We start from the raw sequence: 57,671 nt of genomic DNA on the forward strand, positions 1-57,671 counted from the left end.
CTTGAAAATATTTTTCGTGGTGTATGTGAGGACTTTGAAGTTCACCTTGAGGAGTTTAATGGCGAGGCAGACCATGTGCATCTGCTAGTCAATTTTCCTCCAAAAGTATCTGTATCAAAGCTAGTAAACAGCTTGAAAGGCGTGTCGAGCAGGCGATTAAAACAGATTCACCCTGAGTTGATTAAATCGGCGTATCTGAAAAACGCCTTGTGGAGTCCAAGTTACTATGCTGGAAGTGTAGGTGGCGCTCCGATCTCCGTTGTCCGTCAATATATCGAGCAACAAGCCAGACCTCATTAGAGAGGCTTGCGCCTCTACGCTCTGCATCCCCGCACTAAAAGTACGGGGTTTTCCGCGAAAGGTGATAAAAAAAGCAACCATTGCCGGTTGCTTTTTTTATTCCGTTTTTACATCGATACCTTGTGCTTTATTAAAGTCTTTTATTAAGCAGCCTCTGAACGAAGAGTCCTAATATCTCTTTAGTGAAGCGCACGGGTATTAGCGAAGCGCACGGATATTAGCGAAGCGCACGGATATTAGCGAAGCGCACGGATATTAGCGAAGCGCACGGGTATTAGCGAAGCGCACAGGTATTAGTGAAGCACGCGGGTATTGGATAAATCCTCTTCTCCCTCATCACCCCATAATCGGTTATCCTGAATCGCTTTATCGATCATCTCTCGGGCAATATCAAAACTAGCGCCACGGAGATGCTCAACAATTTCGGGCGCAAAACGAATTCGAACCAGAGGCTCGCCAGACTCATCATCCGCTGACTGGAGAATAATATCTCCATCGGCAAGCTCAACAATTTCCAGAAAAGGACTGTCAGACAAGGTAGTTACCCCTTTCAATAAAACCTAAATACAGAGTATCTCTGCATTAATTAATATTCTTGCATGGTTTGGCGAAGATCTCTCACTAGCGCCTGCATGCTATCCAGCCACAGCTGCAGCTGCTGCTGATCGGAGATCGAGTCCTCGCTCAGGGCGATCAAACTGTTACTATCGACAGCTTCAACCCCTTTGGAGTTTGCGCCTGATTGCACTTCCGGCAACCAGCACGCTTGGTATCTTTTCTGAAATTGACTGAACCAACTAAAGCTATCATTTTGTAGCTCCAGCAACACATTCAGCTGGGGCAGAAAACGCTCGTTGTCTTCTGCTGCCTGGCGTAAATCTTCCAGACTATGCCATTGGCCTGCAGGCATCCGTGCGGTTTCTGCGATCTCATATAGCAAAGACTGCAACGCCCCCTGCAGATGAAACAGCACGGCTTCCACATGGGTCGCTTTAAATGAGGCTTGAATCAGCTCATCCTGCTGACTGGTATCTCCCAAGCGATTCAGTAACAGACGTGCAGCAAATAACTTCTGCATGGTACGTGAAGCAAAAGAACTCATGATGGGCTATTTACCTGTTAACTCATATGGCAAATTGGTATGGCAGAGCCAAATCCCAATCACCAAGCCAAACACAAATATAAATTCATCGTACAAAAACACAGGCCGAACCTCCCCAGCCATGAAGAACACGGGGAAAGTTAATTTCGGTGGAGTGCTTATGCACAAGAGCACGTCTAAAGAACGGAGACAATAAAAGGCCGGTCTAGAAAAACCGGCCTTGAACGCATAGTGTAGCGCGAATTCTACTTTAAAAAACTAGCTTTTCGCAGTTTTTCTAGAAGTTTTTTTCTTATCGCGGATAACCCATTGACCACCCTCAAAAAATGCCTGCCAACCGGTAGCCTTACCATCCACTTCGCTCATCAGATACTGCTCTTTACTTTTCCTGCTGTAACGAATGACTGCCGGATTCCCCTCTGAATCGTGGGTTGGCCCCTTCATCAAAAAGTCATATTTTGGATCAATCTCCGCTTTATGAGGCAAAATCTCGATCAGCTGCGGCGGGCGGGTTTCCCGATTTTTCGGGAACTGACTGGCCGCCAAGAACAACCCGGACGCACCATCTCGCAGCACATAGTGATCCTCAACCTTCTGGCACTGCAGTTCAGGCATCGGCACTGGGTCCATTTTGGGAGGAGCGGCTTCGCCACTCTTCAACAGCTTACGGGTATTTTTACAGCTTTCACTGGTACAACCAAAATACTTACCAAAGCGACCATTTTTCAGCTGCATTTCAGAGCCGCACTTATCGCATTCGATAACAGGACCATCATACCCCTTGATCTTAAACTCACCTGCCTCGATCTCGTAACCATCACAGTCCGGGTTATTACCACAGACATGAATTTTACGTTTCTCGTCGATCAGATAGCTCTCCATTGCCGTGCCGCACTTGGCACAACGGTGCATCGCTCGCAGCGCCTGAGTTTCCGCTTCATCATCCGCATCCGCACTGATTGCTTCTTCACCTGAGGTCAGGTTGATGGTGGTTTTACAGCGCTCTTTTGGTGGCAACGAATAACCGGAGCAACCTAAAAAGACACCGGTACTGGCGGTGCGGATCTGCATCGGACGACTACAAGTCGGACACTCAATAGAAGTCTCCACCGCCTGATTCGGGCGCATACCGCCCTCTTCAGATTCAGCAATCGCCAGCTTTTCTCTGAAATCGGCGTAGAAGGTATTGAGCAGGTTTTTCCAATCGTTTTTACCTTCCGCCACATCGTCCAGAGCCTCCTCCATACGAGCCGTAAAGCTGAAGTCCATCAGGTCGCTAAAGCTCTCTGACAAGCGATCAGTGACGATATCACCCATCTTCTCAGCATAGAAACGACGGCTCTCAAGGCGCACATAACCGCGGTCCTGGATAGCGGAGATAATCGATGCATAGGTAGATGGGCGACCAATACCCCGTTTCTCCAGCTCTTTCACCAGGCTCGCTTCGGTAAAGCGTGCCACTGGCTTGGTAAAGTGCTGTTTCGGCAATAACTGCTCCAGAGACAACTCATCATCTACCTTCAGATCTGGCAGGGACTGATCTTCATCTTTTTTGCTGTTGGAAGGCATCACACGTGTGAAACCATCAAACTTTAGCACGCGACCACGGGCACGCAGTTCAAAATCAGCGGCTTCAACGACCAGAGAAGAGCTCATATATTCTGCAGGCATCATCTGGCAAGCGACAAACTGACGCCAAATCAGCTCGTACAGACGCTCAGCATCACGCTCCATACCCGTCAAGTCGGTAGACTTACGATTCACATCTGATGGGCGGATCGCTTCGTGGGCTTCCTGGGCGCCCTCCTTGCTGGAATAGCTATTCGGTACTTCCGGCAGGTAACGCTTACCAAAATTCTCTTCAACGTAGTCACGACAGCTCTCTACCGCCTCCTGACTCAGATTAGTCGAGTCGGTACGCATGTAGGTGATAAAACCGGCTTCATACAGGCGCTGGGCCAGCATCATGGTTTTTTTCACACTAAAGCCCAGACGGGTACTGGCCGCCTGCTGCAGGGTCGAAGTGATATAAGGTGCCGTTGGCTTGGTCTTAGTGGGTTTGTCTTCCCGCTTAGCGACCTTAAACAAGGCTTTTTCCAGAATCGTCAGCGTCGCCTCAGTCTGTTCTTTATTGACCGGACGGAAGCCTTCACCAGCTTGCCTGGTGACCTCACACTGGAAAGGGGCCAGATCCGAGCGTTTCAGATCCGCATGCACACTCCAGAACTCTTCCGGAATAAAGGCTCGAATCTCGCGCTCGCGCTCAACAATCAGGCGCACCGCAACGGACTGTACTCGCCCCGCAGACAGACCTCGGGCAACTTTTGCCCACAGCAGCGGCGACACCATATAGCCTACAACACGATCAAGAAAACGGCGGGCCTGTTGAGCATTAACACGACTCATATCAAGACGGCCCGGCTCCTCGAACGCTTCCTGAATGGCGTTTTTAGTGATCTCGTTAAACACGACCCGACGATAGCGACTATCATCACCGCCAATGGTTTCCCGCAGGTGCCAGGCAATCGCCTCTCCCTCGCGGTCCAAATCCGTTGCCAGATAGATCTCGTCAGCGTCTGCCGCCAGCTTTTGCAGCTCAGAAACTACCTTTTCTTTACCGGGCAGCACCTGATAGTTAGCCTGCCAATCATGCTCAGGATCAATACCCATACGGGCGATCAGTTGCTCACGGGCTTTACGCTTTTTATGAGCCGCTTTTTCATCCGGACTCATTTTTCGCGTCAGTGCGGCGGCCTGGGCACGCGCTTTGGCATCAACGGGCTCTTTTGCTCCACCACTGGTTGGCAGATCACGGATATGGCCGACACTGGACTTCACAACGAAGTTTTTGCCCAGGTATTTGTTGATCGTTTTAGCCTTGGCCGGAGACTCGACAATAACTAGTGATTTTCCCATATAGGTCTCTTAAATCTAAGGCTGTCTAATACAGAGTTTTACCAAGAAAATAGCTGCAAACCGGTAAAAAAAGCCAGCTTTCGCTGACCCAACAACTGCTTTATAACCCTTGGCAATAAAAATTTCATTTATATATCCGGCCACTTATAACGAAAAAAAGCAATAGAAATCAATAACGCCTTAGTCCCTGAACAGATTTTTTTGTTCATTTAAAGCTGATATTCAACAGCAACCGGATTTCATTCCAGACGGTAAATAGCGCGATAGAAGCCTATCAATACCTAATTTAAGCGGCAGCCATCTATGACCTTAATTGACGATCATGGACACCCACTCAGCTGCCAACCTTTCGCTCAGCTAACCGCTGAACGCTTCACACCAACGGTGTTAATCTTAGTGAATTGGTTTTAGTAAGGTATGGCAATTTTTTCTTAAAACGACCTTATCCCTGATGCTTTAAACCATCTTGGTCAAAAAAGGGCGTATAAACTACCTTAGCAGATTACAGAGTTCCAGCCCTGTCAGTAAAAAAACCTTTATATGCCATACTATCGAGCCTTCAACCTAACCCTTTACATCCGATAAGCTGAATAAAAGGATTAAAAATCTTTGCATTTCGGCTAGTTAGACCCCACTCTTAACACATACCCCCGCGCCTGGCCGCTCGCTGAAATAGATGTCCATTTTCTCACGGCCATTAAGCGCAGCAACATGGAGGGAATAACGATGCAAACTGTCAGAGTAGCCATCAACGGCTTTGGCCGTATTGGGCGCAATATCCTACGCGCCTATTTTGAAAACAAGCAAGATGCTCCTATTGAGATTGTCGCTATTAACGACCTAGGTGACGCCGAGATTAATGCCCACCTATTACAATACGACTCTGTTCACGGACGTTTTGGCTTTGAGGTCAATCACGATAACAATTCACTCATCATCAATGGGAAAACTATTCGCGTATTCTCCGAACGCGATCCCGCTGCACTGCCCTGGGCTGAGCTTGACATCGATGTTGTTATGGAGTGCACCGGACTATTCACCGCCCGCGCCAAAGCAGGCCTACACTTGCAAGCAGGGGCTAAAAAAGTGCTGATATCGGCCCCTTCACCCGACGCCGATGCCACCGTGGTGTATGGCGTTAATGAGGACAGTCTACGTCCCGAACATCAGATCATATCCAACGCCTCCTGCACGACGAACTGTTTAGCACCTGTTGTACAGGCATTACATCAGCACATGGGCGTTCAAAGCGGTGTAATGACTACTATTCACGCCTATACTAACGATCAACACCTAACCGACGTCTATCATAGTGACCCCTACCGTGCACGCTCCGCCACTCAATCGATGATACCAACTAAAACCGGCGCAGCGGCTGCCATAGGATTAGTTCTACCGGAACTAGCAGGCAAGCTGGACGGCCTGGCCGTACGCGTACCCACCAGCAATGTCTCCCTGGTGGATTTGAGCGTAGTGGTTGAACGCCCGCAAGCGCCGGATATAATTAACCAATTCATGCAACAAGCCGCCCATGACTCTAAAGTCATGCTGTATAATGATATCCCTCTGGTCTCGGTGGATTTTAATCATTGCCCTGCGTCTTCAGTCTTTGATGCCAGCCACACCCGGGTACAAGGCAACCTGATAAAAGTGATGGCCTGGTACGATAATGAATGGGGCTTTTCAAACCGAATGCTGGATACAGCTCTCTTTGTAATAAATCGATAACTTAATGCCTTAATGCCTCTGTAGAACTGGTAGCACTGACAGTGCAAGCGAACAGCTCAACAGCAGGCTTATACAGCACCCCAAAAGCAGGCAAGCTATCCCTCGACCGAAAGAAGATCAGCTGCCTGCCAATATCTCTGCTTAGGAAATTCTCGTAAATGCGCAGAACCAAAATTGTAGCAACCCTTGGCCCAGCCACAGATACACCTGAAACCCTGACAAAGGTTTTACAGTACGTGGATGTGGTTCGAATTAACTTTTCCCACGGCGACCCGGAAGAACATCAGGCACGGGTCGAGGCAGTCAGAAAAACAGCGACGGAGATTGGTCGCTTTGTTGCTGTACTGGGTGACCTGCAAGGACCCAAAATCCGTGTCGCGCGCTTTGCCAATGGTCCGATTGATCTGGCTGTGGGTGATAAGTTCACTCTGAATGTGACACTGGATCGCAATGCAGGTGATCAACGGCAAGTGGGCGTGGATTACCCAGAGCTGGCTGATGATGTAGAGCCAGGTGATATCCTGCTGCTGGACGATGGCCGCCTGCAGCTGAAAGTCGATGAGATCGCCAAACCAGAAGTACGCTGCACAGTAACTGTTGGTGGTAAACTGTCCAACAATAAAGGTATTAACAAGCAAGGTGGCGGCTTATCCGCTGCCGCTCTAACCGATAAAGATAAAAAAGATCTGAAAACTGCGATTGCCCTGAAGATGGATTATCTGGCAGTCTCCTTCCCTCGCACTGGCGACGATATGCGTGAAGCCCGTGCATTACTCGGTGAAGAAGGCAAGGAAATCGGTCTGATTGCTAAAGTTGAGCGGGCCGAGTCTGTCGCCAATCAGGAACTGATGGATGATATGATTTTATCTTGCGAAGGTGTCATGGTTGCCCGTGGTGATCTGGGCGTAGAGATCGGCGATGCACAGCTGATCGGCGTACAGAAGAAGTTGATCCAACGTGCCCGTAGCCTGAACAAGGTGGTAATTACTGCCACTCAAATGATGGAGTCCATGATATCCAGCCCCCTGCCCACCCGTGCAGAGGTGTTCGATGTAGCTAACGCCGTACTGGATGGCACCGATGCAGTAATGCTGTCTGCGGAAACCGCTGTCGGCCAATTCCCTCTGGAAACAGTACAAGCGATGGATCGTCTCTGTCGCGGCGCTGAACAGGAGCGAGTGGCACAACAGTCCAATCACAGAATCCATGAGAATTTTGGCCATATCAACGAAGCCGTTGCACTATCCGCCATGTATGCCGCCAACCACCTGGATGGTGTAAAAGCAATTATCTGCATGACGCGAACGGGGTTGACACCTCTACTGATGTCCCGCATCCGCTCTGGCATGCCGATTTATGCTTTCAGCAGTCAACCTTTGACTCAACACCGCGTCGCCTTATATCGCGGCGTGACCACAGTGCCGTTTTCAACCTCCAGCACCAGCCCTGAAGCAATTCAGAATGCCGTAAATGAGCTGAAGAAGCGCGGAGCGGTGAAAGAAGGTGATAATGTCATTGTGACACGCGGTGACCAAAGCGGCACCCACACCATGACGATTGTTCGCATCTAAAACACTCGCCTTTAGTACCCTAAAAAACCGGAGCTTCGCTTCCGGTTTTTTTGTTTTCAACTCCTGCTATGGCTGTTTTTATGGCCTTGACTATCAAGCCTGATCGGTCCAGGTTTTCTGAGCCGTTCAAAAAATTCTCTATTTTACCCACCCATAAATGACTGCACGGTCAGAACTATACAGCCCGCATCGCAACTATTTCCCCCGGCCTTAGATGAGCTTGTTATACCACTCGAAAACAGCTGACATGTAGCGACTTAATTTAGCGCAGATTCAACTTTCAAAACGCTTTATTCGGGAATAACAATAATACATCAAATATTTTTGACACTAACTAACAAACCTAAAAACCATTAAAATCAAGCTTGAAATAGTTCACTTCACGCTGTAAGGTATCAAATATGTTTCGAACTCTAAATATATGACATGCTAAACATAACAAGTGAGAAGAGCACTTTGATTCTCTTCACTAAACCCGAAGTAAAAGATGGCCTGGATATTCACGCCCTTATCAAAAACTGCCCGCCTCTAGATTTGAACTCCAGCTATTGTTATATGCTGGCCAGTTCTTTATGGGCAGAAACCTCAATTTGCGCTTGGCAAGACGGGCGGCTGATCGGATTTATTTCGGCACTGATGCGCCCTGATCAGGACAACGCCCTGTTTATCTGGCAAGTGGCAGTTCATCAACAAGCCCGCGGACAGAAGCTGGCCCGACGTATGCTGATAGAGCTATTGAAGCGCCCCACTATTCAAAATGCTCAATATCTGCATACCACCATATCCCCAGATAACCAGGCGTCCTGGAGCACATTTCAGGGATTGGCAAGACAGCTGGATTGTTCGTCGCGCACCCTCCCCTTTCTGGATAAAGACCTGCACTTCAAAGGTGCCCACGATTCAGAAGACCTTTTCGAAATCGGCCCTTTTGATCTGACAGCGCTATTAAATCAAGCGTAGCAGTGCGTCCCGGCGTCAATAAATTCGCCCACGCTTAACTCGATTTCAAACTCATTTAATTGATTTAACTTACTTAAGCAAACCGGAGTAAAAAATGATTTTTCAGGATTACGAATCAGAAGTTCAGAGCTATTCTCGTTCTTTCCCCGTAGTCTTCACCAAAGCCCAGGGCTGCAAGCTGTTTGATACAGAGGGCAAAGAATACATTGACTTCCTGGCCGGTGCAGGCTCTCTGAACTATGGCCACAACAACCCGGTACTAAAAGAAACTCTGATCGAATACATCCAGCAAGATGGCATCACCCATGGCCTGGATATGCACACCCAATCCAAAGCGGAGTTTCTGGAGACCTTTCGTGATCTGATCCTAAAGCCTCGCGGCCTGGATCATAAAGTGATGTTCACCGGCCCAACAGGCGCGAACTCGGTTGAAGCAGCAATGAAGCTGGCACGTAAAGTGACTGGTCGTCACAATATTGTTGCTTTCACCAATGGTTTTCACGGCTGTACTTTGGGCGCACTGGCCGCCACAGGTAATCAGCATCACCGAAATGGCGCAGGACAGGCTCTGAGCGGTGTTACCCGCCTGCCATACGATGGCTATCTAGGCGACAACTTCAATACGCTAGAGCTGTTTGAAAAAATGCTGAAGGACAAATCCAGTGGATTGGATGCTCCTGCAGCAGTCATTGTTGAGATTGTACAGGGCGAGGGCGGTCTGAATACCGCATCAGGCGAGTGGCTGCAACAGCTGAGCCGTATCTGCCAGCAACACGGCATCTTGTTCATCGCGGATGATATCCAGGCTGGCTGCGGCCGTACCGGCAGTTTTTTCAGCTTTGATATTTTCGACATCAAGCCAGATATTATTACCCTGTCAAAATCTCTGAGTGGCTTTGGCTTACCGTTTGCTATCACGATTTTTGATCGCAAACTGGATATCTGGAAGCCGGGCGAACATAACGGCACCTTCCGTGGTAACAACCATGCCTTTATCACCGCCACAAAAGCGCTGAAAACCTACTGGGGTGACGATACGTTTATCAGTCATATCCACAGTCGTAGCGAACAGCTTAAACAAGTATTGAATAACATCTGTGATAAATACCCTGAGCTTTACCGTAAAGGCCGCGGCTTGATGCAAGGTATTAGCTGTCCAAGCGGTGACGTAGCCGATGCAATCACCAGTGACTGCTTTGCCAATAAGCTGATCATTGAAACCAGCGGCCCTGAAGGTGAAGTCGTGAAGTGCTTCCCACCTCTGACTATATCAGAGCAAGAGCTGGCTGAAGGCCTGAATATTCTGGAGCAGGCTTTTGATCAATTCTTCTATCAGGAAGAACCGCTTAAAAAAGCCAGTTAAGCACCTGCACAAATGCTTTTCGACATTGAGACTCTTATTCTCTCCGGCTGCCGGTCGGAGAGAATAAAAGAACTTATGTTGGCGTGCTTGAGCTTTTTATCTTTATGCTATACCCGCCTATACGTTACAGGGTGTAGCATTCCAGCAATCACTTATATAATTTCACAGGATTAATCATGATTGTCAGACAGCTGCAGGATCTTGAAAATTCAGAACGTTGCATCAAAACAGACAATTGGCAAAGTGTGCGCATGTCACTGAAAGATGACAACATGGGCTTTTCTTTCCATATCACCACTATTTTCGCCGGTACAGAAACACCGATTCATTATCAGAACCACCTGGAAACAGTCTACTGCATCAGTGGTTATGGCGAAGTAGAAACGGTTGAAGATGGTAAAATCTACCCAATCAGCCCTGGCACCATCTATATTCTTGACAAACACGACAAGCACCTGTTACGCGCCCACGAAGGCGAAGATATTGTTTTTGCCTGTGCATTCAACCCGCCACTGAATGGTAAAGAAGTGCACGACGAAAATGGCGTGTATCCTCTGGTGGCTGAAAGCGTTACCTGATCCCACCCACAAGCCCCCTTGCGATCTCAGTCATACAGTGCACTGAGGTCGCCAATACGGCATCCATATGGATAAGTGCGTCTTTTGCGACACCCTGCTAAAGATTCAGACACAAATCAGTCCCAGAAATGCAAAATCCATATATAATGCCCCTCCCTGCTAACTGACACATGTTAAAAAAGCATGACAGTGGCAAAAATCAACGACTACTTGAGAGAAAACAGCGCCTCTGGCACAAACCGGACAGCTGAAAGACATATTCAATGAGCAAGCAACATTCTGTAGAGAAAATTGGCGGCACGTCCATGAGCGACTACGCCGCGGTACGTGACAACATCATCCTGCATCGCAAGGGCTATCAGCGAATTATGGTCGTATCAGCCTATGGTGGTGTTACCAACCTGCTGCTGGAGCATAAGAAAAATGGTCAGCCAGGTATTTATGGCGCGTTTGCCGGTGCTGAAGATCAACGTGTGTGGCGTGAAAAACTGACGGGGCTGCGCAACTACCTGTTCAACATCAACCAAGAGCTGTTTGGTGAAGGTGAACTGTGCAAAAAAGCGAATGACTTTATCGGTAATCGCCTGGACCAAACGGAACAAACCCTGAATGATCTGGAGCGCGTGTGTCAGCACGGCCACTTTGCTCTGGGCGATCACCTGATGACGGTCCGTGAAATGCTGGCCAGCCTGGGTGAAGCTCACAGCGCCTGGAATATGGCAGAGCTGCTGAAGCGTGACGGTGTCAACGCTCAGTTTGTCGACCTGAGCGGCTGGAATACCGACAAACACTTCACCTTGGATGAAGGTATTGCAAAAGCCTTTGCAGACATTGACCTGGAAAACACGCTGCCAATCGCGACCGGTTACGCTCATTGCTCAGAAGGCCTGATGAAAACCTTCGACCGCGGTTACAGTGAGATGGTATTCAGCCGTATCGCAGTACTGACCGATGCCCGTGAAGCAATCATCCACAAAGAGTTCCACCTGAGTAGCGCAGACCCGCGTCTGGTGGGCGAGAACAATGTGGTACCGATTGGTCGCACCAACTATGACGTAGCGGATCAATTGGCAAACCTGGGTATGGAAGCGATCCACCCGAAAGCGGGTAAAGGCCTACGCCAGAGCGATCTGCCACTGCGTATCATGAACACCTTTGAGCCGGATCATCCGGGCACTCTGATTACTAACGACTACGTCAGCGAATCGCCATCTGTTGAGATTATTGCAGGCCGTCAAAACGTTTATGCGCTGGAGATCTTTGAGCAGGATATGATGGGCAGCATGACTGAATACGGTCGTGAGATCCTGAACATCATTGAGCGCTTTAAAGGTGATCTGGTGTCTCGTGGCAATAATGCCAACACACTGACGTACTACCTGTCGGGCAACCTGAAAACCATCAAGCGTATTCAGAAAGCGATGCAGGAGAAATACCCGAACTCAGAGATCAATCTAAATAAGATAACTATCGTATCTGCTATCGGCAGCAATATGAAAGTTCCGGGTATTCTGGCGAGTATGGTGAATGCACTGGCTGAAGCAGGTATCAGCGTTTTAGCCTTGCAACAATCGATGCGCCAGGTTGATATTCAGTTTATTCTGGCCGACGAAGACTATGATAAAGCGATTCAGAGCCTGCACGCTAAACTGATTGAGGTTCACAATCACGGCGAAGCCATCTGCACCGCTGAGTAACCTCCTCTATGAGTGCAGATCCTCACCGGGCCTGCACTCTTTCTGATGTTATCTTATTCGATCACTTTTTGAACAGCGTAATGTTTTAACCGATTCAAGTATATTCAGCCAACTGCTCACAACAATGGGCAAAATCAGCCACTATATTTAACTGGCCCTGCCTGTACATCGTACCTTGAACAATACGTTCTCCCTGAGGTCCTTGCTGCTGATCAATCAGCACATCAATTGCCCTGTCGTCGAATCCCATAATCTCTGTCACAGCATCAACAAGAACGCCCCACAAACCGGTACTAAGCTCCAGAACCAGAATAAAGCAGCGCTCTCTTGCCGAAGGGTCACTCAGCCCTAAGAGTTGATGCCCTGATACGATTGTCACCACTTCTCCACGGATGTTGAGCACCCCTAAAATTTCAGTGGGTGTACCCGGCACAGGGAATACTTCCGAAAACGGCAAAACCTCTTTCACCGAATGTACGGAATGTACATAAGCCTCGCCTCCAAGGCGAAAACCAATCCAATTATTCACTACAACCTCTTTAATACTTCCACCAATAAATACTTAGATCACTATATATTTTTAAACACAAAAACTCAAAGAACTATTGAAAATAGAGGGTGAAAAGCTCAAAATAATAGTTAGCAATATAAACTTTAGAGAAAGAATAAAACCCAAGAAATTCAGCATAAATATCACAGGAGGCTTTCGGTGCAACTGGAAAACACTGATTTATACCCAACGCGCAAAGGACAGAAAGAGGCTATCATGCCTCGCCTTGATCCCACGGTATATCCGGCCCATGACATATCTCTGAGTTCAACACTGAGCCAACAACAGATTGATCACTTTGGCCATAATGGTTTCCTGGTTTTACCGGATTATATGAGTGACTGGGTTGACTCTCTGCAGCATGAAGTTAAGCAGCTAAAAAATGCCATGGCGGGACGTGAAGAACTTATTACAGAACCTGATAATAATGAATTGCGGACACTGTTTGATCCTATCCCGCACAGCGCATTAATCAAAGGCTTTTTCAGTCATCCGAAAATATTAAATATCGCCAGAAGATTGCTAGGCTCTGAAGTCTATGCCATGCAGTCACGAGTCAATATCAAGCCCGCATTTACAGGTCGCTCTTTTCCTTGGCATTCTGATTTCGAGACCTGGCATGTTGAAGATGGCATGCCCCGCATGAGAGCACTGACAGCCTGGATTATGCTCACTGACAATCATGAACAGAATGGCCCACTCTATGTGATTCCTGGTTCCCATAAGCACTATGTCAGTTGTAGTGGTATCACTCAGGAAAATAACTTTGCAACCTCATTAAAAAAACAGACACTGGGTGTTCCCCAGCAGCACACAATGCAGAAGCTGATGGATAACCGCAAAGTTCAGTCTGTTGTAGGCCAGGCTGGAACCGTTGTTTTCCACGAATGTAATATTATGCATGGCTCACCTGACAATATTTCTGCTGACCCTCGCTCTATTCTGATGTGCGTATTCAACAGCATGGAAAATATTGCTCATACACCCTATAGCGGTTTGCCTCCCAGACCGGGTTACCTCAACAATCGTAATCCCATCGCTCTTGAGGCTCAGGATGTACAGCCGCAGAGCTCGATCGGTATAACAAAAGTCGCCTGATATCATTTTTACGACACCAAACTCCCTTTTTGCCAGCGTTAAGCTGGCATTTTTTTAAAAAGTGATGAATAGATAGTGATCAAAGCAAACAAAGCCGCTAAGATTATTTTCTATTTCACAGACAGTTAAGAATAAGACCCCTAATGCAATCCTATGAAGAAGTGCTTGTTGCTATTCGACAGATCATTCGCTCTATCGATCTTCACTCTCGAAAGCTGAACAAAAGCACCGGCCTGACAGGCCCTCAACTGGTTATTTTGCAAGCGCTGGAGCAAGGTGGAGAAAACCACACAATTCGGGAACTCTCCAATAGCGTTAATTTGAGCCAAGCCACTGTAACGACCATTCTTGACCGCTTGGAAAGCAAAGGTCTGGTCGTAAGGCAGCGTAGCTCTGTTGATAAACGCAAAGTACATGTACTGTTAACTGAACATGGCAAAGAACTGCTCACCGGCTCGCCCAAAGCACTGCAGGAAGAGTTTATTGCCAAATTTCAAAGTCTGGAGGAGTGGGAGCAGAACCTGCTGCTATCATCGGTACAGCGTATCGCCCGTATGATGAATGCAGAAAAGCTGGATGCCTCGCCTTATCTGGAAGTCAGCAGTATTACACCTGAAGATCAGGTACAAAAGAAATAACCCCAATCCATTACGATGTAGGAAGACACATACAAGGTTTTTTCTACTCTGGACAATACGGCGCACCCACATTAAAGTGCGCCGCTTTTCTTTCTATCTCAGTAGCAACAACGAAGCGATCATCATGGAACAACTCAACGTCCCTCAAGGCCAGTTTTTTCTGTCCCGTTATCCAATACGTAAAAAAGAAAATCTGCGTGCCTGGGATGCTGCTGATGAATATATCCTGAATTATCTGGCGGAAAACGATGTAGATCTGTCGGGCAACCTGCTGATTATCAACGATAGCTTTGGTGCCTTAACTACCGCTCTATCTGAGTATCAACCTACGTTGATTACCGACTCTTATCTGGCACAACAAGGTGCGGACTATAACCTTAAGCAAAACGAGCGTTTCTCCGATGAGGTTCAGCTTTTGGATAGCCTGCAGCAACCCACTGAGCCTTTGGATGTTGCACTGATCAAGGTGCCTAAAAGCCTGTCGATGTTAGAAGAGCAGTTGCATCGTATCCGCCCTTTTATCACTGAGAATACGGTGATCATCGGTGCGGCGATGGCCAAAGGCATTCATAACTCAACACTGAAACTGTTTGAGCAGCTGATCGGTCCGACGACCACTTCTCTGGCAGTGAAAAAAGCGCGCCTGATCTTCTCCAGGCTGGATGCTGATCTATCTGCACCCAAAAACCCTTACCCCCTGACCATGACACTGGAAAACTGTGGTTTTGCCCATACGCAGTTTGAGTTAAGCAACCATGCGAATGTTTTCTCCCGTGAGAAGCTGGATATTGGCACCCGTTTTTTCCTGCAGAACCTACCAAAAGAGATTCCTGGTAATCGTATTATCGACCTGGGTTGCGGTAACGGTGTGGTGGGGTTAATGGCCGCAGAGCGCTTCCCTGAAGCAGAGCTGACCTTCGTTGATGAATCCTTTATGGCCGTAGATTCAGCACGCATTAACTTCCAGCGAGCCTTTCCTGAGCGTGAAGCACACTTTAAAGCCACGGATTGTCTGCACGGTATTCCAAAAAGCAGCACGGACCTGATTCTGAATAACCCACCGTTCCATCAAAATAATGTGGTGGGTGATTTTATTGCCCAGCAGATGTTCCGGGAATCCAGGCAGGTATTGAAACAGGGTGGTGAACTGTGGGTGATTGGCAATCGCCATCTGGGTTATCACGTCGCGCTGAAACGACTGTTTGGTAACTGCACCACTGTGGCCAGCAATAAGAAATTTGTTATCTTAAAAGCTGTAAAACGCTAATCGACTGGCGGAGGCTAGAGTCTGGGTTAAATCTGAAGCTGGAATTATACCATTCCCGATAAGTTTCTTGATATCAGCGTCGGCTGGATAAGCGAAGCACCATCTGACACGGACTCTGATACCGGATGATTGTCGGAAGGCGTCTTGCGGCTTTTCCGATCTACAACGATTTATCAGGTTTGGTATTAGACCTGGATACGGCTCTAACCGATAGAAAAGAGATCGCAGCAGGGCTTATAAGCCCTGCTCTGCTTGCTGACGCTGCAGTAGATCACGAATTGCCCCACCGGCTTCAGTAATATGTTTTCTTAGCAGTTCAACCGCAGCCACTTTATCGCCCTTCTCACATAGATCCAGCAGATCACCGTGCTCTTGCTCTGCTTTATCAATACCAGAAGTAAACAGAAGCTGCATGCGAATATAGCGGTCCGATTTAGTATTCAGCTGCTTAATGATCTCCATTGCCTGAGGCATATCCGCAGCCTGATACAGGGTTTCATGGAAGGCGTAGTTCAGCTCACTCCACTTTTCCACACGAGTCCCCGTATCCAAGGCTTCATCAAAAGAGGTCAGAATCTCACGGGCCTGTTCAATTTCCACTGCAGTCATCTTATCGATCGCCTGCTCCAGGACATGGCCTTCCAGCAAGACACGCAGATTAAACAGTTCCTCGATCTTACTGAGAGACAGTTCAGTTGCCGTTGCGCCTTTGTGGGCCTCAAAGTGCACCAAACCTTGAGCTTCCAGCTGCAATACATCCGTCATCAGAAATATCGGATTGGTTGAACCCAGCTCTCCATAAAATGGAATAGGCTCTGCGCGGCCGCAGGTAAGATCAAACAGCGCCCGGATCTAACCGTAATCGCCGAAACGGATCCTCTGAACCGAGCCCGCAAGGTAGATATTATTAGCTGTGCTACCAGTTCAGCTCCCCCCCTGTTTGATGGCAATAACATTCAACCGGGCACTCATATCGATCTGGTCGGCAACCATAGTCATGATTGTCGGGAATGCGACTCCCAAAGCGTGGTTAATAGCCGCTGCTATGTGGACAGTCGCATCAATGTCTTGAATGAAGCCGGTGAGTTACTGATCCCCATCGAAGAAGGACTGATCAACAAAGATCATGTATTAGGCGAGTTGGCTGAGCTCTGCGCTGAAAAAGCCTCAGGCCGGGAAACGACTGAAGAAGTTACTTTTTTTAAGTCAGTGGGGACCGCCTTATCGGATTTATCTGCAGCACATCTGGTCTATCAATTATTGCAGTATTAGTTTTTAGCCAGAGATTTATCAATCCATTTAGAAGGGAGTGACACCAGTGCTTCCTCATCTTCCTCATTAATTTACTTCTCATCTTACGCCTACAACTATTAGCGACATAAATAATCGCAAGCTTGTTCACTTGAACCGATAGAGCACCAGATACCTGTACATCCTTTTATATCACACCCCATATGTAACACATTGTAAAAACAACATATAAAAGGGAATCGAAAAAATAAAAAAATAACAATATCAACAAGTTAAATAAAAACAAAATACCGCCTGCTGTAATCTTGTGTAATACCTCAATTTGAAATCACTTGATATCTTGTTCCCATAGCTAAAAACAACTGAGTTCTATGGAAGTTCAGGCGGTTGCTGAGTGTTTCACCATCATGAACAGCCATTACCTAGTGCCGTATGAGCATCATACGGCCTCACAATGTTTATCCTGTTGCCTTAACCCGGCCACTATTTTAAACCTAGGAATAATAAGGATATACCCGTGATTAACCTGACCCAATCAGCACAGTATCTGCATGATCTGTCCAGCGAAAAAAAGCGCGATCCTAAATATAAAAAGGCAGATATTGCTGCAGTTCACGCCTTAACTCAGGCAGCGGTTCACGTTGAGCTGTTTACCATTCCTCTTTACATGACCTCGATGTATTCCATTCAGGGCATGCATCAGATTAATGGAGGCAATGATTTCTACGAAGGTCGTCTATGGCCTGGTCCTGCAACTTCAGTATTACCTGAAGACAGAGAGCAAAACCATTACCTGTCTCCTGAGTTTGACCAACCTGCAGTACTGCCAGGTCAGGTTGATACAGATAACTTCTTTAACAAGAAAAGCTTCAACACCATCTTCAGTGTTTTTATTCAGGAAATGCTGCACCTGCAACTGGCTGCTAACATCTGCACGGCACTGAATAAAGATGCAGACGGTAAAAACAATTCTTTTGACCCAACCTTTACTGGCCCACCACTGCAAGCTGATACAATTGAGGATGGTTTCCAAAATGCCTGGACCTGCTACGGCCCAGACAAAACCCAGATTCCCCATATTGTTGATCTGACAGATCTGAAGCACGAAAAGATCTTTGGTGAAGATTACCTGGCGCTGGATGAGATCAAAGTAAAACTGGGTGCACTGGATATCAACGCCATCTCCCTGTTTATGGCCATTGAAGCCGATCACCAAGTGGTCAAAGACCATATGAAGCCTGAAGCGCTGTCCAAATACTTCCCTAAAGCGCCTTTCTCCGAAGAGCTGTGGAACGCTGATAGCACAGAGCTTGATCTGCCAATGTTCGGTACGATCGCTCATATGTACAGCTGTTTGGCCACCTATCTGAACCTGGAATACTGCGACGGCACCACTCTGTTCAGCGCTGTATTTAACAGTGAATCTGCTCAGCAGGATCTGTTTAACTTCTCCAACCGCAAAGGCGGTAAAGGTGAAGCAGGTCACCCTTGCGCAGAGTTCTCTGCCATGGGTGATTTGACCGTAACGGCTGCCGACCCGACCAATGCTAAGAAGCAGATCTTCAATATGATCAGCGGCATTATCGACCAGGGTGAGGGTGGTCCTCTGGAAGTTGAACCAACGGATGTCTTTGATAAAGCGAAGATGCTCCTGGGGGCTGCGCCTGCCGCCACAGCCAGTGATCGAAATGCCGTGAATGTACGTTACCAGCCGGATCGCTTTGCACTGGAAGCAGATTATCCCTCTTATGACGACACAGGTAAGCGCTGCCCATACTCAGCAGATGCTCAGGCTCGCTCTATTGGTGGTGAACAGGATCACTTTGCCCGCTTTAAAGAAGTGGCAATGTATGTTGCACAAGGCAAGATCACGACCTGGGAGCAGTGGCATGCTAACCCTGAAAACAAATGGAGTGCGGCGCTGCTGGTAACTGATCCAAAGTATCTGGAAGAAGCTTCAAAATACAATATTGCTAAGCCTGAAGATGTGGCTACCGCTCTGAATAACCTGAAATACAAGAAGTTTGATGATCAGGATGCCACAGCAAGTGCAGAGTTTTCTGAAGATAACTTCAAACTGTTTAGCCATGTCGCAGCGGGCTCCATCGCTGGCATCACCTCAGTACTGGATACCTTCTGGAACTACGAAAACTTTATTAAAAACCCTATCGACTTCCCTTACCCATCGATGTCCGGTTCTGGTGACCGTATCTCCATCTGCTGGGCAATCTTTGGTAAAGCCCCTGACTTAACCCTGGGTGCCTTCCCCCGTCAACGCGGAATTATCCCCAGTGACGCTCAAGCACCGGTTAATCATGCCTGCCAAGGCTTGGGATTCTTACCTAACGGCAACCAAGACACAGAACATCAAAATACGTGTGCCACCAAGGGTGTTTTCCATACCTGTAAAGGTTCTAACCAGTGTGCCGGTGAAGGCGGCTGTGGCTTTGTACATGACGCTACTATCGGCGGCGGTGGCTGTGGCGGTTCCAGCAGTGGCCCTGGCACAGGCCTGTTCAGCGCACCTGCCGGTAACAAGTGTAGCGCACTCGGCGGTTGTGCCGTACCTATGTCTGACTCTCAGTTGCTACCTGAAGATGGTGAGATGCAATTATTCCAGCTCAACAATCACGGGGATGAAGGTTTCCCTCCTATCAAAGAGCCTATGAAATATAAAAAAGGTGACGGTGTTTACGATACCGCTTGGCGTGCTTACCAGAGTGTATTGCAAGGAAGAATCCTGGAGAAAGACGACAAGGATCTACCTGAAGCGCCGAAACCCAGTGATCTGCGTCTGGCCTTCCCGCCATCTACCTAATACAGGCTTGATGTTTAGCTGTGCAGCACCCTTTAGCTCTGTATAGCTGACATAAAGGCTTAGAAGGTGATGACCCACAGGCACTGATCCGGTCAGTGCCTGTTCTGGTTCAGCACAGGTTGATACTTAACCCCACAGGATCTGTTATGGCCACGCATACAAATAACAGCGCTCCTAACCACAGCGCCCCGAATAGCAGCAACTCTAACAACAACTCTAACAACAACTCTAACAACAACAACTCTAACAACAGCAGTTCTAACAAAAGCAGCTCTAACAAGAACGCCACTGATACTGCTTCAGCCTCTCACCTGGCTGATCAACTACCTAAACTAGGCTTTGGTGTGGGCTTACGCAGCTGCCACTTTGAATGGCTGCTGAAAAATGATCTTAATCCTGCAGCGCTTAATCCTGTTGAACGCCCGGTGGATTGGTTTGAGATCATCAGCGAAAACTTTATGGATAACCATGGTTTTGCCCACTATATGCTGGATCGGGTACGGGAGCGTTATCCTATCGTGATGCATGGCGTATCACTGTCCATTGGCTCCAGTGATCCACTGAACTGGAATTATCTGACCAAGCTCAACGCTCTGATTCAAGGTATTCAACCGGCCTGGGTATCGGATCATATCTGTTGGACCGGTATATCAGGGGTCAATACCCATGACCTGCTGCCACTGCCCTACACAGAAGAATCCCTGCGTCATGTGATACAACGGGTGAACGAAGTGCAGGACTTTCTGCAACGCCCGCTGGTACTGGAAAACCCCAGCAGCTACCTGCAATTTCAGCAATCTGAATTGACCGAACCCGAGTTTATTAATGCCCTGTGCGCAGAAACCGGTTGCGGCCTGCTGCTGGATGTGAACAACGTCTTTGTCTCCAGCTTTAATCACGGTTTTGATGCCGAAGAGTATATCCGCGCCCTGCCCCACAAACAGATTGTGCAGATGCATCTGGCAGGTCCGACCCACTGCGGCAGTCATATTATCGACACCCATGATACAGAAGTACCGAGACAAGTGTGGCAGCTATATCAACTGGCCCAGCAACTGACTCCAGAGTGCTCCACCCTGCTGGAATGGGATGCCAATATCCCGGAATTCCCGCAACTGGTTAGCGAACTCAATAAAGCCCGTCAGGCTCTTACCGGAGAACTGCCCGGTAAAGAGCTGCACTATCAACCGGCACAGCAGAACAGTGGTCCCGTGGTATCGACGCCCGCTCACCATAATCTACAGGCCCACAATCTAAACGAACACCACAATCTAAACGAACACCGCAATCTAGACGAGCACTACAATCTTGACGAGTACCGCTATGCAGAAGCTGAATGAACTCCAACACTGGTTTGGCCGTGCAGTGATCCGTCGCGAACTGGATTACGACACCCTACTGGAAACCATCGTCGATAACGAGCAACTCAGTGCTGAACGCAGGCTGGGGGTTTACGCTGAGGGTTATCAGCTGCGCTTGCTGGAGTGTATGCGTGCGGAATACGCTTGTCTGGATGCCCTACTGAGCCGGGAGCTGTTTGACCGCTTTGCGCTGAATTACCTGAGTGCCCGCCCATCAACCTCTTATACACTGTTTGATCTGGGTGGTGAATTTGCTCTGTTTCTAGCCAATACCCGTCCGCCCATGCCGGAAGGAAGTGAACAGCAAACGGCCATGAAGATGCCGGAACAACTGGCACAACTGGAACGTTACCGGGTAATGAGCATTCGCGGTAAAGGCTCCGAACACAGCGAGATACCAACACTGGACGCCACCATACTGCTGTTCCAACCTAACTTTCTGTTCAAGCGCACAGATACCAGCTTTGTGATGGCAACCGACTTTGATTTTTCCCCAGCGATTGAAGCGGTCGACAATGATCAACAACCGGATTTCCCCGAGCAAAAAAGCCAACATCTGCTGATCTACCGCCAAGGCTATCGCGTCAAGCTGATGACCCTGGAACCCTGGCAAGCCCTATTCCTACAGAGCTGTGATGGTCATTATTCCTGGCAGGCACAACAGCATCTGGTTTCCGAACAGCTGCAGCTATCGGGCGGCGATCTGTTATCTCAGCTAATAACCTGGTTACCGCAAATGGTTTCGATGGGCGTACTGGAATTGGTTGAGCAGGAAGGCACGATAGGCAGTCAAAAAGCAGTATTCAGTATGATTTAACCGAAAGTGGCTGCGGAAGTGGAAAAATAATAGAGAGTATCAGTCATACACCGCGAACAAGAGCCTTCAATACATCCATTTCGCGGCTTAACACTGGTACTCTGCCTCGGACCTGCCCATAATATCGCTTCTGAATATTAAGCTTAGAAAAACAGCAGCATAAGGGTTATAAAATGGGTGGCGTATCGCTGGGGCAACTGATCATCCTGATTATTGTAATCACAATTTTCATCTTACCCAAGCTGATGGAATCCTTCTCTGACCGCTCCCCCGTCAACAAAAAACAAGCACGAATTGTGCTGATATCAGTCGTCGTGGTTTACTTTCTCTTCTATGTATTTGGGCTTTAGGACTCAAATCTCCGTCCTGAGTTGATCAAGTACATCCTGACTGATCCGAATAATATTGATAATTTGCTCATCAGGTAATCCTGCAGCAAGCATATTCAGGAAACTGATCAACAAGGACAGTGCGAAGTTCTCGATAGTGGAAGCATTAGAGACATTAAAAAGGCACTCAGAACACATTGTTCGACGTATCACATCGGATTTAACGATGTGCACGCTTAGAGGGTATGAATAGTCTCTTTCAGGCAGCCTGAGAACCTCATATATGATTTACCTGACCGGCAGCCCAATAGACATGCTGGTTCAATCTGGTAAATCCACATGAAACGTCAAACATATGACACCACAAAAAACCGCATATATAATCCGGACAATAAAAACAAAAAAAACAGTCAAAAAAATGCGACAAAAACTGTCTGATTATAAAATATAAACAATAGTAACGAGGTATATCTGTGCCGAGAAATATTGATATTGTTGTTCTAAGGAGCTTTATCTCTGTTGTAAGCCTTGGGGGAGTATCAAAAGCAGCCAATAAACTCCATGTCACTCAATCTGCTATTTCTCAGCATATAAAAAGATTAGAGAGCATGCTTAATACAAGCTTATTTATTCGTTCAGGTAGAAATGTTACCTTGACACCAGCGGGTGAAGAATTACTTGAATACGCCTCAAAAATTCTAGCAACAAATGACGAAATTATCAGCAGGTTCTCACAGTCAGTTGAAAAGACCAGCATTTCAATTGGGTTATCTGAACATATCTCTCATGTTTATCTCCCCCAAATATTAGCTAATACAGCCCAATCTTCGCATATAGAGATTGATGCTAAGATAGCACTTAACCAAGAGCTGTACTCTGATATCAACAATGGCCTATTAGATATGGCACTGCTCATCAGTGAACAGGGTATCCACCAGCAAAAAACCGTTTCTCAATATCAGCTTTCCTGGGTGTCATCACCCGAACTCAATCCCGACGAATTTACAAAATACCTGCCTATTGTTGTCTATGGTGGACCCTGCCTATTTCGAACGATGATGATTTCAATCCTAGAATCACATAATATCCCATGGAAAGTCGTCTATAGCGCATCCAGCATTGGAGATTTAAAAGCTGCACTAGCAGCAAAAATGGGAGTCTCGGCTTTATTAGAGTGTGAAATAGATAGCTCTTTACAGCTCAACCATCCAATATTCCAGCCCTTACCAGATTTACCGATGGTTGATGTTTTACTGCATAGTAAAAGCAGTTACACGACTGCAGAGGCGAGTAGACTGGCAGCTCTTATACAACAAACATTATACAAATAGTTCACAATAAAAATTAAAAGTATTTGATATTGTATTTAACGCACTGGACAGTGCGAAGTTCTCGATAGTGAAAGCATAAGCTTGACACCTCTCAGATTTATGGCCTGGACTAAAACTCACCACAAGCAAAGTCAGATCAAAAACCGAGAGGCGACAATGCGGGCGTATCCAGTTTCATCCGGGCTTTATCTCTTAACCCTCGATGCTATGCTTCCTTACTTCATTTGTTTCACTCCAGCGCTCTGAATCTGGATAAACTCACAACAGCCTGGTATCGACTGGTGCTGCAAAAGTTCACACCGGCTCAGTACAACAGTCGGCACATCATACTGGCCGATGGATAAGACTTCACCTCCTTCTGAAGCGGTGGTAGCTCAGGCGATGCGTTCTTCACTGCCAGAGTTTCTTCTGGTTTCTGTTCAGGAGCTGAACGTGGTGAAATTCCTGATGGACGTGATGGAATCTGAGCGATACGAAGGCTTCTGTCAGACAGGCTGACGATTAAACCACGAAAACAATCCATTAAAGCTGGAAATACCTGTTTTTGAAAAAATGGGAAAACAGTTGTGCGTAGCCCATAGTCGTCAGAACTACGCACTGCTCAGATAATTAAATCCTTACATTAATCCATTATAAATTTTACATTTTTTATACTATTTACTACGAGTTGCCAGGTATACACCTGATACCGCAACAGCAAAGCCAACCATTTCGACCACTTTAAAATCATCCCCCAATACTATAGTAGCCATCACCGCAGTAGTTGGAGGAATCAGAAAGAATAAGCTTGCTACTGTCGATGCCTTGCCTTTGCGTAGCATTAAATACATTAAACTAATCGCACCAATGGAGTTCATTAGCGCCAACCAAGCCGTCGAGGCAATGAAACCAAAGCTCCAACCAACAACCATAGTTTCATTAGTGGATGCTAGTAGCCACATAACTAAAGCAGCAATACCTAACTGAATAGCACCACCTGTACGTAGATCCATCGCTTGACAAAATTTCTTTTGGTAAAGAGCACCCGAAGTAATTCCAATAAGTGCAACGACTACAAATAAGTATCCCATTGGATCAATACTTGAAAAACTCAAGCCTTCGGAAACGACTAAAGCAACACCACAGACACCCAGCAGTAAACCTGACCATTGTTTTCCGGTGACAGTTTCACCTAAAAATAAACCCGCTCCCAAAGCAGTAAGTATCGGCATAGTCCCCACGATTAAGGCAGAAACACCGGCAGGAACCCCCAGGTTCATACCACTATATAAACCTCCAAACTGCATTGCTTGTATCAACAAGCCGACAACTGCGACATGTATTAACTGCATCCCTTTCGGCCAGGGTGCTTTTAATAACACCGCAATAGTAAGAAGAATGACTGCAGCACTACCAAATCGAAACAGAGTCATTGTAAAAGGTTCTGCATATTCAAGGCCGACAGCGCCTCCTATATACCCTGAACTCCATAGTATGATAAATAGTAATGGCATGCTTAACGCCGAGACCAGTTCGGAACTGGTAATAGCACTATTACCTTGCTTTACACTTTCCATTTTATTACCTCCATTTTTGCTGATTTGTTTTCGTAATATGAATAGTGTCAGATCTATTTTTATAAAAAAAATTAAGTCTTCTAATCGTACTGTTCACGTTTGCTAATAAGTTCAGCTAATGCATTCTTAACAAAGATCTACTCTGCCAAACGCCCCAACCCTAAAAGCAAATACTCACAGTCATACGTTGTAATCAAGGGAAGGACAACAGAGATAAATCAGCCATCCGGTTGATTACCTTACTGTCGTCAATAGGTTACAGTGCCTTTCACGAGAAACGGTTACAGCTCAAAAGAGCTACAACATAAGTGATCAAGACACCAGAAGCCCTGTAACCATCGATAAGAGCCACATCAGAGTTTGACCAGGGGATAACCATGCTGTCTGAAGTCCGCATGCTTATTTGTGCTTCCGATCTTGGCAAAGGCAGTCGCTCTGATTTTCGCATGGCTGTTCAACTGGCGATCAAACACAACGCTCAGATTATCTATTTGCATGTACTGGAACATTTCACCGAAGTGATTGAAGAGGTAATGGATGAGCTGGCCAAGTGCGCCAATATTGTCGCGGTAAAAGAGTCCACCACCGATATCCGTCGTATCACCGAACTGTACAACCGCTTTGATGACCGCTTTATCGTGTTCTCCGGTGTGGACGATATCGCGCTGGAATCCCTGATGCTGGGTGCGACCGGTTGGATCTCCGGCCTGACCAACGCTTTCCCGAAAGAGTCCGTCACCCTGTACAAGCGGGCTCAGCAGGGTCGTTATGCTGAAGCGGTTGAGATCTATCGCTGGTTCCTGCCACTGCTGCGCCTGGACACCATTCCAGAGTTGGCTGCCTTCGGGCAGCCTTTTTTACATCAGGCTACCATTTACACCAGACTACTGGATACGACATAAAGCCATCACAGTGACAGCTTATTACTCCAATTAAGTTGTACTGACCACTCAGTCTGTCATCTAGCTATGGCAGGGTTTCACCCTAGACCAACCTTCTTACCCACAGGGATAAAACGTTTTAGAGAACGCGTTTTCGAAAGAGATAGTTTAGATAGGATGAGGCACAGAGGTAATGAGATTCAGAGCATGGTTATTAAAATGGGGTGTAAGTCTTTGGCCACCGCTATTGGGTGCAGGAATTAGGGTTGAGCAACTGGACAGTGATTTTAAGTTTGCCCGGGTGCGTATGAAGCTGCGTTGGTTTAACCAAAATCATATGGGCAAGCATTTTGGCGGTTCGCTCTACGCTATGACAGACCCTTTTTATGTCTTAATGGTGTCCGAGCGTTTGGGGCGGGATTATGTGGTGTGGGATAAAACGGCATCCATTGACTATCTCAAACCTGGTGATTCCACCGTATGGGCTGAGTTTCGTTTGCCGCAAGGGTTTATTGATAAGGTAAAAGCCAATACTAAAAACGGCGCTAAGTATCTGCCTGAGTTCGATGTGTTGATTAAAAACAGTTCAGGGGATGTCGTTGCACGGGTAAAGCGCACCATCTATATCCGGCGCAAGCAAAGCCTCTTGAAGCCTCAAGCTGCGCCGGAGAAAAAACAGGGTCAGACAATGGATTCCGCTATATCCTGATCATGCTGTTTAAACAGAATCAAGTGATCGGCTTTCACCTGAATCTTAACCTCATCGCCTACTCTGTACTCCGCATGGCTGTTAAACAGGGATTCCACGATCTGTCCTGAAGGCAGCCTTAAACGATACAAAATAGAAGAACCGGCAAAGGTGGACTGTTCAACAATAGCCCGAATAGTGCCATTTGAGCACTCCACAATATCATCTGGACGTAGCAGCACATCCACCTTGGTTCCGTCATCCCACGGATAGGCCCGGTTGCCGGAAATCGTTCCAATTTCGGTATTTACACTATCATGGCCCGATAGCGTACCGGGTATAAAATAACCCTGGCCGACAAAGTTAGCGACAAAACGGTTACGGGGTTCGTGGTACAGATTGTATGGCGTATCCCACTGCTGCAGATGGCCCTGATTTAAGACGCCAACATAGTCCGCCATGGCGAATGCTTCGGTCTGATCGTGAGTAACCAATACACCACTAATATCCAGACTTTTCAGAATACGGCGCACTTCCAGACCCAGATGCTTTCTCAGTTCAAAATCCAGATTAGAAAAAGGCTCATCCAGCAGAATCATCTGGGGGCGCGGTGCCAGAGCCCGTGCCAATGCAACCCTTTGCTGCTGACCACCAGACAGCTCATGGGGGTAGCGGTCCACCAGCTCACGCATGCTGACCAGATCCAGCATCTCCATCACCCGCTCCTGCTGTACCCGCTTTGCCAGTTTGCGCAGGCCAAAAGCGATATTTTCACCAATCGTCAGATGGGGAAAGAGAGCATAATCCTGAAACACCATGCCGATACGGCGCTCTTCGGGCTGTACCTGAGTATTTGGTGCAGAGATCACATCACCATTGAGTTTAATATTGCCCGCATAAACAGGATCAAAACCAGCGATAGTACGCAAAAGAGTGGTTTTGCCACAGCCACTGGGGCCTAGCAAGCAACAGATATCACCCTGATTTAAGGAAAAAGAGATATCCTGAGTGATGACCAGTTGATCATAGCGACACTCAATGCCTTCAACCTGGAGCAGCGTACTCATAATGGGGTCCTTGTTTCTGTTCTATGGCCAAAACACAGCCTTATGGCACAAAAAAGCCCAGCATAAACTGGGCTTTTTTAATGCCTTAGATGCTTGTTACGATTAATTCTCAATTCTGCCTAGAATCAGGAATTCAAGCAAGGCTTTCTGTGCATGTAAACGGTTACCCGCTTCCTGCCATACAACGGAGCGCTCATCGTCCAGCATATCTTCGCTGATCTCTTCGCCACGGTGTGCAGGTAAACAATGCATAAACAGGGCATCAGAAGCCGCGGTATTCATCAGCGCTGGGCTGATCTGATAACCGGCAAAGGCTTTTTCACGTTCCGCCTGTTCCTCTTCCTGTCCCATAGAAGCCCAGACATCAGTCACGACCAGATGTGCATCCTTGATCGCTTCCTCTGGTGTGCGCACCAGGGTAATACGCTCTTTATTGGCTTCCATCAGCTCAGGCATAGGGTCAAAACCCTCAGGACAAGCAATGTTCAGATGAAAACCAAACTGACGGGCTGCATTAATATAGGAGTGGCACATATTATTACCATCACCAACCCAGGCTACCGTCTTGCCTTTGATACTGCCGCGCAGCTCAACAAAGGTCTGTACATCAGCCAGCAGTTGACATGGGTGATAATCATCGGTGAGTGCATTAATAACCGGAATACTGGAGTATTCAGCAAAGCGCTCAACCGTGGCGTGATCGAAGGTTCGGATCATCACCGCATCAATCATCTCGGACAGGACGCGTGCACTGTCTTCTACCGGCTCACCACGACCCAGCTGGGTATCACGGGAGGACAGGAAAATAGCGCTGCCGCCAAATTGAGTCATGCCTGCTTCAAAAGAGACGCGGGTACGGGTGGATGATTTTTCAAAAATCATACCCAGCACTTTGTTTTTCAGAGGTTCATAGATCTCCCCTGCTTTCAGGCCTTTTTTAATAGTAATGGCCCGGTCAATCACATAATCCAGTTCATCTGGCGTCAGATCCAGAAGGGTCAAAAAATGTCTTGCCATGATATCTCCCTAAATAGAAACGGCAGCTTAATTAAGCTGCCGTTTCGGGACCAAAAAATCAAAGCTATAGAGAATTGCTCAGGCTGTCAATGACAATTCAATGAAGAAAGTGGGTAAGCTGTGTTTTAAAGGCCATTTTAGACCAAAGTAGGTGGATATAATTATCTCGTCGGAAGAAAAAGTTGGCCGATACCCTTGAATTACCGTCATTAAGACTTCATTTTTCAAATAAGCGCGTTAAAATTGACCATATTACTCGGTTAATACACAGCGAAACAAAGTTTACCTCTATACCTTCTGAGTCAGGATGCCAGAAAAAGTATTGCTGACTCTTTAAGGCTTTGGTTTCGCTGTTTATCCATAACCGGTTTTTGCCGTTATATCAAAGGGTTCAATAATGAGCACAACCATCGATACCATCAAAGAACAGATTAGCAACAACCCGATCCTGCTGTACATGAAGGGCAACCCTCAAATGCCACAGTGTGGCTTCTCCTCGCAGGCGGTACAGGCGCTGATGGCGTGTGGTGAAAAGTTTGCTTTTGTTAATATTCTGGATAACCCGGATATCCGCGCCGAACTGCCTAAGTACGCGAACTGGCCAACGTTCCCTCAGCTGTGGGTGAGCGGTGAGCTGGTCGGTGGTTGTGACATCATTGTAGAGATGTACCAAAACGGTGAACTGCAGACGCTGATCTCTGAAGCTTCTGCTAACGCGGCATCCTGATTTTCAGAGGGTTGATACAGCTTCTTTGAATTAGGCTGAATTAATCCTCAACAAAACAGATTGGCTGGCTATAATTGAGTGGTTTCTAAAGCATGGAAATCAAATTAAGTCTGGCTGGTCTGTCGGCACTTGCCGAGACTAATTTTACTGTGAACTACCCCAATGATTGGAGAATGAAAAATGGGCGTATTGGTTGGAAAAAAAGCTCCTGATTTTACTGCAGCAGCAGTACTGGGCAACGGCGAGATTGTTGATAACTACAACCTGACCGAAGCTCTGAAAGGCAAATACGGTCTGGTATTTTTCTACCCTCTGGACTTCACCTTCGTATGTCCATCCGAGCTGATCGCTCTGGATCACCGCATGGAAGAGTTCAAAGCACGTAACGTTGAAGTTGTAGCGGTTTCTATCGATTCTCAGTTCTCTCACAACGCATGGCGTAACACTCCGATCAACGAAGGTGGTATCGGTCCTGTTAAGTACACTCTGGTTGCTGACGTTAAGCACGAAATCTGCCAGGCATACGATGTTGAGCACGATGCGGGTGTTGCATTCCGTGGCGCATTCCTGATCGATCAGGAAGGTAACGTACGTTCTCAAATTGTTAACGATCTGCCACTGGGTCGTAACATGGACGAGCTGCTGCGTCTGGTTGACGCGCTGCAATTCACTGAAGAGCACGGTGAAGTTTGTCCAGCGGGCTGGAACAAAGGTGACAAGGGTATGACTGCTTCTCCAGACGGCGTTGCTGCTTACCTGAGCGAAGAGTCTGACAAGCTGTAATTTCTGCCTTTATAAGCAGAATTAACGCTTTTTGACTTAGGGTTGTTGGATTGATTTTAAATCGTTTCAACAACCCATAAAAAAGCCCGATATTGTTTTGGTATGAACCATACAATATCGGGCTTTTTATTTTTTGCTGCTGTGTGGGTCAGTCAACACTAAATTATCGCAAGATATCAATCTCTTAGACGATGCTGTTCCTGTGCCGCCAGCTCCCAACCACCCAGCTCTTTCCAGCGATTGACAATCGCACAGAATAGTTCTGCAGTTTTCTCTGTATCATAGCGTGCAGAATGAGCCTGACTGTTATCAAACTCGATACCTGCAACTTTGCATGCTTTGGCCAGTACAGTTTGCCCATAAGCTAAGCCTGATAATGTTGCAGTATCAAAGCTGGAGAACGGATGGAAAGGATTGCGTTTAATGCCACTGCGTTCAGCTGCAGCATTTAAGAACCCCTGATCAAAGCTGGCATTGTGTCCCACCAATACTGCACGGGTACAATCAAATTCTTTCAAGGCTTTCCGTACCGGCTTAAAAATCTCGCCCAGCGCCTGTTGCTCGCTTTTTGCCATGCTTTTACGAATCGGGTTATCCAGATCTATCTTGGTAAACTCCAGCGCCGCCTGCTCAATATTGGCACCTTCAAAAGGTTCCACATGACATGAGTAGGTGTTGTAGGGGTGTAGATAACCGTTTTCATCCATGGTTAACGTGACCGCGGCGATCTCCAGAAGCGCGTCGGTTTTAGCATTAAAGCCTGCTGTTTCCACGTCAACGACGACAGGCAGAAAGCCCCGAAACCGGTATGCAAGCGGGTGTTTTTCGTAATAGAAATCCGCTTCAGAGGAAAAAGATTCCAAGGCTTTTTGCTCCCTTACTATTTAACAGAAACGTTTAAACAAAAGCGTTAACAATGATGTGCCCTTTATTCTGTGCATTTGTTAAATAAATATTAGATAAATAACCGTATTAGCACGTCGAATAAAAACTTCAGCGGCAGATGGTAACTGATTCAAAATCACCTTCATAGGTTCTGACGCTTAAAGTTTTGAGTTTGCCGGTGGAAGTGGCAAAATAGAGCTCTTACGAATCAAGGAGATCCGGGTCAATGGCATTGTTTAAGCAGCTGAGAAAATTGGTTAGCTCGCTGGTTCCTGTGGTTGGAAGTGTAGTCACAGGAAGCGCGCTGATATCGGGTGTAGCTCATGCCGCCAACTATGGCGCAGGTATCGAAGATAGCCAATGGGAGGCCACGGAACCATCCAAGTTATATTGTGAGCTCTGGCATGAAATTCCAGGCATGGGCACCGCGCGCTTCACCCATCGTTCCGGTGAAGATGTCGAATTTTTCCTGGAGCCCAAAGGCCAACCGCTAAGAAAAGGTAAAGCAGAACTGATCGCTATGCCTGCCGAGTGGCAACCGGGTATGCCACCGTTGGATATCGGCAAGGTTGATGTGCAACAGGGTGAAGCGGGTGTACGTATCGGTTCAGAGCAGACCCATCTGATGATCGACGCTCTGGGTCGTGGTATGAACCCAACGTTCCTGCAGGAACCCAGCGATAAACGTTTTGCCCAGATTCGTGGTCATATCAGTGCGCTGAAATTCCAGAAAGCCTATCGCAAATATATCGATTGTGCCGGTGAACTGCTGCCTGTGAACTATGACCAGATCGGTCGCTCAGTGGTATATTTCCCTGGTGGTGGTTTTGCTCTGACCAACAAAGATCGTGATCTACTGGATCTGATTGTGCGTTATATCAATGCCGATGACACCGTAAAGTATATCTATCTGGATGGTCACTCCGACAGTTACGGCTCCCGTCGTGATAACCGTAAGCTATCCAAAGAGCGTACCGATGCCGTGCTGAACTATCTGCTGGATATTGGTGTGAATGAGGCGATGATTACGGCGCGCTATCATGGTGAGCGTTATCCTATCGTTCCCAATACAACAAAAGCGAATCGAGCCAAGAACCGACGGGTAACGATTCGACTTGAGCGCTCGAATCGCTCGGATGGAGCACTGGATCTGCGTCCAGCTAAGATCGATCGCTAGAGACAACGCTATCCTCAGCCTTCAACCCAAGGCATTAGCCAGTGAAAAAGTGGTTTTCACTGGCTAGCCTGCTTCATTGCAGCGCTTATTGGGTTTATACTACGCCTCAAAATTGAAAAGAGTCTTCGCTAAGGCGAGGCTTCTGACCAATTCGAACACGGAGCGGCTATCTCAGCAGACTCAACAAACCTTATTGGAGTCTGTCACGGATAGCCGTTTATCGTTGTCGCAATTTCAGCTTTTACAAAAAACGTTTCTTTCGGCCCGACTATAAGTCTGGGTTGATTTGAGTCAGCGTGGAGCAACAAATGTCAGATATTAAAAAGGTGGTACTGGCCTACTCTGGTGGTCTGGATACGTCTGTAATCGTGCGTTGGTTACAGGATGAATACAATGCCGAGGTTGTAACTTTTACGGCAGACCTGGGTCAGGGTGAAGAAGTAGAACCAGCGCGTGCGAAAGCCGAAGCACTGGGTGTAAAAGAGATCTACATCGAAGACCTGCGTGAAGAGTTTGTCCGTGACTTCGTATTCCCGATGTTCCGTGCGAACACCATCTACGAAGGTGAGTACCTGCTGGGCACCTCTATCGCACGTCCTCTGATCGCTAAGCGTCTGATCGAAATTGCGAACGAGACAGGTGCAGATGCCATCTCTCACGGTGCAACCGGTAAAGGCAACGACCAGGTACGTTTCGAACTGGGTGCTTACGCACTGAAACCAGGCGTTCACGTCATTGCACCATGGCGTGAGTGGGATCTGACGTCCCGTGAAACCCTGATGAAGTACTGTGAAGATCACAACATTCCTGTTGATTTCTCCAACAAGAAGAAGAAATCTCCGTACTCCATGGATGCTAACCTGCTGCACATCTCCTACGAAGGCGACATCCTGGAAGATCCTTGGCAGGAAGCCGAAGCTGATATGTGGCGTTGGTCCGTATCTCCAGAGGAAGCGCCAGATGAAGCGACTTACCTGGAGCTGACCTACGAAAAAGGCGACATCGTAGCCATCAATGGCGAGAAGATGAGCCCTGCCACTGTTCTGGAATACCTGAACAAAGTGGGTGGTGAGAACGGTGTAGGTCGTCTGGATATCGTAGAAAACCGCTTCGTAGGCATGAAGTCTCGTGGTTGTTACGAAACCCCAGGGGGCACCATCATGCTGCGTGCTCACCGCGCGATCGAGTCCATCACACTGGACCGTGAAGCGGCACACCTGAAAGATGAGCTGATGCCGCGTTACGCGAAGATCATCTACAACGGTTTCTGGTGGTCTGAAGAGCGTAAGATGCTGCAGAAGATGATCGACGAATCCCAGAAAGTTGTAAACGGTGACGTTCGCCTGAAACTGTACAAGGGTAACGTAATCGTTGTTGGCCGTCGTTCTGACGACAGCCTGTTCGACGAGAACATCGCAACCTTCGAAGACGATGCAGGTTCATACGACCAGAAAGACGCAGCAGGCTTTATCAAGCTGAATGCACTGCGTATGCGCATCGCTGCAAGCAAAGGCCGTAATCTGCTGGACGACTAATCTCCAGACTGATTATTGCTAACTGCAAAAAAACCGCTTGAGGGTATGTTTTTTATAAACAGCCCTAAGCGGTTTTTTTATGGATGCGTGCACAGCAACTCACCCACACTATCCTGATATCTTGCCCGCTCAATAATATAGCACTTGCCAAGCCTCTGGCATCAAGCGACCACTACCGACGGAACACCGTGATCCATCGGCCCAGGTTTAACAAGCTGGCCAGCGAGGCCGCGACATAGGTCAGCGCCGCCGCCTTGAGAATTTTCTCCGCATGCTCCAGATCACCGTCGTGCAAATAGTCGCCTTCCTTCAGGATCGGCAGCGCCTTGCCATAACTGGCATCGAACTCAACCGGAAGGGTCATCAGGTGCACCAAGGCACCTAGTGCCATTGAAACAACGCCAATCATTATCGTAAGCGCTCCCGCCTGCGGCAGGCGGGTTAACATTAGAACAAGCGGAGCAGCCACCAGCATCACACCAGCAATACGCTCACCGATCACGGCAGCCTTTACGAGTTTCTGCCCGGCCAAGAACAAGGACTCGCCACGTGAATCCTGAATGGCATGCCCCACCTCATGGGCGGCTACAGTCACGGCTGTCAGTGAGTATCCTGTATAATTGTCTGGTGTCAGACGCACAGTCTTAGCGACCGGATCATAGTGATCACCAACAGAGGTTTCCTCTACCCCGACGTCGCTCAGACCGAAGCGGTCCAGCAGGTGGCGCGCAAGTTCACCACCACTTCCCCGATTGCGGTAGCGATCAGCTGGCTGCCTGTACTTTTCCATCACATGCTTAACCCACAGGCTCGGCAGGAAGACGCATATCGCGACTATGAGTAATATGACTATCCAGAACATTTTAATCAGCCTGTATTAAGCATTTGTGTGACTGGTAAATATTGTACGCATAGAAACGAAAAGCAGATGTTTGCCGACAATGGCCCTGCTTCAGAATGCAGCCTAAACCAGCTTTCCGCAGACCACTTTCACCACCAAAAACCACCGCATACCAAAAAGGCCACGCGGCATGAACCCCACTTGAACGCCTTGTTACATGCTTGCATCACACCTATAATTTATGCGCACACACAATACGCATAGGATGCCATCATGAGAAACGCATACAACACACAAGCACCAAAGAAAGCTACAAACTTAAGCCTAAACAGTGAGTTACTTGCTGAGGCTAAACGCTTAAATATAAACCTTTCGGCAACAATGGAAAAGGCACTTGAGAAAGAAGTGAGTCAACGCCTTAAAGCTGAATGGTTAGAGCAAAATGCTGATGCCATTAACGCCTGCAACGAGCTAACCGAAAACCACGGACTATTTTCTGATTCTTACCGAGTATTCTAATGTCACAATTTTCGCTATACAAAAACAACGATAAAAGCACTTCAACCGCATACCCATATTTTGTTGACGTTCAAAATGAATTGCTTGATACATTGAACACTCGGTTAGTTATTCCGTTAACGCCTACTGAGCTATTAGAGAAAAAAGCGCCCAGCCATCTATGCCCCGTAATCCATATTGATGAAGGTGATTTCGTAGTTCTGACTCATCAAATGGCAAGTGTACCTACCAAAATTCTAAGAGAGCCTGTAAATAATCTAAGCACTTTTAGAGACGAGATCATCTCTGCTATCGACTTTCTGATTACTGGCATATAACGCCGCATTAAGGTGCGAGCAACGCTTGGCTATACTTGAGCGAAGCGAATCACTCTTAAATTACTTGTTATACCGCTTGGCTAAGGCCAAAATGACCAATATAAAGACTATTTAAGAGACCGATTATATGACCACTAGAATTTTAGCTGATGTTGCTGCAAGCATTACTGAGTTGAAAGCTAACCCTATGAAAGTTGCAACTAGTGCTTACGGCGAACCTGTTGCTGTACTAAACCGAAATGAGCCAGTATTTTATTGCGTACCTGCCGAAGCGTACGAAATGATGATGGACAGACTCGAAGATCTTGAACTATTAGCTATTGCTAAAGAGCGTGAATCTGAAGAGAGCATTTCGGTAAATATTGATGACCTATAAACTCGACTTTAAAAAGAGCGCACTCAAAGAGTGGAAAAAGCTTGGGTCTACTCTACAACAACAATTTAAGAAAAAGCTAATCGAGCGCTTAGATAACCCATATGTTCCGGCTTCAAAGCTTTCTGGAGCTGACAACATGTATAAAATTAAGTTGCGTCAATCGGGCTACCGTCTCGTCTACAAAGTTGAAGACGATGTCATCATTGTAACCGTCTTAGCAGTCGGAAAACGCGAACGTAGCGATGTTTACCGTAACGCCATGAAAAGGTTAGATGATTGATTGCGGTATAACGCCAAAATCAGCCGCCGCTTTTGGCGGTCGGTTGGATTTTTTTGTTAGTTTTCTTAATTGTCCCGACATCGCTTAAAAACGTGCCTGGTTCGATATTATCTGAAACATAAACCTTACCCTTAGGTGTTGCCTCATCAATAAACCCAAAAATTATACTTCCTTCAATCAAGTAATAGCGCAAATCGCTTTTTTCCAATCTTTCAGTTTTTTGGTATACATGCCCAGTATCCGATGAATAACTTCCATAAGGGCCAAGACCATTGGCGTATTTATTTAGATCATCCCGAGCTTCGGTACTCTGTATATCAAATCGAATTCTTTTGGTAGATTTTGGAGGAACACTGATTGGTTGAAATACAGTTATGTCAGCACATAAGTTTTTGTTATAAAAACTCTTATATACCTTATCTACTATGGGCTCTGCAGTCCCTGTAGTACTAACACCTCTATCCAAATCAACCATAATGACAGAAGAAACACTATCATAACCGCTCTTCATTATTGAAGAGCAATCAGTTTCCGTGGTCTTCAAAGATAACGAAATACTTGAATAATGTATTTCATTTACCCCTTTATTGGAAATAATGACATCAAATGTTGAAACGCTATTCTCACTCCTTAATGGCTGCTGCTTCAGTTTTGCAGATACATTTGCCCTTAAATCCTTAATTTTTATCAACTGCGGGACATTCCACTCACTGCTTGGGTAGTTATGGAAATATTGCACATCGCGATGGTTAATCAGTAATTGGATATTTGCATTACCCGGAAATAGAAGCGCGCCATCTTTAAGAGAAATGTCAAAATCGCCTTCAGAATTTGTACTAAATGTATTGCTGATTATGTGCTGGCCATATTTAGCATAAATCTCCGCTCCAAACACAGCCAAACCGTTTGAAACAATTCTTCCAGTTATTTTATTGTTTTTTTTTCCTCTTCACTCTTAATCTCACCAAAACTAGTGGAAAACTCGATAAGCTTTATTTCTGCCATATCACGTGCAGCTTGAGATTTTAGACGCCCCTTGTCTAAGGACTGAGTAAGGACACACATTTGTATGCGGTATTTCTTGGCCGCCTCAAAAAACTCTCTGGATACTTTTGCTTCCTTTGTCGAAGCATTGTTAATAACTTTTGAAAGGCCTGCTTTCAACTCAGCACTTGCAGCTCCTTCATCTAACACCTTAATTTTGCCGGCATTAACTTTTGCAACAGCAGATAAGCTCGAAGCAATCTCGATTACGGCTTTGCTATCATATCCTTCTTTTACACTCGACCAGCTCAGGTTAGGTATATCGCAATCGTCAGGTGTATCTACTCCCGGTTCTTCTTCACAGCCGCTCAAGACAACAAGAGTTATTATTAAAAACACTTCCTTAAAATATTTCATCTTTATCTCCTATCTTAGATTTGAAAAACTAACGTAAAGCCTAACCGTCGAGCGCAGCGAAGATCGGTTATGGCGAATTGTTGCTGAGTATCTCCATCAACATTTTATTCATCCGCCCGTGCAAGCTTCACAAGCTTGTAAGGTTGGTCGACCTTGCAAGGTAATCAAGGAGAGGCACCATGTACTGGCGAATAAAAAGTAATATAGAACGCCCATTATTTAGAAGAATGCCTAACCAAGCAATATCGACAGTATATGTCGGCATATAAGCTTGGATAATCAACGGTTACCTTGTTTTAAGGGAGTAAGGCGACACTGAAGTATCCTTATGGCGCAGCGAGTTGATTGACTCTCTGCGTAAAATTGGATTGCACTTATTACTTGAATCCAAGACTTACTTTTTTGTATGTACTAATGATAGATAACCCAGGGCCTGTCTGCCGAGCGGATAAGCCATCAACATAGGATTTGGGTTAAGAGGCCTTGTTGGTCAAAGCAAAAGGCCCGAGCATTCTATGGAATACTCGGGTCTGTTATGACTGATTCTTTCTCAGTTTTATTCATTTTCCGGCTATTACTGCCTTCTCTATTGCGAACTTCCCGTTAGAACATATTCAAAGGCAGTTTTAGATAAGAGGTGCCGTTATCTTCGGCATCTGGCAATTCACCTGCGCGAATATTGATCTGAATTGACGGTAGAATCAGTGCTGGCATTTCTAAGGTTGCATCCCGGCTGCTGCGCATGGCGACAAAATCCGCTTTACTGGTGCCGCGACCGACATGAATATTATCTTGCTTCTGTTCGGCTACCGTGCACATATAACGCGCTTCTCTTTCCGGCGGATAGTCGTGGCACATATACAGTGCAGTCTCATCAGGATAACTCAATAACATCTGGATAGAGTCATAGAGCGTTGCAGCATCACCACCAGGAAAATCGCAACGGGCTGTTCCCACATCAGGCATAAACAGGGTATCCCCCACAAACAGGTTGCCGCCGATATCGTAGCTGACACAGGCTGGGGTATGCCCCGGTGTATGCAGCACCTTAATCTCAAGCGCCCCTAATGGCAGGGTGATATTGTCGCCCAGTAAACGATCAAACTGCTGGCCGTTGGCAATAAACTCATCGCCGTAGTTAAAGACCTTTTTAAACACTCCCTGAACCAGATGGATATGGTCGCCAATGGCGATTTCACCCCCCAACTGCTGCTGGAAGTATTTAGCCCCTGTAATGTGGTCCGCATGAGCATGGGTTTCCAGAATCCAGCTGAGTTCCAGTTGATTCTCCTGTATCCACTGAATCACCTGGTCGGCAGATTCATGGCTGGTTCTGCCAGACTTGTAATCAAAATCCAGTACCGGATCAATCAAAGCACATTGAGGATTCTTTCCATCGTAAACCACATAAGTATAGGTAAAGGTCGGCTTATGAAAAAAGGCTTTAACCTGAGGTTTCATAATGAATCTCCTGGCTGATCACAAGGTCAGGGCTGCCTGCTACAACGCTGAATTAAGTATAACGTCAGATAGTGTGGCTATCGCATAAAGCAGTCAGAGTAGTGCAGTCGTGGTGTGATTATTTTTTAAATGGATAATTTACATGGAACATTAGCATATAATTATTTAAACTATCAATATTCATTTTTGTTTTAAGACATAGGATATTGCTGATGTCTGGACTGATACCAGGCGCATCGTCAGGGGGTGTATGTGCATAAACAAACAACCAATGGTCATTCAGTAGCTAAAACAAACCGCCTGGAAACGCTATTTCCTCTTTTGGCTTGGCTAAAAACGTACCAGAGGGAAACACTGATCAGTGACAGCATCGCCGGTCTGATTGTTGCTATTATGCTGGTGCCACAGGGGATGGCCTATGCCTTTCTGGCAGGATTACCACCGCAGATGGGCTTGTATGCCGGTATCGTGCCTTTGTTTATTTATGGGCTCTTAGGCAGCAGCCGGAGCTTGGCTGTAGGCCCTGTAGCAATCGCTTCTCTTATGGTTGGTGAAGCGGTATCACAACATGCACAGGCCGGGACTGAGCTATATCTTGCGACGGCCATGGTGTTGGCGCTGCTGGTCGGCATTATCTTATTGTTGATGTATTTGCTGCGTTTAGGCTCGCTGGTCAATTTTCTCAGTCATTCCGTGATTACAGGCTTTACCAGCGCAGCAGCCCTGATGATTGCGGTTAGCCAGATCAAATATGTATTGGGGCTGGAGTTTCCCAGGGGGCATGGTTTCCCGGAAACCCTAGGCAACCTGATAGGTCATATTCCGCAGACCAGTCTGATTACGCTAATGCTGGCGCTTTCTGCCTTTGCGGTAATGTGGTTTAGTAAAAATCACTTAGCCACCGTCTTAGCGAAGCTGGGATGTTCCGGCTTGCTGGCAGGTTCTATTGCTAAAGCCGGGCCTATGTTTGCCATCGTGTTGGGCGTGGCTTTGGTTGAGTTATTCCAGCTGGATCAGGCTTATGGCGTGTCCGTTGTCGGTGATATTCCAGCAGGACTACCGGCGTTTCATCTATTACCCGTTGATCTGAGTTGGTGGCAGAGTCTGTTGCCTGCAGCACTGTTGATTGCTTTGGTAGGCTTTTTAGAAAGCGTTTCTGTCGGTACTGCTCTGGCCAGTAAGCGACGGGAGCGCATCAAGCCTGATAGGGAGCTGGTAGCGCTGGGGTTTGCCAATCTGGGGGCTGCATTTACAGGGGCTTATCCTGTTGCGGGAGGCTTTGGCCGTTCGATGGTCAATGATGCCTCGGGTGCACAAACCACCGTGGCCTCTTTGATTACTGCCACGGGCCTGGCGCTGACGGTGCTGTTTTTTACGCCCTGGTTCTATTCCCCGCCTAAAGCAGTACTGGGGGTGATAGTGATTATGGCGGTATTGCCATTGATCGATCTATCCGGTATTAAAAGCACATGGCGCTTTAACCGTGCGGATGCTTTAACGCTGATTGTCACTTTTGCAATGGTTTTAATAGCCGGGGTCGAAATAGGCCTGTTAAGCGGCGTCGCACTGTCTATCGCTCTGTTATTGCAAAGAAACAGCCATCCTCATATCGCTATTGTTGGCCGTGTAGGAGACAGCGAGCACTTTCGTAATATCAAGCGCTTTGATGTAAAAACCAACCCCTGCTGCCTGGGGCTGCGCATTGATGAAAATCTCTATTTTGCCAATACCCGCTATATCGAAGATGAGGTGATGGCCGTTGTCGCAGAGCAACCTCAGCTACAACATCTGGTGATTATCTGCAGTGCGATCAGCTTTATTGATGCCAGTGCGTTGGAAACTCTGGAGATGCTCAAGGACAATTTGCAGGAATCTGGCGTGACTTTGCATCTGGCCGATGTAAAAGGGCCGGTAATGGATCAGCTAAAACAAACGCGATTTATTGAACACCTGGCACCGGGGCAGGTGTATCTGAGTACTCATGAAGCGATGCGGGATCTGTGTGATTTGTAGCAGATATGTAATCAATATAGCCTGCAGGGTGTGGGAAATATTTGGGGTAGTGCACTGATTGATGCGCTACGAAGGGGCAGATGAGGGCTGGGGTTAAGACCCCAGCACCTGTTTTTTTAAACCTTTAACCATTCGGGCGGCTTCTTCTGCATTCCACTTCAGCTGAGTTAACCCCAGAGAAAAACCCTCGATGATCATGCGTTTCTCTTCTTCCGTCTGACAATGCATCGCAATGCGGTTCAGCTCGATAGTGACCATAATCAGGGCCTGTTCCGAACTGCTGCCGGACTGATCATGCTGAGCGAGAAACTCACGGGTAAGTTGACGCGCGCGCTCAGTCAGATTGTTTCGAAAAGGACTCATTCTGCTTTTTGTCTCACCCAAAGAATAAGGCAGTAGACTAGCGGCAACTACCAGACAGGTAAAGCCATACTAACATACTGATTTGTAAATAAAGTTTGACAATTTTAGCCACTGTGCCTTCGAATATGCTTCGAAAAAACACAAGGAAATTACCATGTTAGCCCTATTGGCTGATCTTTATACGCCCCTGTTTTTTTTACAGAGTCTTTGGCTCGCTTACCAGAGCAATCAACTAAGATCTTTTGCATACTTTGCACTCTTATCGTGTGCCGGTATTTATACCCTTTATGCGTTGGATCTATGGCTGCAAATCTGGCCAAAGTGGGGCATGGATTTTAGCACCCATAGTGCCATTATTGTTCCATCACTGTGGCTGATCTCTCAGCATAGGCGATTAAGCCTAATCTATAGCCTTTTGGCCCTGAGTTATTTCTACCTGATGATAGAACTGCAGTATCATACATTGGTCGATATTGTTAGCACACTACTATTTGTGACTCCCTGGGTCTATTGGGTGGCACGACGTTTTTTGCAGCGCTAAGCTTTTTAATTCAATATTTTTTATCCGCCAGATAAGAGTCATCATGCCAGCCTACCCTGTTCTCTATTCTTTTCGTCGCTGTCCTTATGCAATGCGTGCCAGATTAGCCATTATGGCTTCAGGGCTAACCGTTGAACTGCGTGAGATTGTACTGAAAAACAAACCAGAAACCATGTTAGCCATCAGCCCAAAAGGTACAGTGCCAGTACTGTTCGTGGAAAACGAAAGCAAAGTGGTAGATGAAAGCCTGGATATCATGCGCTGGGTATTAGAGCAAACTGACCCTCAAGGCTTTTTGCCGCAGGCTGATACAGACAGTGCCACACCGGATGAAAGGATAAAGCACTGTGATCAACTGATTCAACGTAACGATAAAGACTTTAAGCCGTGCCTGGATCGTTATAAATATGCCGACCGATACCCTGACTTTTCTCAGCAGGAGTACCGTCAGCAGGGAGAAGTATTTCTGCTGGAGCTAGAGGAGCGGTTACAGGGAAACGACTACCTGTTAGGGGATAAAGCCTCATTGGCAGATATCGCCATCATGCCTTTTATTCGACAGTTTGCTCATGTCGATCGCAGATGGTTTTTCGAAGCCCCCTATCCTAATCTGCAGCGCTGGTTGAATAACTGGCTGGAGAGCCCGCTGTTCTTAAGCATTATGACAAAATATCAGCCTTGGCAGGAAGATGATGAGATAACACTGTTTGGCCGTAATCAGCCTTGATGGCTATCGCATGAGTCATGAGTAGCAGGGTGATAAATAACGGCTGTACTTAAGACCAGCACTGATCCTAAGCAGGAGAGCAGGCAAAAAAAACCACCCCGGAGGGTGGTACAATTTTAGGGTTTAATAGTGCTCACTTAGCAGAAGTGACTCAGGGCGATAAGAAAGCCTCTTGCACGATTGGCTCCTCATGGGCGAGTGTCGCCCTGACAACTCCATTAAAGCAAAATATTAGACTTTAGCCTGAACTGTATGCGTCATATTTAGTGGCTTTTCTGTCGTGTTCAATGGAATTTTACATCTGCCATATCAGGATAAAAAAACAATTGTCGCAACGCTATCATTAAGTGTCGCTTTGAGCCCAAATTAAAATACGATAAATACGTAACTACTGCCGCCACTCTCTCAGCACCATATGGGTCGTGACTCTGGCCTTTTCCGGTAGCCTATCATCCAGTTCTGCCAGGATATCGTGAATACGCTGCATGGAATCCACTTCCAGATAGACCAGAAGATCCACCTCTCCGCTTATACCGTGGCACAGCTTCACTTCTGGATACTGCATCAGAAACGCCACTAAAGGACGGCACTTAAAGCCACCATGACTGATCTGAAAATAGGCTTTTAGCTGCTGATTACTACTGAGTTTCTGAGCAGTAAGCACCTGATAACCCAGAATCTCTCCCTGCTCTTCCAGACGCTTAATTCGCTCTGACACAGCAGAACGGGACAGGTTCACCTGTTCGGCAATAGCAGAAACACTCTGACGAGCATTTTCCTTCAGGGCTGCAATAATTTTTTCGTCAAAATGATCCATCGGTTAGCCTTGCGAGCAAAATGTTGGTGAAAACGTGAAAAAAACCCAAATCGTCGTCAGATCACGACCTTCTGATTTAAACCATCAAAGTATACTAAATGCTTGGCAAAAGCTTTTCTGCAAAGGTGTCATACCATTCCCGATAAGTTTCTTGATATCAGAGTAGGTTGGATAAGCGGAGCGCCATCCGACATTTGCTCCGGTATCTGATGATTGTCGGAAGGCGCCTTACGGCTTTTCCGACCTACAACAACTTATCGGATTTGGTATCAGACCATCTGGCTATGCTCGAAAAGTTTTTGCGTAGCGATCAAAGATATTCGATAAAAAATCATTATTTAACAACCTATTAACCAAAGGCACCCCTATATGCCCTTTGGTATATTTATGTCAGGAGCTTAGGGATGACAAGGCTAAATCAAACGATTACCCGCTGGCAAGGAATGGGGCTAATTGCCACCACCTTATTAGGTACAGGGGTGTTTATTCTACCTCAACTAACATTGGCCGCTGCCGGTAGTCAGGCGATGTGGGCCTGGGCAATGTTGTTAATCGCTGTTCTGCCACTCACCTATGTCTTTGCCGAGCTAGGTCGTCATTATACCCATGCTGCAGGTCCTGCTTACTTTACCGAACGGGCTTTTGGCCCTATAGCCGGACGGGTAGCTGGCTTAACTTTTCTGTTTGCCATCCCACCAGGGATCACGGCAGCCCTGATTATGACGTTTGAGTTTCTTCGCCCTTTGATTGAGTTGTCTTCGGGTCAACGCTTACTTGTGGAGCTGGCCGCCTTTGTCGGGCTGTTCCTCCTGAATCGCAGAGGCTTACAACTCTCCGGAAAGATTCAGCTGATCTTAACACTGACCATTGTTGCCGTTGTTCTTACAATGCTACTGGCAGCTTTTACTACACCGCACGCCTCTTTATCCACCCAGGCCGCTCAACAAATTAATGCAACAAGCTCGACCTCAGAGGGCTTAATGGCCGCTATCGCTCTTGCAGCATGGAGTTTTCTGGGTATTGAAGCAGTTACTCACTTAGCGGGAGAATTCAAGGATGTTAAACGGGATTTTATTCCAGCCGCTTTGGGTGGAGTGACCCTGGTAGGCTTGATCTATATTGCCTGCACATGGCTATCCTCATTTGCGCCGGAACACAGTCTGGCGATGGTAGGCGCGTTTGAGTTATTAATCGGCGATAGCGGGCGTTGGATTATCGGCCTTCTTGGTTTAGTTAGCGGCCTGGCTACCGTCAACGTTTATTTTGCCAGCACGGCTCGTCTGGCTTGGAGCTTTAGTCAGGACGGCGTTTTACCGGCTCGACTTAACCGACTGAATAAACATCAGGTGCCATCCTCTGCTTTACTGACCTTTATTTTGATCTCAGCTACCATATTAGTCATCAGTCACTTTAGCCAGTTGGACTTTGTTGTCTTGGCTCACTGGGTTAATGGATGCTTTGTGATGATCTATACCTTATCCATGCTGGCAGCCTGGAAACTGCTCACAAAACGACATCGGCCCGCGATTGCTATAGGGCTAGTAGCCTGTGCTCTGTTTGTGATCAGCTTAGGTGGTGCCATGGTTTATGCCATGATTCTGGCTGCTGTCATTGTTCCTCTACTGTATCTGCAACAAGGCTGGAAAAACCGTAATCTGGTAAGCATGAGTAAGTAGGCTATTTCCGTAAGAGTGATGCGAGCATAATTCTGTATTCATTTAAGCAGATAAAGCGATAGCCCTGCAAAATAACAAAGCCAGGGTCGTTGAGCGCTTTGCAATTGCAAAACGCTCAACGTTTTTAATATACCACTCGCTTCTTCTTTACATCTCAACACTCTGAGTGAATTCTGGGAGCGCCTTAGCATTAAAGTGATTTACAGACATGACTGAAACATCAGGTTCAGACTGTACATCTGATGAGATGGGGTCGATTAGCCCGTAAGCTACAGAGAAGGTTTAGTATTAAAGTGCTGCCGATAAATACCGGGTGTTACGCCCAGGTTTTTTAGAAATACGCGTCGCAGCCGTTCCTCACGGCCAAAGCCTGTATCCCATGCTACCGCTTCCACGGACAACGGAGTACTTTCAAGTAAACTCCGGGCTTGTAATAAGCGCAATTGTTCCAGATATTTTGCAGGAGTAACGCCAGCGGTCTGAGTAAAACGACGGGCAAAGTTTCTTGGACTCATACGGCAATATTCAGCCATCTGTTCTACTGACAGAGAGCCACAGAGGTTATCCAATAACCAATCATGTAGGTGATTAAAACGACTACCGGCCTTTTGTCGCAAGCTGACCGGTGTACTGAATTGAGACTGACTACCCGGACGGCGCATATAAAGCACAAGGCTTCTGGCTACATCCATCGCTAACTCAACACCGTAATCCTGCTCGACCAAGGCCAATGACAGATCAATACCCGCACTGACACCAGCGCTTGAATAGACACTACCCTGCTGAATATAAATAGCCTCTGAATCCACTTTGACCTTAGGGAACATCTCGGCCAAACGCTCACTGTAGTACCAATGAGTAGTACAGGCTTTACCATCTAACAGCCCTGTTGCGGCTAATAAGAACGCCCCCGTACAGATAGAAACCTGACATTGAGCCAAGGTCGCTTTAGTCGATAATGTCTCAATCAGCTCAGTATTCAAAGCCAGATCAGGCGCGATAAAACTACCCATCAGCATAAAGTAATCGTTATCAGCAAACTGGACGACGGGGCTGTCAGCTTTTAACTGAACACCCGAGCTTAAGGTCACTAAGCCTGCTTCTTCAGCGGATAGCGTCACCTGATAAGCTGGAGCCTTACCTTGCAGCCGACGAATATGATTCGCCGAAGTAAACACTTCCAAAGGCCCCATCACATCCAGGCCGACAACCTGATCATAAAGAAAGATCTCAACCTGTTTCACACTATCGACCTCGTGCACCCTGTTGACCTGCTATCTCTGATAGAGCCTCTGTTTGTTACCACTTGTCTGAAAATACAGCTGAAAACCTGGCTGGACACTTTTCTTGCCGCCTTGCTGAAAGCATTTCTGGAGCGCTCTTCTGGAAGCTCTTTTGGAAGCTCTTTTGGAAAACGTCTGAAAAGCTCCCAGAAACACTTAAGTTTAAACCTCAGCTTGATACGGAGGTGCCGGATCATAATGCAGCACTTTACGTACTTCTCTTGCATGAGCCGGTGAATGTAACTCACCCAACAGCCACAGCGACATATCAATACCCGCAGAGACACCCTGGGAAGTTACCATATTACCGTCACGCACATAACGCATCTCAGGCATCACAGTTACACTCTCGTCCGCAGATAAAGCCTCGATTAACATCCAATGCGTGGTGGCTTTTTTACCCGCCAACAGGCCCGCTTTTTGTAGAATCAACGCCCCTGTACATACCGCGGTGGTGAACCGCACGGTATCCGCCTGCTGACGTACCCAGTCGATGGCTTTTTCGCTATTAAGCGCCGCTTCCAGACTATTCGCTCCCGGCACCAGCAAGATATCCAGCTCTGGTGCGGTATCGAATGTAAACTGAGGTTTGACCTCCATACCGTTGGAGCACACGATCGGCTCATCTGTTTCAGCAATAGTTACCACTCGGCCGCTTTTCAACAGATAGCAGGACAGATCAAATGCTTCGTACGGACCAACAAAGTCCAGCGATGCCACTTCAGGATAAAGGTAAATACCATAGGTCAAATTCATGATAAGACTCCTGGTTATGATGATATTCAGCTCACACCCTTCTCGGTGTGAACCCTCTATCGCCATACTAAGAGTCCTCCAACCTGGCAGCTATGACAAGATACCAGCATTTTCTGCCAAATTTCAAAACCGACTGGATACGACCTGATCATCTAAAGAGCACAAACACGGCTCATCCGCCAGATGCAATGAACACTATTCCACCTCATGGGATTTAGAGCCTTCCGGTGCCTGCTCCCGTTCGTTAAGACCGTAGTCACGCACTACACTGGCTACTCTTAGACGATAATTAACAAACAATAGGCCAGACAGGATATGGATTCCCGGACGATACAGTTTAGCGAACAAGGATTGAGGCAGTTTTACCGTCGTTATGGTCTTTTATCCCGTTAGCACAACAGCCAAAGGGCTGGCCTACCAGATTACAGGCCTATCAGGTAACCCATCAGAACATATCGCCTATCTGAGTTATTCGACTAAAGACATTGTTGCCCGGTTAATAAAATGACGCTCAAACTGTTTAATATTCTGCTGAACGTAGTCCAGAAACGCCTGCATTGCTGGCGTAGGATGTTTGCCCTGAGGGTGAACGACACAAAAGCTGCGTCGCAATGGAAAGCCATTGACTGAGGGTGTCATCAGTGAGCCCAACTTCAACTCGGATAAAATACTGAGTTTGGGTAAGACTGCGACGCCTAAACCGGCAATCACGGCATGTTTTACCGCATCGTTCGAACCCAGTTCCATACTGGGCAGGAGACGCAGGCGCTGCTGCTGACAGTGTTGCTCCAGCGCCAGGCGACTGCCGGAACCCGGCTCGCGGATCAGTAAACCACTATCTAAAAAGCGCTGAGCAGAAATATCATGAGAAGCCAGCAAAGGATGCTCAGGCGGCACCACAGGAACAAACTCATTATCCAGAAAAGGTAGCGACATCAAAGGTCGATCAACAGGTACCATCCCCATGACGACCAGATCATCACTGTTATCATTCAACCGCTGCAGTGCGGTTGCCCGATTAACTACCTTAACACTGACACTGACCTGAGGGTGTAAATTAAGAAAGGCTCTCAACAGATAGGGCACCACGTACTGAGCCGTGTTGACCGCTACCAGCTTTAACTCACCTGCCACGGCTCCCTGCAATGCCGCCAGATCGGTTTGCAGATGCCCCAACTCCGTAAAAATAGTATGGATGCTGGATGCCAGACGCTCCCCCGCAGCGGTACAGAATAACCGTCGCCCGACGTATTCAAACAGGGGCTGCCCTATCGCTTGTTCCAGTTGGCGTACCTGACTGCTGACTGCAGGTTGGGTCAGGCCCAGCTCATCACCGGCCTTGCTATAGCTTTGCCGTTCATAAACTGCTTTAAACACCTGCAACTGCCGGAATGTCAATCGACTGGTCATCTGAGGAACAGAAAGGGGCATATTGTCACCTGATCAAGTATCTGAATCGTCACTGGATATGATAAATGGCCTGTGCAAAAACACCGTCAGAACAAACGGTCGGGGTAACACCCGGTAATCTGAACCAGCGCATTTTGACGCCAGAATATCCTCTCTGACAAGCAAAATCCTTATAAACTCTATGATAACCTTATCCAAAAACGACAGAGCTATAAGTTTTACCTTATAGCTAAGCCAAAAAATAACAATTTCTCCTTATCCGATCATTCTACTAGGCTAAATGGACTTTAAGGGCAAACGAGCTGAAAGCTTAGGAGAATGCCATGATCAAAAAAGTTTTAATTGCCAACCGGGGGGAGATTGCGGTTCGTATCGTGCGCGCCTGCGCCGAAATGGGTATTCGTTCCGTGGCAATTTATACCGAGCCAGACCGTTACGCATTACATGTTAAGCGTGCGGATGAGGCTTACTCTCTGGGAGACGATCCTCTGGCGGGTTATCTTGATCCCCCTCGTATTGTCAATCTGGCGCTGGAAACCGGCTGTGATGCGATTCATCCCGGCTATGGTTTTCTATCGGAAAACGCTGAATTTGCCCGTTTATGCGAACAGAAGGGAATCACCTTTATCGGCCCTCAAGCCGACATTATTCATAAAATGGGGGATAAAACTCAGGCCCGTGATGCCATGCGCGCAGCCGGTGTCCCCATTACACCGGGTTCGGAAGGCAACCTGAGCGGCGTTGAAGAAGCCCTGACACTGGCTGATGAGATCGGTTACCCCATTATGATCAAGGCCACTTCCGGTGGCGGTGGTCGCGGGATACGCCGCTGCGACAGCCCTCAGGAGCTGAAACTGCAGTATCCCAGGGTGATCTCTGAAGCGACCAAGGCCTTTGGTTCTGCCGAAGTCTTTATGGAAAAGTGCATCGTTAATCCGCGCCATATTGAAGTTCAGGTACTGGCAGACAGCCACGGTAATGTGGTGCATCTGTATGAAAGGGACTGTTCTATTCAGCGCCGTAACCAGAAGCTGATCGAGATCGCCCCCAGCCCCCAACTAACCCCGGAACAGCGTCAGTATATCGGCGGTCTGGCGGTTAAAGCCGCTCAGGCAGTAGGTTATGAAAACGCTGGTACGGTGGAGCTTCTGTTCTCTGGCAATGAAGTCTACTTTATGGAGATGAATACCCGTGTTCAGGTAGAGCATACCATTACCGAGCAGATCACTGGGGTGGATATTGTGCGCGAACAGCTGCGAATCGCCTCCGGGCTGGAGTTGAGCTATCGCCAGCAGGATATCAGCTATCGCGGTTTTGCACTGCAGTTCCGTATCAATGCGGAAGACCCTAAAAATGACTTTCTGCCCAGCTTTGGCCGTATCTCCCATTATTATGCGCCAGGCGGCCCTGGGGTTCGGGTCGATACCGCGATTTATACCGGTTATGAGATTCCTCCCTTCTACGATTCCATGTGCCTGAAATTAGTCACCTGGGCGCTGACCTGGGAGGAAGTGGTGGCTCGGGGACAGCGTGCACTGGACGATATGCGCCTGCACGGTATTAAGACCACGGCTACCTACTATCAGCAGATTTTGCAGCACCCGGATTTTCAACAGGCGAATTTTGACACCAGTTTTGTGCCCAGCCACCCGGAGCTGATGAACTACTCAGAAAAACGTCATCCCAGCGAGATTGCTCTGGCGGTGGCCGCGGCTATCGCAGCCCATGCGGGCTGGTAATCAATGACACTAGCCGCACAGACCGGCAGGTAACGGAATCAAACAGAATTCAGACAATCGCACTGGCGATTGCAGGAGAATAGATCATGAGTCATGGGAAAAAAGTTGAAGTCACCGATGTCATCCTGCGGGATGCCCACCAGTCCCTAATTGCAACACGGATGCGCACAGACGATATGCTGCCTATCTGCGAAAAACTGGATCAAGTGGGCTACTGGTCCCTTGAAGTCTGGGGCGGTGCGACCTTTGACGCTTGTGTGCGTTTTCTGAAAGAAGACCCCTGGGAGCGTTTACGCCAATTGCGTGCAGCATTGCCTAACACTCGTTTACAGATGCTACTACGCGGACAGAACCTGTTAGGCTATCGCCACTATGCCGATGATGTGGTTGAGGCTTTTGTAGCAAAAGCGGCCGATAACGGTATTGATGTGTTCCGGGTGTTTGATGCCCTGAATGACGTACGCAACCTGGAAACAGCGATGGCGGCGGTCAAAAAAGCAGGTAAACATGCCCAGGGCACCATCTGCTACACCACCAGCCCGGTACATACACCAGAGTTGTTTGTAAAACAGGCCCAGGCGATGCGCGATATGGGGGCCGACTCCATCGCCATTAAAGATATGGCGGGTTTGCTGACCCCTTATGCCACCTACGATCTGGTTGCTGCACTGAAAGCGGAACTGGATCTGCCGGTTGTGGTACACAGTCACTCTACCGCAGGTCTGGCTCCTTTATGTCAGCTGAAGGCCATTGAAGCCGGTGCAGATCGTATTGATACTGCGATCTCCTCCTTTGCCAGCGGCACCAGCCACCCGGCTACGGAAGCCCAGGTTGCGGCCCTGAAAGATTCCGATTATGACACGGGGCTTGATCTGGAACTGCTGTCAGAGATTGCCGACTACTTCCGCGAAGTACGGAAAAAATATCACCAGTTTGAAAGTGAATTTACCCGCGAGGATGTCTCGGTACAGATCAACCAGGTACCCGGTGGTATGATGTCCAACCTGGCCAACCAGCTGAAAGAGCAGAATGCACTGGATAAGATCCGCGATGTGTTCGCCGAGATTCCACGGGCACGGAAAGACCTGGGTTATCCGCCACTGGTCACACCAACCTCTCAGATTGTCGGCACCCAGGCCGTGTATAATGTTTTAGCCGGTGAGCGCTATAAAACCATCACCAACGAGGTCAAACGCTACCTGCAAGGGGGCTATGGTGCCGCACCGGCTGAAGTGGACAGCCAGCTGCAGAAAAAAGCGATTGGTAATGAGAATGTTGATGTGGGTCGCCCTGCGGATCTGCTGCAGCCGGAGCTGAATAAGCTGCGTGCTGACATTGGTGATCTGGCGCTATCGGAAGAGGATGTACTTACCTATGCCATGTTCCCGGACCTGGGGCGCGAGTTCCTGCAACAACGCGCTGACGGCAGCCTGAAGCCTGAAGAGCTGCTACCAGTCGATAGCGGTCAGGGTAGCAAACTGGGACAAACCAGGGCATCAGAATTTAAAATTGATGTCCACGGCGAGACCTACGAGATTGCCGTGACCGGTATTGGTGATCACGGTGCGGGCAAACGGAAAATCTATCTGTCAATGGACGGTATGCCGGAAGAGGTGATTTTCGAGCCGCTCAACGAGTTTGTCTCAGAAGGTGGTAACAGCCGTAAGCGGGCCAGTGAGCCGGGCCATATTACTACGGCCATGCCAGGTAATGTGGTTGAGGTGCTGGTGAAAGAAGGCGATAGTGTTGAAGCCGGACAGTCGGTACTGGTCGCTGAAGCGATGAAGATGGAAACTGAAATTCATACCAGCATTGCTGGCACTGTACAGGCTATTCATGTTACTAAGGGTGACCGTGTAACTCCGGGTGAAGTTTTAATGGAAATAGGCTAAGTACCCGTTTCTGATCGCAGCCTGTCAAAACGGTGGCGGGCTGCAATTTACCCCCCCCTTTAGCAATTTGTATTAGAGAGTAAGCAGTGGACAGAATCGTCAAAGGCGTATTGAATTTTCGCCAAAATGTATACCCCCAGCATAAAGACCTGTTTGGTACACTGGCCACTGGGCAGAGCCCCGATGTATTATTTATCACCTGTTCCGACTCCCGTATTGATCCGAATCTGTTAACAGGCTCTGATCCGGGTGATCTGTTTATCTGCCGTAATGCCGGTAACATTATCCCTCCCCACAGCAACGAGACAGGTGGCATGACAGCCTCTATTGAGTATGCTGTCGCTGTACTGGGTGTACGTCATATTATTATCTGCGGCCATACCGATTGTGGCGCCATCAAGGGGGCTCTGGACCCGGATAATCTGAAGGGACTTCCCCATGTCAAAGAATGGCTGGGCCACTGCCGCTCTGCAATGGAGATTGTGCGTGAACGCCATACTATTCCCCTTGATCAGGGCGTTCCTCATGAATTGCTTAATGAAGCCATTGAAGAAAATGTGCTGCAACAGGTTCAGCATATTCGTACCCATCCTGCTGTTGCTGCCAAGATAGCCACGGGTAAAGTGCAGATTCATGGCTGGATCTACAATATTAAGACAGGTGGTATTCGTTGCTGCCAGCAGAACGATACCCTGTTCAGTAACTTTGATGATCAGTACGCAGATATAATTGAACAACTGTAATTCGGCTGGTCGCGTCTAAGATAAGGTTTGCTGAAAGTATTAATAGGTAACCGTTATTTTTAGCGGAAAGATCCGAACATCAAGCTCCTCTGACCAAAACAGTCGAGGGGCTTGATGCTCCAGCAGCAACTTAATCAAGAGAAGAGATAAGCCCCAGGCTCAGTGCAATATGGATCAACTCAGGAAGTGACCCTGCCTCCATTTTGGCCATCATATGGGCTCTATGTCCCTCAACCGTTTTCTTGTTGATGCCCAGCTCATCAGCCATTTCCTGGTTTGATAAACCTTTGACCACCAGCTCAAATACCTGACGTTCACGCTTGGTCAGGCTGTCGTAGTGAGCTTGTTTGCCGGACAGTTCCTGCTGCTTGATACGCCGCTTAGCATCTTTATCTAAGGCGGCCTGGACATAGTCAATCAGGGTTTGATCATCAAAGGGCTTTTCAATAAAGGTGACAGCCCCTTGGGTCATGGCAGTCACTGCCATATCAATATTACCGTGGGCCGATATCATAATCACAGGCAAGTCAATGTGATGATCTGCCAACTTTTTTTGTGCACTGATACCACTCATTCCCGGCATGCGCACATCCATAACAATACAACCCGCTGCATCCTTGGGGTATTGCTCGAAAAAAGCCATCGCGGTGTCATAACAGCTCACCTGCAGTCCAACAGATTCCAGCAGCCACTTTAAAGACTCCCGAACATCCTGGTCATCATCAACCACATAGATAGTCTGGGAGTTACTGGTCAACACATTTTCACTCATCTATCTCTATCTTCTCTTACATGCTTCAAGGTAAAGCTGAAACACGCTCCACCTGTTAATCGGTTTTCAGCCCAAAGCTGTCCGCCATGACTCTCAACCAATGAGTGGCTAATCGCCAGGCCCATACCCAATCCCTTAGGCTTAGTTGTAAAAAACTGCTCAAACAGTCTGTCCTGAACGTCTTCTGCGATACCTTCACCTTCATCTGAGACTGAGATCTGTACCTGTCCCTCGTTATCTAAACAAGCACTGACCTCTACCTCAGGCCAAACCGCATCCTTGTTATCTGACTCACTTATGGTACCAGAGGCCTCTATCCCATTAATCATTAGATTAAGCAGGATCTGCTCCAGCTGAATTCTGTCCGCATACACACACAGGGAGGTATCCTTAACCCGGTTGACGACCCTGACTTGATGCTTTTCAGCTTTCGCGGCACAAAATTCTATCAGATCAGGAACCACATCACTAAGACGTATCAACTCTCTGTGTGGTTCCTGTTTACGGGTAAAGTTCATAATACGATGAATCAAGCTGCCTGCTCTCATCGCCGTATCAGACACTTTTTTGAGTGGAAAAGCCAATTCCGACCAGGCGATCTGATCCTGATTACCAAATCGACGCTGTATTCCACTGACATAATTAACAATGGCCGTCAGTGGCTGGTTCAGTTCATGGGCTAAACCTGAAGCCAGCTCCCCCACCGCGACCAGACGTGAGGCATGATTAATCTCATCCTGATAACGTTTCAGTTCCGCTTGCACCTGTTTTGTTTCACTCAGATCCCGGGCCACTAAAGAAAAGTATTCTAACTGCCCATGAAAAGAGTAGTGGGCTAATAGCTCCAATAAAACCGGTATCGCTTCTTGCCGCCCTCCCTGCATATTCAGCTCGGCGCACCAGGGTTTACCTTCTTTTACAGCAGGTAAACCTTGTTCGCTGAGTACATCAAAGCTTTCTTTAGTTAACAGATTGGCCAAATTAAGCTGATCGTTTTTGATCTGATGCAGCAACAGGGTATTTTGCGCGGCTTCATTCAGATGCGAAACCTTCAGATCAGGAGTGATAAAAGTAACCAGATCACTGGTTCTTTCCAGGACACGTGCAAGCCGTTGATTGGCCTGCTCTGTTTCAATTCGATGACTGGCATCCCGGGAGACGACGAGAATCTCTTTTAGCTCACCGGTATCCTGATCCCTGATACTCCGGCTGGTACTTTCCAGCCAGGTGTACTGGCCATCTTTTCTGCGAAAGCGATAGGTATGGGTATACAAGCCCCGTTCATAACTGACCGTCGGACTTCTGCGTTTGAAATCCTCAACATCATCCGGGTGATAAAGCTCATAGGCGGATAAACCGATAATTTCATCCACCTCATAACCCAACAGGTGAGTGACTGCAGGTGACGCATAGATAAAGCGCCAGTCTTCGGGGGTATGCCGGGAGATCATATCGGTGGACTGCTCTGCCATCTCGGCCAGCAATCTGTTTCTCTCAGCATCTCGTGTTAGATCAGAGGGCTGAACGAGATGTGAGAAAGGCTCTGTCATATCACACTGAGAGTCTGTAGGGTTACTGATCGTATATTGACTAAGCAGCATCTTACCTTACCTCTTCAATGTGCTCAATTGAAGGCAGGTTATCGCTCGATAAACGATAACCTGCTGACAGTTTGATCAATCCAGCGCTTTGACCTTATCCCTTAAGGCAAACTTTTGGATCTTCCCGGTCGATGTTTTGGGCAAGATATCAAAGAGCACTTTCTTAGGGCACTTGAAGTGGGCCAGATGTTCACGGCAGAAATCGATAATGTCCTGCTCAGAGGCATCCATACCCTCTTTTAATGTGACAACTGCGCAGGGCACTTCACCCCAGAACTCATCTGGTCGGGCCACAACAGCCGCCTCCAGTACAGCGGGGTGACGGAAAAGAGCATCTTCCACTTCGATTGTCGAGATGTTTTCCCCTCCCGAAATAATGACATCCTTGAAGCGGTCCTTAATTTCGATATAACCATCAGGGTGTCTTACCGCGATATCCCCAGTGTGAAACCAGCCATCTTTAAAGGCTTCATCCGTTGCCGTAGGATTGGTCAGATAGCCTTTCATAATGCTGTTACTGCGGATCAAGACCTCGCCCTGAGCCTCACCATCCATAGGAACCGCCTGCCCTGTGGCCATATCCGCAACCATCAGGTCTGCCACCCCCGGCGCTCTGACACCCTGGCGAGCCATTTTTTTCGCTTTATCCGGTAAAGGGAGCTGCTGCCACTCTGGCTGAGGATCACAAAAAACGCTGGGACCATAGGTTTCTGTCAGGCCATAAGCATGGACCACCTGAATACCCAGATTTTCCATACCTTCGATCACACTGGCAGGTGGTGCCGCGCCTCCTGTGGTCACAGTAACAGAATGGTTCGCCTTGATACGCTGATGCTCTGGCGCATTAATCATCATATTCAGCACAACCGGAGCACCGCAAAAATGGGTGGCCTTATGGCGATCGATGGCGGTAAAAATTTGATCCGCACGGACATGACGTAAACAAACGTGCGTACCCGCCACTGCGGTCACAGCCCAGGGATAACACCAGCCATTGCAGTGGAACATGGGCAAGGTCCACAGATAAACCGCATGCTGCGGCAATTGCTGCCCCATGATATTGCTGACGGCATTCAGGTAAGCTCCACGGTGGTGATAAACCACTCCCTTGGGATTACCTGTGGTCCCCGAGGTGTAATTGAGCGTAATAGCCTGCCATTCGTCTTCCGGCAGCTGCCAGCTGAAGCCTGAGTCGCCCCTTGCCAGCAAAGCTTCGTAGCTCATTTCACCCAGCAGATCACCCGTGACATAAATATCATCAACATCAATCACCTGAGGTTTATGCTGACATAACGCCAATGCCTCAGCGACGGTGGAGGCAAACTCCTTATCGGTAAACAAGACCTTTGCCTGACTATGGTCCAGCATAAACGCGATGGTTTCAGCATCAAGCCGGGTATTCTGCGCATTGAGCACCGCACCCAACATAGGCACGGCAAAATGCAGCTCCAGCATTTCCGGTATATTTGGCAAAATCGCCGCTACCGTATCATGAGTGCCTACCCCCAGCTGACTGAGCGCCGATGCTAACCGGATACAGCGCTGATAGGTCTCTTTCCAACTCCGTGTGACATCGTTATAGATGATCGCCGTGCGCTCTGGATAAACCATGGCGGTACGGCGGATAAAATCAACGGGAGTCAGAGGAATATGATTAGCTTCATTCCTGTCCAGGCCTTGTGTATATGGGCTGTTATTTTTGTTATCTGTCATGATTACTTCCCCTGATAACAGCAAATCACTCTTCCTGCTCTTATCTTAGAAACTGCTGACTGAACGCCTGCATTAATTAACATGGTGATTTCCAAACCTGATGATGCGCCCCCAAATTGCGCATCATCATGGAAAACCATCCCTCTCTCATAAGAGATAGTCTCAAGTGCGAGCAACTAAAACAAGGGTTTACCCTTGAAAAACCTCACTCAAAACTTAATCAATAGAGGTAATCTGCTGATTACTGGACAGGTTTTCGGTCAACCATATTGGTCGCAAAGCCTTCAGCAACGACTTTATTGTTGACCCGACAGATGGTTTCCAGACGAACGCGGCGACGCTCTTCATTAATTTCCACAACGGTCGCTGTTGCCACAACAGTATCACCGATATGAACAGGAGCTTTAAAAGAAAGCTGCTGATCGATATAAATTGCCCC

Annotated in this window: 56 protein-coding genes (1 of these 56 running past the window's edge); 33 read left to right on the top strand and 23 right to left on the bottom strand. The window is 47.5% G+C overall.

The genetic code is table 11. From position 1 onward, the window contains the following. Positions 1 to 300, top strand: a 300-nt coding sequence (gene tnpA, locus H579_RS0107415) for an IS200/IS605 family transposase (RefSeq protein WP_028300151.1), incomplete at its 5' end; no start/stop codon positions are given. A gap of 293 nt (positions 301 to 593) precedes the next feature. On the opposite strand, the gene H579_RS24675 is transcribed toward tnpA, so the two are convergent. From H579_RS24675 to topA, 3 genes are all read right to left on the bottom strand, one after another. Then, a complete protein-coding gene (locus H579_RS24675; RefSeq protein WP_036565661.1) occupies positions 594 to 836 on the bottom strand; it encodes a hypothetical protein in 243 nt (80 codons plus the stop codon). A gap of 50 nt (positions 837 to 886) precedes the next feature. After that, positions 887 to 1,402 (bottom strand): DUF6586 family protein, encoded by a 516-nt coding sequence (locus tag H579_RS0107425; protein WP_028300152.1) that lies wholly within the window; start codon positions 1,400 to 1,402, stop codon positions 887 to 889. Between the two features lie 258 nt (positions 1,403 to 1,660). Next, positions 1,661 to 4,318 carry a type I DNA topoisomerase gene (topA, locus tag H579_RS0107430; RefSeq protein ID WP_028300153.1) on the bottom strand — a complete coding sequence of 886 codons (2,658 nt, stop codon included), beginning with the start codon at positions 4,316 to 4,318 and terminating at the stop codon, positions 1,661 to 1,663. Between the two features lie 726 nt (positions 4,319 to 5,044). Here topA and gap point away from each other — a divergent pair. From gap to H579_RS0107460, 6 genes are all read left to right on the top strand, one after another. Continuing rightward, positions 5,045 to 6,046 (top strand): type I glyceraldehyde-3-phosphate dehydrogenase, encoded by a 1,002-nt coding sequence (gap, locus tag H579_RS0107435; RefSeq protein ID WP_028300154.1) that lies wholly within the window; start codon positions 5,045 to 5,047, stop codon positions 6,044 to 6,046. Positions 6,047 to 6,204: 158 nt separating this feature from the next. Beyond that, positions 6,205 to 7,617: a pyruvate kinase gene (pyk, locus tag H579_RS0107440; RefSeq protein ID WP_028300155.1), complete on the top strand. Its 1,413-nt coding sequence runs from the start codon at positions 6,205 to 6,207 to the stop codon at positions 7,615 to 7,617. Between the two features lie 426 nt (positions 7,618 to 8,043). After that, positions 8,044 to 8,577 (top strand): diaminobutyrate acetyltransferase, encoded by a 534-nt coding sequence (gene ectA / locus H579_RS0107445; RefSeq protein WP_028300156.1) that lies wholly within the window; start codon positions 8,044 to 8,046, stop codon positions 8,575 to 8,577. Between the two features lie 94 nt (positions 8,578 to 8,671). Continuing rightward, on the top strand, positions 8,672 to 9,940 hold the full coding sequence (gene ectB / locus H579_RS0107450) for a diaminobutyrate--2-oxoglutarate transaminase (protein WP_028300157.1): 1,269 nt from the start codon (positions 8,672 to 8,674) through the stop codon (positions 9,938 to 9,940). Between the two features lie 176 nt (positions 9,941 to 10,116). Continuing rightward, on the top strand, positions 10,117 to 10,518 hold the full coding sequence (locus H579_RS0107455) for an ectoine synthase (protein ID WP_028300158.1): 402 nt from the start codon (positions 10,117 to 10,119) through the stop codon (positions 10,516 to 10,518). Between the two features lie 263 nt (positions 10,519 to 10,781). Next, complete coding sequence (locus H579_RS0107460; protein WP_028300159.1) at positions 10,782 to 12,215, top strand: aspartate kinase; 1,434 nt, start codon at positions 10,782 to 10,784, stop codon at positions 12,213 to 12,215. A 94-nt stretch (positions 12,216 to 12,309) separates the two neighbouring features. Here H579_RS0107460 and H579_RS27725 read toward each other — a convergent pair whose 3' ends face one another. Then, a complete protein-coding gene (locus tag H579_RS27725) occupies positions 12,310 to 12,744 on the bottom strand; it encodes a chemotaxis protein CheW (protein WP_051227410.1) in 435 nt (144 codons plus the stop codon). Between the two features lie 237 nt (positions 12,745 to 12,981). Between H579_RS27725 and H579_RS0107470 the strand changes: the two genes are divergently transcribed. From H579_RS0107470 to H579_RS0107480, 3 genes are all read left to right on the top strand, one after another. Next, complete coding sequence (locus H579_RS0107470) at positions 12,982 to 13,863, top strand: phytanoyl-CoA dioxygenase family protein (RefSeq protein WP_051227429.1); 882 nt, start codon at positions 12,982 to 12,984, stop codon at positions 13,861 to 13,863. Between the two features lie 143 nt (positions 13,864 to 14,006). Continuing rightward, on the top strand, positions 14,007 to 14,501 hold the full coding sequence (locus H579_RS0107475; RefSeq protein ID WP_028300161.1) for a MarR family winged helix-turn-helix transcriptional regulator: 495 nt from the start codon (positions 14,007 to 14,009) through the stop codon (positions 14,499 to 14,501). Between the two features lie 124 nt (positions 14,502 to 14,625). Further along, the gene (locus tag H579_RS0107480) at positions 14,626 to 15,768 is read left to right on the top strand and encodes a methyltransferase (RefSeq protein ID WP_028300162.1); all 1,143 of its coding nucleotides are present in this window, start codon (positions 14,626 to 14,628) and stop codon (positions 15,766 to 15,768) included. A 234-nt stretch (positions 15,769 to 16,002) separates the two neighbouring features. Here H579_RS0107480 and H579_RS24685 read toward each other — a convergent pair whose 3' ends face one another. Further along, positions 16,003 to 16,533 carry a GntR family transcriptional regulator gene (locus tag H579_RS24685; RefSeq protein WP_051227411.1) on the bottom strand — a complete coding sequence of 177 codons (531 nt, stop codon included), beginning with the start codon at positions 16,531 to 16,533 and terminating at the stop codon, positions 16,003 to 16,005. Between the two features lie 114 nt (positions 16,534 to 16,647). Between H579_RS24685 and H579_RS28510 the strand changes: the two genes are divergently transcribed. From H579_RS28510 to H579_RS29070, 6 genes are all read left to right on the top strand, one after another. Continuing rightward, on the top strand, positions 16,648 to 17,040 hold the full coding sequence (locus H579_RS28510) for a hypothetical protein (protein WP_245583232.1): 393 nt from the start codon (positions 16,648 to 16,650) through the stop codon (positions 17,038 to 17,040). Between the two features lie 496 nt (positions 17,041 to 17,536). Further along, a complete protein-coding gene (locus H579_RS0107495) occupies positions 17,537 to 19,837 on the top strand; it encodes a ferritin-like domain-containing protein (RefSeq protein ID WP_051227412.1) in 2,301 nt (766 codons plus the stop codon). Positions 19,838 to 19,983: 146 nt separating this feature from the next. Continuing rightward, positions 19,984 to 21,177 (top strand): MNIO family bufferin maturase, encoded by a 1,194-nt coding sequence (gene bufB / locus H579_RS24695; protein ID WP_084624013.1) that lies wholly within the window; start codon positions 19,984 to 19,986, stop codon positions 21,175 to 21,177. Further along, positions 21,161 to 22,015, top strand: coding sequence for an HvfC/BufC N-terminal domain-containing protein (locus H579_RS27735; RefSeq protein WP_028300165.1), 855 nt, complete (start codon positions 21,161 to 21,163; stop codon positions 22,013 to 22,015). Before bufB ends, H579_RS27735 begins: the two co-directional genes overlap by 17 nt. A gap of 802 nt (positions 22,016 to 22,817) precedes the next feature. Then, positions 22,818 to 23,675, top strand: a complete 858-nt coding sequence (locus tag H579_RS0107515) for a LysR family transcriptional regulator (protein WP_036565665.1) — start codon at positions 22,818 to 22,820, stop codon at positions 23,673 to 23,675. 336 nt (positions 23,676 to 24,011) lie between these two features. Beyond that, the gene (locus H579_RS29070) at positions 24,012 to 24,173 is read left to right on the top strand and encodes a hypothetical protein (RefSeq protein WP_157834571.1); all 162 of its coding nucleotides are present in this window, start codon (positions 24,012 to 24,014) and stop codon (positions 24,171 to 24,173) included. Between the two features lie 155 nt (positions 24,174 to 24,328). On the opposite strand, the gene H579_RS0107525 is transcribed toward H579_RS29070, so the two are convergent. Continuing rightward, positions 24,329 to 25,231, bottom strand: coding sequence for a DMT family transporter (locus H579_RS0107525; RefSeq protein WP_051227413.1), 903 nt, complete (start codon positions 25,229 to 25,231; stop codon positions 24,329 to 24,331). Between the two features lie 377 nt (positions 25,232 to 25,608). Between H579_RS0107525 and H579_RS24705 the strand changes: the two genes are divergently transcribed. Together H579_RS24705 and H579_RS24710 are read left to right on the top strand one after the other, a co-directional pair. Next, entirely contained in the window at positions 25,609 to 26,133 is a 525-nt protein-coding gene (locus tag H579_RS24705; RefSeq protein ID WP_028300168.1) for a dihydrodipicolinate synthase family protein, read from the top strand. Between the two features lie 172 nt (positions 26,134 to 26,305). Next, positions 26,306 to 26,821, top strand: a complete 516-nt coding sequence (locus tag H579_RS24710; protein WP_051227414.1) for a DUF4442 domain-containing protein — start codon at positions 26,306 to 26,308, stop codon at positions 26,819 to 26,821. Here H579_RS24710 and H579_RS0107540 read toward each other — a convergent pair. Together H579_RS0107540 and argF are read right to left on the bottom strand one after the other, a co-directional pair. Continuing rightward, a complete protein-coding gene (locus H579_RS0107540) occupies positions 26,794 to 27,867 on the bottom strand; it encodes an ABC transporter ATP-binding protein (protein ID WP_028300169.1) in 1,074 nt (357 codons plus the stop codon). The two genes, H579_RS24710 and H579_RS0107540, sit on opposite strands and share 28 nt — an antisense overlap. A gap of 102 nt (positions 27,868 to 27,969) precedes the next feature. Further along, on the bottom strand, positions 27,970 to 28,887 hold the full coding sequence (argF, locus tag H579_RS0107550; RefSeq protein ID WP_102049302.1) for an ornithine carbamoyltransferase: 918 nt from the start codon (positions 28,885 to 28,887) through the stop codon (positions 27,970 to 27,972). A 394-nt stretch (positions 28,888 to 29,281) separates the two neighbouring features. Here argF and grxD point away from each other — a divergent pair, with 394 nt between their 5' ends. Both grxD and H579_RS0107560 read left to right on the top strand, forming a co-directional pair. Continuing rightward, positions 29,282 to 29,611 (top strand): Grx4 family monothiol glutaredoxin, encoded by a 330-nt coding sequence (grxD, locus tag H579_RS0107555; protein WP_028300171.1) that lies wholly within the window; start codon positions 29,282 to 29,284, stop codon positions 29,609 to 29,611. Between the two features lie 180 nt (positions 29,612 to 29,791). After that, the gene (locus tag H579_RS0107560; RefSeq protein WP_028300172.1) at positions 29,792 to 30,394 is read left to right on the top strand and encodes a peroxiredoxin; all 603 of its coding nucleotides are present in this window, start codon (positions 29,792 to 29,794) and stop codon (positions 30,392 to 30,394) included. Between the two features lie 176 nt (positions 30,395 to 30,570). Here the strand turns inward: H579_RS0107560 and rnt are convergent, their stop codons facing one another. Further along, positions 30,571 to 31,257, bottom strand: coding sequence for a ribonuclease T (gene rnt, locus H579_RS0107565; RefSeq protein WP_036565667.1), 687 nt, complete (start codon positions 31,255 to 31,257; stop codon positions 30,571 to 30,573). 248 nt (positions 31,258 to 31,505) lie between these two features. Between rnt and H579_RS24715 the strand changes: the two genes are divergently transcribed. Then, positions 31,506 to 32,456, top strand: a complete 951-nt coding sequence (locus H579_RS24715; protein ID WP_051227415.1) for a flagellar protein MotY — start codon at positions 31,506 to 31,508, stop codon at positions 32,454 to 32,456. Between the two features lie 296 nt (positions 32,457 to 32,752). Continuing rightward, on the top strand, positions 32,753 to 33,991 hold the full coding sequence (locus H579_RS0107575; protein ID WP_281167023.1) for an argininosuccinate synthase: 1,239 nt from the start codon (positions 32,753 to 32,755) through the stop codon (positions 33,989 to 33,991). Between the two features lie 172 nt (positions 33,992 to 34,163). Here H579_RS0107575 and H579_RS0107580 read toward each other — a convergent pair whose 3' ends face one another. Beyond that, positions 34,164 to 34,853, bottom strand: a complete 690-nt coding sequence (locus H579_RS0107580; protein WP_028300175.1) for a zinc metallopeptidase — start codon at positions 34,851 to 34,853, stop codon at positions 34,164 to 34,166. Positions 34,854 to 35,105: 252 nt separating this feature from the next. Between H579_RS0107580 and H579_RS0107585 the strand changes: the two genes are divergently transcribed. The 4 genes from H579_RS0107585 (at position 35,106) to H579_RS0107600 (ending at position 36,324) form a co-directional block, all read left to right on the top strand. Continuing rightward, positions 35,106 to 35,351, top strand: a complete 246-nt coding sequence (locus tag H579_RS0107585; protein WP_028300176.1) for a type II toxin-antitoxin system CcdA family antitoxin — start codon at positions 35,106 to 35,108, stop codon at positions 35,349 to 35,351. Beyond that, positions 35,351 to 35,668, top strand: coding sequence for a CcdB family protein (locus H579_RS30070; RefSeq protein WP_028300177.1), 318 nt, complete (start codon positions 35,351 to 35,353; stop codon positions 35,666 to 35,668). Before H579_RS0107585 ends, H579_RS30070 begins: the two co-directional genes overlap by 1 nt. Positions 35,669 to 35,795: 127 nt before the next feature. After that, the gene (locus H579_RS0107595; RefSeq protein ID WP_028300178.1) at positions 35,796 to 36,044 is read left to right on the top strand and encodes a type II toxin-antitoxin system Phd/YefM family antitoxin; all 249 of its coding nucleotides are present in this window, start codon (positions 35,796 to 35,798) and stop codon (positions 36,042 to 36,044) included. After that, a complete protein-coding gene (locus H579_RS0107600) occupies positions 36,034 to 36,324 on the top strand; it encodes a type II toxin-antitoxin system RelE family toxin (RefSeq protein WP_028300179.1) in 291 nt (96 codons plus the stop codon). The genes H579_RS0107595 and H579_RS0107600 overlap by 11 nt, the downstream gene beginning before the upstream one ends. Positions 36,325 to 36,343: 19 nt before the next feature. Here the strand turns inward: H579_RS0107600 and H579_RS0107605 are convergent, their stop codons facing one another. The 3 genes from H579_RS0107605 to H579_RS0107615 form a co-directional block, all read right to left on the bottom strand. Continuing rightward, entirely contained in the window at positions 36,344 to 37,219 is an 876-nt protein-coding gene (locus H579_RS0107605) for a hypothetical protein (RefSeq protein WP_028300180.1), read from the bottom strand. Between the two features lie 29 nt (positions 37,220 to 37,248). Beyond that, positions 37,249 to 37,725, bottom strand: a complete 477-nt coding sequence (locus tag H579_RS0107610) for a hypothetical protein (RefSeq protein WP_028300181.1) — start codon at positions 37,723 to 37,725, stop codon at positions 37,249 to 37,251. Positions 37,726 to 38,328: 603 nt separating this feature from the next. After that, positions 38,329 to 39,186 carry an MBL fold metallo-hydrolase gene (locus H579_RS0107615; RefSeq protein ID WP_028300182.1) on the bottom strand — a complete coding sequence of 286 codons (858 nt, stop codon included), beginning with the start codon at positions 39,184 to 39,186 and terminating at the stop codon, positions 38,329 to 38,331. A 252-nt stretch (positions 39,187 to 39,438) separates the two neighbouring features. On the opposite strand from H579_RS0107615, the gene H579_RS24720 reads away from it, so the two are divergent. Next, complete coding sequence (locus H579_RS24720; RefSeq protein WP_245583227.1) at positions 39,439 to 41,199, top strand: SulP family inorganic anion transporter; 1,761 nt, start codon at positions 39,439 to 39,441, stop codon at positions 41,197 to 41,199. A gap of 93 nt (positions 41,200 to 41,292) precedes the next feature. Here H579_RS24720 and H579_RS0107625 read toward each other — a convergent pair whose 3' ends face one another. Further along, positions 41,293 to 41,562 (bottom strand): hypothetical protein, encoded by a 270-nt coding sequence (locus tag H579_RS0107625; RefSeq protein ID WP_028300183.1) that lies wholly within the window; start codon positions 41,560 to 41,562, stop codon positions 41,293 to 41,295. Between the two features lie 154 nt (positions 41,563 to 41,716). On the opposite strand from H579_RS0107625, the gene H579_RS0107630 reads away from it, so the two are divergent. Continuing rightward, a complete protein-coding gene (locus H579_RS0107630; protein WP_028300184.1) occupies positions 41,717 to 42,103 on the top strand; it encodes a hypothetical protein in 387 nt (128 codons plus the stop codon). A 43-nt stretch (positions 42,104 to 42,146) separates the two neighbouring features. Continuing rightward, positions 42,147 to 42,830, top strand: coding sequence for a glutathione S-transferase (locus H579_RS24725; RefSeq protein ID WP_036565672.1), 684 nt, complete (start codon positions 42,147 to 42,149; stop codon positions 42,828 to 42,830). 388 nt (positions 42,831 to 43,218) lie between these two features. Here the strand turns inward: H579_RS24725 and H579_RS0107640 are convergent, their stop codons facing one another. Next, entirely contained in the window at positions 43,219 to 43,647 is a 429-nt protein-coding gene (locus tag H579_RS0107640; protein ID WP_028300185.1) for an Lrp/AsnC family transcriptional regulator, read from the bottom strand. 404 nt (positions 43,648 to 44,051) lie between these two features. On the opposite strand from H579_RS0107640, the gene yjeH reads away from it, so the two are divergent. After that, positions 44,052 to 45,323, top strand: coding sequence for an L-methionine/branched-chain amino acid transporter (gene yjeH / locus H579_RS0107645; RefSeq protein WP_028300186.1), 1,272 nt, complete (start codon positions 44,052 to 44,054; stop codon positions 45,321 to 45,323). Positions 45,324 to 45,592: 269 nt separating this feature from the next. Here yjeH and H579_RS0107650 read toward each other — a convergent pair whose 3' ends face one another. From H579_RS0107650 to H579_RS0107660, 4 genes are all read right to left on the bottom strand, one after another. Further along, a complete protein-coding gene (locus tag H579_RS0107650) occupies positions 45,593 to 46,585 on the bottom strand; it encodes a GlxA family transcriptional regulator (protein WP_051227417.1) in 993 nt (330 codons plus the stop codon). A 183-nt stretch (positions 46,586 to 46,768) separates the two neighbouring features. After that, positions 46,769 to 47,362 (bottom strand): DJ-1/PfpI family protein, encoded by a 594-nt coding sequence (locus H579_RS0107655; protein ID WP_036565676.1) that lies wholly within the window; start codon positions 47,360 to 47,362, stop codon positions 46,769 to 46,771. Between the two features lie 195 nt (positions 47,363 to 47,557). Beyond that, positions 47,558 to 47,710: a hypothetical protein gene (locus H579_RS28520; RefSeq protein WP_211224684.1), complete on the bottom strand. Its 153-nt coding sequence runs from the start codon at positions 47,708 to 47,710 to the stop codon at positions 47,558 to 47,560. Between the two features lie 120 nt (positions 47,711 to 47,830). After that, positions 47,831 to 48,793 (bottom strand): LysR family transcriptional regulator, encoded by a 963-nt coding sequence (locus H579_RS0107660; protein ID WP_028300189.1) that lies wholly within the window; start codon positions 48,791 to 48,793, stop codon positions 47,831 to 47,833. Between the two features lie 302 nt (positions 48,794 to 49,095). On the opposite strand from H579_RS0107660, the gene H579_RS0107665 reads away from it, so the two are divergent. The 3 genes from H579_RS0107665 to H579_RS0107675 all read left to right on the top strand — a co-directional run bounded on the left by H579_RS0107665 (position 49,096) and on the right by H579_RS0107675 (position 53,146). Continuing rightward, a complete protein-coding gene (locus tag H579_RS0107665; protein ID WP_028300190.1) occupies positions 49,096 to 50,511 on the top strand; it encodes an acetyl-CoA carboxylase biotin carboxylase subunit in 1,416 nt (471 codons plus the stop codon). Between the two features lie 86 nt (positions 50,512 to 50,597). Then, positions 50,598 to 52,403: a sodium-extruding oxaloacetate decarboxylase subunit alpha gene (gene oadA / locus H579_RS0107670; protein ID WP_028300191.1), complete on the top strand. Its 1,806-nt coding sequence runs from the start codon at positions 50,598 to 50,600 to the stop codon at positions 52,401 to 52,403. 86 nt (positions 52,404 to 52,489) lie between these two features. Beyond that, complete coding sequence (locus H579_RS0107675) at positions 52,490 to 53,146, top strand: carbonic anhydrase (protein WP_028300192.1); 657 nt, start codon at positions 52,490 to 52,492, stop codon at positions 53,144 to 53,146. Positions 53,147 to 53,276: 130 nt separating this feature from the next. On the opposite strand, the gene H579_RS0107680 is transcribed toward H579_RS0107675, so the two are convergent. The 4 genes from H579_RS0107680 to H579_RS0107695 all read right to left on the bottom strand — a co-directional run. After that, entirely contained in the window at positions 53,277 to 53,918 is a 642-nt protein-coding gene (locus H579_RS0107680) for a response regulator transcription factor (protein ID WP_036565678.1), read from the bottom strand. After that, a complete protein-coding gene (locus H579_RS24730; RefSeq protein ID WP_245583228.1) occupies positions 53,915 to 55,519 on the bottom strand; it encodes a PAS domain-containing sensor histidine kinase in 1,605 nt (534 codons plus the stop codon). Before H579_RS24730 ends, H579_RS0107680 begins: the two co-directional genes overlap by 4 nt. Before the next feature lie 75 nt (positions 55,520 to 55,594). Further along, positions 55,595 to 57,232 carry an acyl-CoA synthetase gene (locus tag H579_RS0107690; RefSeq protein WP_028300194.1) on the bottom strand — a complete coding sequence of 546 codons (1,638 nt, stop codon included), beginning with the start codon at positions 57,230 to 57,232 and terminating at the stop codon, positions 55,595 to 55,597. 241 nt (positions 57,233 to 57,473) lie between these two features. Beyond that, positions 57,474 to 57,671 carry the final stretch of a MaoC family dehydratase gene (locus H579_RS0107695; RefSeq protein ID WP_028300195.1) on the bottom strand. It continues 237 nt past the right edge of the window, so 198 of the gene's 435 nt are visible here — the last part of the coding sequence; its start codon lies beyond the right edge, outside the window; its stop codon occupies positions 57,474 to 57,476.

This window comes from Oceanospirillum beijerinckii DSM 7166 (assembly GCF_000422425.1).
Lineage (GTDB): Bacteria > Pseudomonadota > Gammaproteobacteria > Pseudomonadales > Halomonadaceae > Oceanospirillum > Oceanospirillum beijerinckii.

What these genes read in the sequence shown, in the direction of transcription:
- grxD (WP_028300171.1), top strand. Translation starts at nt 29,282, where the DNA reads ATGAGCACAACCATCGATACCATCAAAGAACAGATTAGCAACAACCCG.
- H579_RS0107470 (WP_051227429.1), top strand. Translation starts at nt 12,982, where the DNA reads ATGCCTCGCCTTGATCCCACGGTATATCCGGCCCATGACATATCTCTG.
- ectB (WP_028300157.1), top strand. Translation starts at nt 8,672, where the DNA reads ATGATTTTTCAGGATTACGAATCAGAAGTTCAGAGCTATTCTCGTTCT.
- H579_RS0107600 (WP_028300179.1), top strand. Translation starts at nt 36,034, where the DNA reads ATGACCTATAAACTCGACTTTAAAAAGAGCGCACTCAAAGAGTGGAAA.
- H579_RS0107665 (WP_028300190.1), top strand. Translation starts at nt 49,096, where the DNA reads ATGATCAAAAAAGTTTTAATTGCCAACCGGGGGGAGATTGCGGTTCGT.
- H579_RS0107595 (WP_028300178.1), top strand. Translation starts at nt 35,796, where the DNA reads ATGACCACTAGAATTTTAGCTGATGTTGCTGCAAGCATTACTGAGTTG.
- bufB (WP_084624013.1), top strand. Translation starts at nt 19,984, where the DNA reads ATGGCCACGCATACAAATAACAGCGCTCCTAACCACAGCGCCCCGAAT.
- H579_RS0107690 (WP_028300194.1), bottom strand. Translation starts at nt 57,232, where the DNA reads ATGACAGATAACAAAAATAACAGCCCATATACACAAGGCCTGGACAGG.
- H579_RS24710 (WP_051227414.1), top strand. Translation starts at nt 26,306, where the DNA reads ATGAGATTCAGAGCATGGTTATTAAAATGGGGTGTAAGTCTTTGGCCA.
- H579_RS0107630 (WP_028300184.1), top strand. Translation starts at nt 41,717, where the DNA reads ATGTTAGCCCTATTGGCTGATCTTTATACGCCCCTGTTTTTTTTACAG.
- H579_RS0107585 (WP_028300176.1), top strand. Translation starts at nt 35,106, where the DNA reads ATGAGAAACGCATACAACACACAAGCACCAAAGAAAGCTACAAACTTA.
- H579_RS0107540 (WP_028300169.1), bottom strand. Translation starts at nt 27,867, where the DNA reads ATGAGTACGCTGCTCCAGGTTGAAGGCATTGAGTGTCGCTATGATCAA.
- H579_RS24685 (WP_051227411.1), bottom strand. Translation starts at nt 16,533, where the DNA reads ATGACGGATGTATTGCAGCTGGAAGCTCAAGGTTTGGTGCACTTTGAG.
- topA (WP_028300153.1), bottom strand. Translation starts at nt 4,318, where the DNA reads ATGGGAAAATCACTAGTTATTGTCGAGTCTCCGGCCAAGGCTAAAACG.
- H579_RS0107580 (WP_028300175.1), bottom strand. Translation starts at nt 34,853, where the DNA reads ATGTTCTGGATAGTCATATTACTCATAGTCGCGATATGCGTCTTCCTG.
- H579_RS24705 (WP_028300168.1), top strand. Translation starts at nt 25,609, where the DNA reads ATGCTGTCTGAAGTCCGCATGCTTATTTGTGCTTCCGATCTTGGCAAA.
- H579_RS0107625 (WP_028300183.1), bottom strand. Translation starts at nt 41,562, where the DNA reads ATGAGTCCTTTTCGAAACAATCTGACTGAGCGCGCGCGTCAACTTACC.
- H579_RS0107640 (WP_028300185.1), bottom strand. Translation starts at nt 43,647, where the DNA reads ATGGATCATTTTGACGAAAAAATTATTGCAGCCCTGAAGGAAAATGCT.
- H579_RS24725 (WP_036565672.1), top strand. Translation starts at nt 42,147, where the DNA reads ATGCCAGCCTACCCTGTTCTCTATTCTTTTCGTCGCTGTCCTTATGCA.
- H579_RS0107655 (WP_036565676.1), bottom strand. Translation starts at nt 47,362, where the DNA reads ATGAATTTGACCTATGGTATTTACCTTTATCCTGAAGTGGCATCGCTG.
- H579_RS0107525 (WP_051227413.1), bottom strand. Translation starts at nt 25,231, where the DNA reads ATGGAAAGTGTAAAGCAAGGTAATAGTGCTATTACCAGTTCCGAACTG.
- H579_RS24715 (WP_051227415.1), top strand. Translation starts at nt 31,506, where the DNA reads ATGGCATTGTTTAAGCAGCTGAGAAAATTGGTTAGCTCGCTGGTTCCT.
- H579_RS30070 (WP_028300177.1), top strand. Translation starts at nt 35,351, where the DNA reads ATGTCACAATTTTCGCTATACAAAAACAACGATAAAAGCACTTCAACC.
- H579_RS0107680 (WP_036565678.1), bottom strand. Translation starts at nt 53,918, where the DNA reads ATGAGTGAAAATGTGTTGACCAGTAACTCCCAGACTATCTATGTGGTT.
- H579_RS27735 (WP_028300165.1), top strand. Translation starts at nt 21,161, where the DNA reads ATGCAGAAGCTGAATGAACTCCAACACTGGTTTGGCCGTGCAGTGATC.
- H579_RS0107455 (WP_028300158.1), top strand. Translation starts at nt 10,117, where the DNA reads ATGATTGTCAGACAGCTGCAGGATCTTGAAAATTCAGAACGTTGCATC.
- H579_RS0107425 (WP_028300152.1), bottom strand. Translation starts at nt 1,402, where the DNA reads ATGAGTTCTTTTGCTTCACGTACCATGCAGAAGTTATTTGCTGCACGT.
- H579_RS0107475 (WP_028300161.1), top strand. Translation starts at nt 14,007, where the DNA reads ATGCAATCCTATGAAGAAGTGCTTGTTGCTATTCGACAGATCATTCGC.
- H579_RS24730 (WP_245583228.1), bottom strand. Translation starts at nt 55,519, where the DNA reads ATGCTGCTTAGTCAATATACGATCAGTAACCCTACAGACTCTCAGTGT.
- H579_RS0107610 (WP_028300181.1), bottom strand. Translation starts at nt 37,725, where the DNA reads ATGAAATATTTTAAGGAAGTGTTTTTAATAATAACTCTTGTTGTCTTG.
- pyk (WP_028300155.1), top strand. Translation starts at nt 6,205, where the DNA reads ATGCGCAGAACCAAAATTGTAGCAACCCTTGGCCCAGCCACAGATACA.
- H579_RS29070 (WP_157834571.1), top strand. Translation starts at nt 24,012, where the DNA reads ATGGATAAGACTTCACCTCCTTCTGAAGCGGTGGTAGCTCAGGCGATG.
- H579_RS0107615 (WP_028300182.1), bottom strand. Translation starts at nt 39,186, where the DNA reads ATGAAACCTCAGGTTAAAGCCTTTTTTCATAAGCCGACCTTTACCTAT.
- gap (WP_028300154.1), top strand. Translation starts at nt 5,045, where the DNA reads ATGCAAACTGTCAGAGTAGCCATCAACGGCTTTGGCCGTATTGGGCGC.
- H579_RS0107560 (WP_028300172.1), top strand. Translation starts at nt 29,792, where the DNA reads ATGGGCGTATTGGTTGGAAAAAAAGCTCCTGATTTTACTGCAGCAGCA.
- H579_RS0107480 (WP_028300162.1), top strand. Translation starts at nt 14,626, where the DNA reads ATGGAACAACTCAACGTCCCTCAAGGCCAGTTTTTTCTGTCCCGTTAT.
- yjeH (WP_028300186.1), top strand. Translation starts at nt 44,052, where the DNA reads ATGACAAGGCTAAATCAAACGATTACCCGCTGGCAAGGAATGGGGCTA.
- H579_RS0107460 (WP_028300159.1), top strand. Translation starts at nt 10,782, where the DNA reads ATGAGCAAGCAACATTCTGTAGAGAAAATTGGCGGCACGTCCATGAGC.
- oadA (WP_028300191.1), top strand. Translation starts at nt 50,598, where the DNA reads ATGAGTCATGGGAAAAAAGTTGAAGTCACCGATGTCATCCTGCGGGAT.
- H579_RS0107660 (WP_028300189.1), bottom strand. Translation starts at nt 48,793, where the DNA reads ATGCCCCTTTCTGTTCCTCAGATGACCAGTCGATTGACATTCCGGCAG.
- ectA (WP_028300156.1), top strand. Translation starts at nt 8,044, where the DNA reads ATGCTAAACATAACAAGTGAGAAGAGCACTTTGATTCTCTTCACTAAA.